46 protein-coding genes, 3 tRNA genes, 1 pseudogene and 1 riboswitch (2 of these 51 cut by a window edge) are annotated in these 57,671 nt (G+C 62.9%); of the genes and pseudogenes, 24 read left to right on the top strand and 26 right to left on the bottom strand.

Annotated features, from left to right (window positions below):
* Positions 1 to 1,666, bottom strand: partial view of a thiamine pyrophosphate-binding protein gene (locus tag ACFRJ9_RS01830; protein WP_377663780.1) — the 5' portion only. 14 nt of this gene lie to the left of the window's left edge; 1,666 of the gene's 1,680 nt are visible here — the first part of the coding sequence; it begins with the start codon at positions 1,664 to 1,666; the stop codon falls past the left edge of the window.
* Between the two features lies 1 nt (position 1,667).
* Positions 1,668 to 2,765, bottom strand: a complete 1,098-nt coding sequence (gene hisC, locus ACFRJ9_RS01825) for a histidinol-phosphate transaminase (protein WP_377663867.1) — start codon at positions 2,763 to 2,765, stop codon at positions 1,668 to 1,670.
* Between the two features lie 297 nt (positions 2,766 to 3,062).
* Between hisC and ACFRJ9_RS01820 the strand changes: the two genes are divergently transcribed.
* The 3 genes from ACFRJ9_RS01820 to ACFRJ9_RS01810 all read left to right on the top strand — a co-directional run bounded on the left by ACFRJ9_RS01820 (position 3,063) and on the right by ACFRJ9_RS01810 (position 7,235).
* Positions 3,063 to 4,283, top strand: a complete 1,221-nt coding sequence (locus ACFRJ9_RS01820; protein ID WP_377663778.1) for a mandelate racemase/muconate lactonizing enzyme family protein — start codon at positions 3,063 to 3,065, stop codon at positions 4,281 to 4,283.
* A complete protein-coding gene (locus ACFRJ9_RS01815) occupies positions 4,267 to 5,511 on the top strand; it encodes an amidohydrolase family protein (RefSeq protein WP_377663776.1) in 1,245 nt (414 codons plus the stop codon). Before ACFRJ9_RS01820 ends, ACFRJ9_RS01815 begins: the two co-directional genes overlap by 17 nt.
* Positions 5,512 to 5,645: 134 nt before the next feature.
* The gene (locus ACFRJ9_RS01810) at positions 5,646 to 7,235 is read left to right on the top strand and encodes an ABC transporter substrate-binding protein (protein ID WP_377663774.1); all 1,590 of its coding nucleotides are present in this window, start codon (positions 5,646 to 5,648) and stop codon (positions 7,233 to 7,235) included.
* Between the two features lie 12 nt (positions 7,236 to 7,247).
* Here the strand turns inward: ACFRJ9_RS01810 and ACFRJ9_RS01805 are convergent, their stop codons facing one another.
* The 4 genes from ACFRJ9_RS01805 to ACFRJ9_RS01790 all read right to left on the bottom strand — a co-directional run bounded on the left by ACFRJ9_RS01805 (position 7,248) and on the right by ACFRJ9_RS01790 (position 10,983).
* Complete coding sequence (locus ACFRJ9_RS01805; protein ID WP_377663772.1) at positions 7,248 to 8,033, bottom strand: formylglycine-generating enzyme family protein; 786 nt, start codon at positions 8,031 to 8,033, stop codon at positions 7,248 to 7,250.
* A 10-nt stretch (positions 8,034 to 8,043) separates the two neighbouring features.
* Entirely contained in the window at positions 8,044 to 9,270 is a 1,227-nt protein-coding gene (locus ACFRJ9_RS01800) for an amidohydrolase (RefSeq protein ID WP_377663770.1), read from the bottom strand.
* Positions 9,271 to 9,348: 78 nt separating this feature from the next.
* Complete coding sequence (locus ACFRJ9_RS01795) at positions 9,349 to 10,086, bottom strand: hypothetical protein (RefSeq protein ID WP_377663768.1); 738 nt, start codon at positions 10,084 to 10,086, stop codon at positions 9,349 to 9,351.
* A 126-nt stretch (positions 10,087 to 10,212) separates the two neighbouring features.
* The gene (locus ACFRJ9_RS01790; RefSeq protein WP_377663865.1) at positions 10,213 to 10,983 is read right to left on the bottom strand and encodes a DUF5058 family protein; all 771 of its coding nucleotides are present in this window, start codon (positions 10,981 to 10,983) and stop codon (positions 10,213 to 10,215) included.
* Positions 10,984 to 11,257: 274 nt separating this feature from the next.
* Here ACFRJ9_RS01790 and ACFRJ9_RS01785 point away from each other — a divergent pair, with 274 nt between their 5' ends.
* Both ACFRJ9_RS01785 and ACFRJ9_RS01780 read left to right on the top strand, forming a co-directional pair.
* Entirely contained in the window at positions 11,258 to 12,688 is a 1,431-nt protein-coding gene (locus ACFRJ9_RS01785) for an amidase (protein ID WP_377663766.1), read from the top strand.
* A gap of 122 nt (positions 12,689 to 12,810) precedes the next feature.
* Positions 12,811 to 13,473: a hypothetical protein gene (locus ACFRJ9_RS01780; RefSeq protein WP_377663764.1), complete on the top strand. Its 663-nt coding sequence runs from the start codon at positions 12,811 to 12,813 to the stop codon at positions 13,471 to 13,473.
* A gap of 60 nt (positions 13,474 to 13,533) precedes the next feature.
* On the opposite strand, the gene ACFRJ9_RS01775 is transcribed toward ACFRJ9_RS01780, so the two are convergent.
* The 7 genes from ACFRJ9_RS01775 to ACFRJ9_RS01745 all read right to left on the bottom strand — a co-directional run bounded on the left by ACFRJ9_RS01775 (position 13,534) and on the right by ACFRJ9_RS01745 (position 18,798).
* Positions 13,534 to 14,355, bottom strand: coding sequence for a nuclease-related domain-containing protein (locus ACFRJ9_RS01775; RefSeq protein ID WP_377663762.1), 822 nt, complete (start codon positions 14,353 to 14,355; stop codon positions 13,534 to 13,536).
* A complete protein-coding gene (locus ACFRJ9_RS01770) occupies positions 14,352 to 14,669 on the bottom strand; it encodes an AsnC family protein (protein ID WP_377663761.1) in 318 nt (105 codons plus the stop codon). Before ACFRJ9_RS01770 ends, ACFRJ9_RS01775 begins: the two co-directional genes overlap by 4 nt.
* A 431-nt stretch (positions 14,670 to 15,100) precedes the next feature.
* Positions 15,101 to 15,514, bottom strand: a complete 414-nt coding sequence (locus ACFRJ9_RS01765; RefSeq protein ID WP_377663759.1) for a DUF4259 domain-containing protein — start codon at positions 15,512 to 15,514, stop codon at positions 15,101 to 15,103.
* A 76-nt stretch (positions 15,515 to 15,590) separates the two neighbouring features.
* The gene (locus ACFRJ9_RS01760; RefSeq protein WP_377663757.1) at positions 15,591 to 16,361 is read right to left on the bottom strand and encodes a hypothetical protein; all 771 of its coding nucleotides are present in this window, start codon (positions 16,359 to 16,361) and stop codon (positions 15,591 to 15,593) included.
* Between the two features lie 157 nt (positions 16,362 to 16,518).
* Positions 16,519 to 17,088: a GIY-YIG nuclease family protein gene (locus ACFRJ9_RS01755; protein WP_377663755.1), complete on the bottom strand. Its 570-nt coding sequence runs from the start codon at positions 17,086 to 17,088 to the stop codon at positions 16,519 to 16,521.
* A 143-nt stretch (positions 17,089 to 17,231) separates the two neighbouring features.
* On the bottom strand, positions 17,232 to 17,594 hold the full coding sequence (locus ACFRJ9_RS01750) for a hypothetical protein (protein WP_377663753.1): 363 nt from the start codon (positions 17,592 to 17,594) through the stop codon (positions 17,232 to 17,234).
* Between the two features lie 247 nt (positions 17,595 to 17,841).
* Entirely contained in the window at positions 17,842 to 18,798 is a 957-nt protein-coding gene (locus ACFRJ9_RS01745; RefSeq protein WP_377663751.1) for an Lrp/AsnC family transcriptional regulator, read from the bottom strand.
* Between the two features lie 193 nt (positions 18,799 to 18,991).
* Between ACFRJ9_RS01745 and ACFRJ9_RS01740 the strand changes: the two genes are divergently transcribed.
* The 4 genes from ACFRJ9_RS01740 (at position 18,992) to ACFRJ9_RS01725 (ending at position 24,799) form a co-directional block, all read left to right on the top strand.
* On the top strand, positions 18,992 to 19,603 hold the full coding sequence (locus ACFRJ9_RS01740; protein ID WP_377663749.1) for a TetR/AcrR family transcriptional regulator: 612 nt from the start codon (positions 18,992 to 18,994) through the stop codon (positions 19,601 to 19,603).
* A gap of 370 nt (positions 19,604 to 19,973) precedes the next feature.
* The gene (locus ACFRJ9_RS01735) at positions 19,974 to 21,470 is read left to right on the top strand and encodes an aldehyde dehydrogenase family protein (protein WP_377663747.1); all 1,497 of its coding nucleotides are present in this window, start codon (positions 19,974 to 19,976) and stop codon (positions 21,468 to 21,470) included.
* A complete protein-coding gene (locus ACFRJ9_RS01730; RefSeq protein ID WP_377663745.1) occupies positions 21,471 to 23,123 on the top strand; it encodes a GMC family oxidoreductase in 1,653 nt (550 codons plus the stop codon).
* 143 nt (positions 23,124 to 23,266) lie between these two features.
* Positions 23,267 to 24,799: an APC family permease gene (locus tag ACFRJ9_RS01725; protein WP_377663863.1), complete on the top strand. Its 1,533-nt coding sequence runs from the start codon at positions 23,267 to 23,269 to the stop codon at positions 24,797 to 24,799.
* Between the two features lie 52 nt (positions 24,800 to 24,851).
* Here ACFRJ9_RS01725 and ACFRJ9_RS01720 read toward each other — a convergent pair whose 3' ends face one another.
* The 4 genes from ACFRJ9_RS01720 to ACFRJ9_RS01705 all read right to left on the bottom strand — a co-directional run bounded on the left by ACFRJ9_RS01720 (position 24,852) and on the right by ACFRJ9_RS01705 (position 28,001).
* Positions 24,852 to 25,691, bottom strand: a complete 840-nt coding sequence (locus ACFRJ9_RS01720) for an aldo/keto reductase (RefSeq protein WP_377663743.1) — start codon at positions 25,689 to 25,691, stop codon at positions 24,852 to 24,854.
* Positions 25,692 to 25,838: 147 nt separating this feature from the next.
* On the bottom strand, positions 25,839 to 26,279 hold the full coding sequence (locus tag ACFRJ9_RS01715; protein ID WP_377663741.1) for a hypothetical protein: 441 nt from the start codon (positions 26,277 to 26,279) through the stop codon (positions 25,839 to 25,841).
* Between the two features lie 8 nt (positions 26,280 to 26,287).
* Positions 26,288 to 26,938: a bacterial proteasome activator family protein gene (locus ACFRJ9_RS01710; protein ID WP_377663739.1), complete on the bottom strand. Its 651-nt coding sequence runs from the start codon at positions 26,936 to 26,938 to the stop codon at positions 26,288 to 26,290.
* A 79-nt stretch (positions 26,939 to 27,017) separates the two neighbouring features.
* Complete coding sequence (locus tag ACFRJ9_RS01705; RefSeq protein WP_377663738.1) at positions 27,018 to 28,001, bottom strand: NAD(P)H-quinone oxidoreductase; 984 nt, start codon at positions 27,999 to 28,001, stop codon at positions 27,018 to 27,020.
* Positions 28,002 to 28,102: 101 nt separating this feature from the next.
* On the opposite strand from ACFRJ9_RS01705, the gene ACFRJ9_RS01700 reads away from it, so the two are divergent.
* The 4 genes from ACFRJ9_RS01700 (at position 28,103) to ACFRJ9_RS01685 (ending at position 34,551) form a co-directional block, all read left to right on the top strand.
* Positions 28,103 to 28,193: transfer RNA gene (locus tag ACFRJ9_RS01700), tRNA-Ser, on the top strand.
* A 190-nt stretch (positions 28,194 to 28,383) separates the two neighbouring features.
* Positions 28,384 to 29,169 carry a VOC family protein gene (locus ACFRJ9_RS01695; protein WP_377663736.1) on the top strand — a complete coding sequence of 262 codons (786 nt, stop codon included), beginning with the start codon at positions 28,384 to 28,386 and terminating at the stop codon, positions 29,167 to 29,169.
* Between the two features lie 179 nt (positions 29,170 to 29,348).
* Complete coding sequence (locus ACFRJ9_RS01690; RefSeq protein ID WP_377663734.1) at positions 29,349 to 29,840, top strand: septum formation family protein; 492 nt, start codon at positions 29,349 to 29,351, stop codon at positions 29,838 to 29,840.
* 184 nt (positions 29,841 to 30,024) lie between these two features.
* Complete coding sequence (locus ACFRJ9_RS01685; RefSeq protein WP_377663731.1) at positions 30,025 to 34,551, top strand: ExeM/NucH family extracellular endonuclease; 4,527 nt, start codon at positions 30,025 to 30,027, stop codon at positions 34,549 to 34,551.
* Between the two features lie 69 nt (positions 34,552 to 34,620).
* On the opposite strand, the gene cycA is transcribed toward ACFRJ9_RS01685, so the two are convergent.
* Together cycA and ACFRJ9_RS01675 are read right to left on the bottom strand one after the other, a co-directional pair.
* Complete coding sequence (cycA, locus tag ACFRJ9_RS01680) at positions 34,621 to 36,081, bottom strand: D-serine/D-alanine/glycine transporter (protein ID WP_377663729.1); 1,461 nt, start codon at positions 36,079 to 36,081, stop codon at positions 34,621 to 34,623.
* Between the two features lie 144 nt (positions 36,082 to 36,225).
* Positions 36,226 to 36,324, bottom strand: a riboswitch (glycine riboswitch).
* A gap of 74 nt (positions 36,325 to 36,398) precedes the next feature.
* Positions 36,399 to 38,348: an FAD/NAD(P)-binding protein gene (locus ACFRJ9_RS01675; RefSeq protein ID WP_377663727.1), complete on the bottom strand. Its 1,950-nt coding sequence runs from the start codon at positions 38,346 to 38,348 to the stop codon at positions 36,399 to 36,401.
* A gap of 60 nt (positions 38,349 to 38,408) precedes the next feature.
* On the opposite strand from ACFRJ9_RS01675, the gene ACFRJ9_RS01670 reads away from it, so the two are divergent.
* The gene (locus tag ACFRJ9_RS01670) at positions 38,409 to 40,661 is read left to right on the top strand and encodes a prolyl oligopeptidase family protein (RefSeq protein ID WP_377663725.1); all 2,253 of its coding nucleotides are present in this window, start codon (positions 38,409 to 38,411) and stop codon (positions 40,659 to 40,661) included.
* A gap of 154 nt (positions 40,662 to 40,815) precedes the next feature.
* Positions 40,816 to 40,903 (top strand) — tRNA-Ser (locus ACFRJ9_RS01665).
* A gap of 68 nt (positions 40,904 to 40,971) precedes the next feature.
* Here the strand turns inward: ACFRJ9_RS01665 and ACFRJ9_RS01660 are convergent.
* Together ACFRJ9_RS01660 and ACFRJ9_RS01655 are read right to left on the bottom strand one after the other, a co-directional pair.
* Positions 40,972 to 42,405: an MFS transporter gene (locus ACFRJ9_RS01660; RefSeq protein ID WP_377663723.1), complete on the bottom strand. Its 1,434-nt coding sequence runs from the start codon at positions 42,403 to 42,405 to the stop codon at positions 40,972 to 40,974.
* A 102-nt stretch (positions 42,406 to 42,507) separates the two neighbouring features.
* Positions 42,508 to 44,673, bottom strand: coding sequence for a RecQ family ATP-dependent DNA helicase (locus tag ACFRJ9_RS01655; protein ID WP_377663721.1), 2,166 nt, complete (start codon positions 44,671 to 44,673; stop codon positions 42,508 to 42,510).
* 124 nt (positions 44,674 to 44,797) lie between these two features.
* On the opposite strand from ACFRJ9_RS01655, the gene ACFRJ9_RS01650 reads away from it, so the two are divergent.
* The 4 genes from ACFRJ9_RS01650 to ACFRJ9_RS01635 all read left to right on the top strand — a co-directional run bounded on the left by ACFRJ9_RS01650 (position 44,798) and on the right by ACFRJ9_RS01635 (position 48,515).
* Positions 44,798 to 46,216: a phosphomannomutase/phosphoglucomutase gene (locus tag ACFRJ9_RS01650; RefSeq protein WP_377663719.1), complete on the top strand. Its 1,419-nt coding sequence runs from the start codon at positions 44,798 to 44,800 to the stop codon at positions 46,214 to 46,216.
* 10 nt (positions 46,217 to 46,226) lie between these two features.
* A complete protein-coding gene (locus ACFRJ9_RS01645; protein ID WP_377663717.1) occupies positions 46,227 to 46,691 on the top strand; it encodes a hypothetical protein in 465 nt (154 codons plus the stop codon).
* 22 nt (positions 46,692 to 46,713) lie between these two features.
* Complete coding sequence (locus ACFRJ9_RS01640) at positions 46,714 to 47,184, top strand: RrF2 family transcriptional regulator (protein WP_377663715.1); 471 nt, start codon at positions 46,714 to 46,716, stop codon at positions 47,182 to 47,184.
* A 173-nt stretch (positions 47,185 to 47,357) separates the two neighbouring features.
* A complete protein-coding gene (locus ACFRJ9_RS01635) occupies positions 47,358 to 48,515 on the top strand; it encodes a globin domain-containing protein (protein WP_377663713.1) in 1,158 nt (385 codons plus the stop codon).
* Between the two features lie 90 nt (positions 48,516 to 48,605).
* On the opposite strand, the gene ACFRJ9_RS01630 is transcribed toward ACFRJ9_RS01635, so the two are convergent.
* Positions 48,606 to 50,432, bottom strand: coding sequence for a phosphoenolpyruvate carboxykinase (GTP) (locus ACFRJ9_RS01630; protein ID WP_377663710.1), 1,827 nt, complete (start codon positions 50,430 to 50,432; stop codon positions 48,606 to 48,608).
* Between the two features lie 284 nt (positions 50,433 to 50,716).
* Between ACFRJ9_RS01630 and ACFRJ9_RS01625 the strand changes: the two genes are divergently transcribed.
* Positions 50,717 to 50,790: transfer RNA gene (locus tag ACFRJ9_RS01625), tRNA-Arg, on the top strand.
* 251 nt (positions 50,791 to 51,041) lie between these two features.
* Here the strand turns inward: ACFRJ9_RS01625 and ACFRJ9_RS01620 are convergent.
* From ACFRJ9_RS01620 to ACFRJ9_RS01610, 3 genes and pseudogenes are all read right to left on the bottom strand, one after another.
* Positions 51,042 to 51,239: pseudogene (locus tag ACFRJ9_RS01620) on the bottom strand (fumarylacetoacetate hydrolase family protein); the annotation flags it as partial.
* On the bottom strand, positions 51,202 to 51,753 hold the full coding sequence (locus tag ACFRJ9_RS01615) for a cyclase family protein (protein WP_377663708.1): 552 nt from the start codon (positions 51,751 to 51,753) through the stop codon (positions 51,202 to 51,204). The pseudogene ACFRJ9_RS01620 and the gene ACFRJ9_RS01615, both read right to left, overlap by 38 nt.
* 164 nt (positions 51,754 to 51,917) lie before the next feature.
* Positions 51,918 to 52,187, bottom strand: a complete 270-nt coding sequence (locus ACFRJ9_RS01610; RefSeq protein WP_377663705.1) for a hypothetical protein — start codon at positions 52,185 to 52,187, stop codon at positions 51,918 to 51,920.
* Here ACFRJ9_RS01610 and ACFRJ9_RS01605 point away from each other — a divergent pair.
* The gene (locus ACFRJ9_RS01605; RefSeq protein WP_377663703.1) at positions 52,186 to 52,371 is read left to right on the top strand and encodes a hypothetical protein; all 186 of its coding nucleotides are present in this window, start codon (positions 52,186 to 52,188) and stop codon (positions 52,369 to 52,371) included. The two genes, ACFRJ9_RS01610 and ACFRJ9_RS01605, sit on opposite strands and share 2 nt — an antisense overlap.
* A 78-nt stretch (positions 52,372 to 52,449) precedes the next feature.
* Here the strand turns inward: ACFRJ9_RS01605 and ACFRJ9_RS01600 are convergent, their stop codons facing one another.
* Positions 52,450 to 53,178 (bottom strand): FadR/GntR family transcriptional regulator, encoded by a 729-nt coding sequence (locus tag ACFRJ9_RS01600; protein ID WP_377663701.1) that lies wholly within the window; start codon positions 53,176 to 53,178, stop codon positions 52,450 to 52,452.
* A 338-nt stretch (positions 53,179 to 53,516) separates the two neighbouring features.
* Here ACFRJ9_RS01600 and ACFRJ9_RS01595 point away from each other — a divergent pair, with 338 nt between their 5' ends.
* The 3 genes from ACFRJ9_RS01595 to ACFRJ9_RS01585 all read left to right on the top strand — a co-directional run.
* Positions 53,517 to 55,154, top strand: coding sequence for an ABC transporter substrate-binding protein (locus tag ACFRJ9_RS01595; RefSeq protein ID WP_377663699.1), 1,638 nt, complete (start codon positions 53,517 to 53,519; stop codon positions 55,152 to 55,154).
* A 107-nt stretch (positions 55,155 to 55,261) separates the two neighbouring features.
* Entirely contained in the window at positions 55,262 to 56,218 is a 957-nt protein-coding gene (locus ACFRJ9_RS01590) for an ABC transporter permease (RefSeq protein WP_377663696.1), read from the top strand.
* 3 nt (positions 56,219 to 56,221) lie between these two features.
* Positions 56,222 to 57,671, top strand: partial view of a dipeptide/oligopeptide/nickel ABC transporter permease/ATP-binding protein gene (locus ACFRJ9_RS01585; protein ID WP_377663694.1) — the 5' portion only. It continues 671 nt past the right edge of the window; only the first 1,450 of its 2,121 coding nucleotides appear in the window; its start codon is at positions 56,222 to 56,224; its stop codon lies beyond the right edge, outside the window.

The raw sequence follows: 57,671 nt of genomic DNA, 5'->3' as shown, positions 1-57,671 counted from the left end.
TGGCCGCCATGCTTTCCTGCATGTACTCGGCTACTTCGTGCTGGGATATGGCGACGTCAAGGATAAACAGGCCCTGGGCGCCGTCGGCCAGCCACACCTCCAGTGCCTTGAAGTCCGCCAACGACCGCGCCTTGACGCCTTGCGCCCCCAAGGCCCGGCCCACGGCGCTGAAGTCGACTTCCTCTATCTGCATGGCCGTATCGTCCAGTCCCCGGGCCGCATACTGGTGGATCTCCGCGCCGTAGGCAGCATCGTTGAAGACCACCATCACCCCGCTTGGAATGGTCCGCACCGCGGAATCCAGATCCGCAAGGGCCATGAGTGCGCCCCCATCACCGGAAATCAGGACCGTCAGACGGTCCGGGCGCCCCACAGCGGCCCCCACTGCTGCAGGAATTCCGAGACCTATGGAGTGGAAGGCCGTGCCCACCATCATGAGCCCCTGGGGGTCAGGAGCCTGGCAATACATGGGCACCCAGCCACAGAAATGCCCCCCGTCCTGGACGATGGTCCGCTCCAGGGGCAACAAGGACTCCAGGTGTTGCGCCACTGCCCGGGGATTCAGCCGCCCGTCGGGCAGGTATTCCTCCACCGGGTCGCTGGTGAAGAGGCTTTCGGGGAGAACCTCGGCGTTCCTAGCACGCCACCCGTCCTTCGCCGGCCCCGCCGTTGCAGCCAGCGTGGAGGCTACGGCGGCAATATCGGCCTGCAGGAAGCGTGTGACGCGGGGGTTCGTTGCCGTCTCCAACTCGTCAATCTGGATGACTTCCGCATCGTCTGCGAAGAGTGAGCCATAGCGCGTCTGGAAAGGATTCAAGCTGGCACCGGCTACCAGCACGACGTCGGCCGATCGCATTGTTTCCAGCGATCCCCCGTTGGCGAACCCACCCGCGATGCCCAGATCCCACGGGGAATCGATGTACTTCCGCGCCCTGACGGTCGTAGCGAAAAAGGCGCCAAGCTTGTCACCGAGTTCGGTCAGGGAGTCCCCCGCGCCGGAAACGACGGCGCCATGGCCCACTAGGATCAGCGGGCGTTTGGCGTCAGCCAGCACGGCGGCGATCCGGCGGACGTCACTAGCGATCGACGACGGGCCAGTTCCGTCCTGCCTGGTGGCTGCAGCCCCTTGCAGAGCCGCGGGTTCCTTGAGGTGCCCTGCAGCTTCCTGGGGACCCGCCGGCTGATCGGCCAAGTCATAGGGGATGGAAACGATGACAGGACGCCGGTCCTTTTGGGCCATCGACCACGCGGCCTCGGTGACGCGTGCGGTATCGGCGCCGCCGACGACGAGCGTTTCAACCCCCAGACCCCGGGCAACCTGCAACTGGTCAACGTCCCAAGGGCGCGCACCGCTGGTGGGCGCTTCCCCGACAACAACCACCATGGGCGTCCGCGCCTTGGCGGCTTCGGTCAGGGCAGTCAGTGAATTCGTGAATCCGGCCCCGTACGTCACCGTGGCGACTGCAGCCTTTCCGGATGCCCGGTAGTAGCCATCCGCCATCGCGACCACTCCGGCCTCGTGCCGCGCACTGACGTAGGCAACGCCGCGGGCGGTGAGGTTGCTGGTGAAGAAGGCGTTGCCGTTGCCCATCAGCCCGAAGACGATGTCCGTGTGCCGTGCGCAAACATCCGCGACGACGTCGGAAATGTTCAAAGTTTTCGTCATGTCAGCTCCTTTGGCTTGGGACGGTGTCAAAAGATTCGGCCGCCTGCCTGGCGGCATCAAGAAGTCGGTCATTGGCCTCGGGTGAGCCGATGGTGACCCGGAGCCCTTCCTCTGGAAAGACCCGGACAGACAAGGCGTGCCCCGCCAAGACTTCCGCCAGGGCTGCAGTGCCGCTGCCGCTGTCAATCCAGACAAAGTTCGCTTCTGAGGGCCAAACCGGCAGACCGGCGTCGAGCAGTCCGTCGGTGACCCGTCGACGCTCGGAGACGATGACGTCTACCCGCTCCTGAAGTTCGGCCCCTGACCGCAGCGACTCCATGGCCGCTCGTTGGGCCAGGGCTGACACGGCGAAAGGCACGGCAACTTTTTGGAGATTCTCAATCAGCGACGACGCTGCGATCGCGTATCCAATGCGCAGGCCCGCAAGGCCGTATGCCTTGGAAAAGGTATGCAGCACGGCCACATTCGGATACTTGCGGAACAGCTCAATGCCGATCGCGGTGTCTGCAGAACGGTTGAACTGGATGTAGGCCTCGTCCAGCACCACGACGGTATCGGAGGGAATCTTCTGCAGGAACGCCTCCACTGCGGCGCTTTCCAAAACCACACCGTTGGGGTTGTTCGGATTGCAGAGGAAGACCAGCTTGGTCCGGGCGGTGACAGCCGCGGCCATGGCGTCCAAGTCATGGCCGCCCTCTGGATTCAAGGCAATGGGCTGGGGTACTGCCCCTGCCACTGTCGCCAGGAGCGGGTATGCCTCAAACGAACGCCAAGCGAACATGACCAGATCACCCGGATTAGTCACCGCATGGATGATTTGCGAGGCGACCTCTACGGAACCGGCGCCCACAGCGATGTTCTCCGGACTTACGGACCAGTGCAGCGCCAGGGAATGCCGGAGCTCCGCTGCCCCGATGTCCGGGTAGAGGTTGATGTTTCCCAGTTCCTGGGCCACTGCTGCCACGACGGAGGGCAGGGGCGGGAAGGGGTTCTCATTGGATGAGAGCTTGTGCGGCTCAAATCCGTTGATGCTTTGGGGCGTCTTTCCCTGGCGATAGGGAGGGAAGTTTTCGAGTCCCGCTCGGTGTGAAGATTTCAGTGTGCTCTCCTTCTGGGGCCGCCAAGGGGCGCGATGGCCCCTGGTGCAAGCAGGCTAAGCAGGATTCCGAGGACTAGCAACCTGTTCATATTTCTCTGCACAAGCTGTACGGTTTGCCAACTCATTGAGGCCCACTGTTAAACAATCTGTAAGCAGAAACGTGAAGCATCGAGACAACGAGTCAGTGAGGTAATTTTTCTACTGACAGTTGAAGTATTTGACTCTGTGGAGAAATTGAGTCACATTGCACGTAGGGTCCCGGGCTGAACAGCGCGGGCAAGGGACGAAAGGCAACCCATGCGCATCGCTGAGGCGAGCATCTTTACAGCCGATGCCGGATATCGCACCGCGAAGTACTTAAGGATCACCACAGACGACGGAATCGAAGGGTGGAGCGAGTACTACGACCAATTCAACGGCGCCCCCATCGCCCCCTCGATAACATCGCTGATCGCCGTCCTCCAAGAACACGGCTTCGATCCGTCCATGCCGGGCGTCATCAGCGACACACTGCACGCCACCACCAAAGTGGCATCCGGCGGAAATCTCCACCAAGCAATTGCCGCGATCGAGAATGCGTGCTTGGACGTTCAGGGCAAGGCACTGGGCTTGCCCGTGTCCAAGCTGCTCGGCGGGCCGTTCCGCACACGGATCCCCATCTACTGGACGCACTATGGCAGCTTCCGGGCAGCCTTTGCCGGGTTCTTCAAGAGAGCCCATGGCTTCGAACCCCTGGAATCAATGGAAGATCTGTCCCGCCTGGCCAGCGAGGTTCGATCCCATGGCATTCGGGCCGTAAAGACCAACCCTCTCTGCCAGGTTGACGGGCGGTTGTCGATGTACGGCAATGGACTGAAGCTGGGTCCGGGGCTTTTCGATTCCCATCTGAGCCTCCAACTCATCCGCGACGTCCATGCCCAGCTCGATGTCCTCCAGGACAGCCTGGGTCCTGACGTGGAGATCATGCTGGACGTGAACTTCATGTTGCGGGCGGACGGCTACCGCAGGCTTGCCCGGGAGCTCGACGGACGCGGCCTCCGCTGGCTGGAACTCGACGGCCCTGAGCCAGGAGCTCTGCAGGAGATCAAGCGCAGCGCCACGATGCCGATCGCCTCTCTCGAGTCCCTCTACGGGGCGCAGGCGTACCGGCCCTACCTGGAGGCACGCTCAGTGGACGTTCCACTCATCGACGTCCTCTGGAACGGTGCGGTGCAGTCATCGAAGATCGCCCACCTGTCAGAGGCCTACGGCTTGAACGTCGGACTCCATAATCCGGTGGGCCACCTCGGGACGCTGATGAGCGCACACTTCGCGGCCGCCTTCTCCAACGTAGCCGTCCTGGAAGTCCGCATGGACGAAGCCCCTTGGATTGACACGTTCTTGACACAACCGCCGGTCATCACCGACGGGCACTTGATCCTCTCCGATGAGCCTGGCTGGGGCACCGCCATCGACGTCGACCAACTAGCCGAATATCCACGAACGAACAGGGAACTGCACCATGACCTTCCGCATTGACGCCGCCTCCATGTTCGACGGCGAAGGGTTTGTCCGCGACGCCTCACTGGTAGTTGACGGACCCACCATCATTTTCGCCGGACCGCGTGCGGAGCTGCCGCCGGAGTACCAAAGCCTCTCCGCGGACGCTGTTGCCACGCTCACTCCCGGGCTGTGGGACGTTCATACGCATTTCTTCGGCGTTCGGCAGATGACCATGGCGGAGATGCTCCAAACACGCGATGCCGTCGCAGGCATGCGCGTGGCCAAGGACGCCGAACGCCTGCTCGCCGCGGGATTTACCAGCGTGCGCGAGGCCGGCGGCTACGGTGTCCACCTCGCAGCCGCCATCGAGGAAGGCACTGTCATAGGGCCGCGGATCTATGGCGCCGGCGCCGTCCTGAGTCCCACTGCAGGACACGGCGATCTGCCCGGTGCGCCGCTCGAGTGGCTCACCGGTGATCCCCATCCACCCCAGTTTCATTTGTGCGATGGCGTTGACGAATGCATTCGGGCGGTTCGGCTCCAGATCCGCAAAGGCGCCCGCGTCATCAAAGTGTGCGCCTCTGGAGGAATCCTCGGCGCCCATGACAGCCCGCATCACCAGCACTTCTCAGACGCGGAACTGCGGGCAATCGTCGAGGAGGCATCTCTGACGGGACGCACCGTCATGGCTCACGCGACCGGCAAGGCCGGCATCCTGGCCAGCGTCAGGGCCGGCGTTCGAACCATCGAGCATGGCACTTACCTCGATCAGGAATGCGTTGACGCCATGCTGGAAGCGGGCGTCATCCTGGTACCCACCCTTTCTGTTGGTCGCAGCATGCTGCGACGTTCTGCTGCCCTTTCCGCCGCGGCCGCCGACAAGCTGAGGGACGCGGTGGAAAGATCCAGCTCCAGCGTCCAGCTGGCCTACGCCGCAGGCGTTCCCATCGCTGCGGGGTCCGATTTCGGGACTTCAGGGCCGGATTCTCCCACCCCGCAGGAACGGGGAATCGACGAAATAGGACATCTGCAGGAGGCAGGCCTTTCCCCCGTGGACGCATTGCGGGCGGCTACCTCGGTTGCCGCATCAACTTTGGGCGACTCGGCCCTGGCTTCAGGCCGGCTGCGCGCCGGTGCCGACGCCGATTTCCTCGAGGTCGGTGTCTCCTTGGAGGATGATGCCGCCCTGATCGCAACACCGGGTGCGGTCAGGCGCGTCTGGAAAGCGGGAAAGATGGTCGTCTCACATTTGGACCAAAAGTAGCCATACTTCGACTCACAGTTAAATATTTGAGCTGTGATCTAGGCAACAAGGCGCTAGCCATCTACTATTAATGTAATCCTTCAACTCACAATCGAAGTTGAAAAGGACTCCGTCTTACTTCAAGGAGAACTTCCGTGGTACCAACTTCAAGACCTCGCCGCTCCGTCACTGTTGCGGGAACCGCGTTGGGGTTCTGTGCGGCACTCGCACTCACCAGCTGTACACCCCCGGTTCAGACAGCACGGGCAGAAAATGCCACGATCCTCCTGGGTGATGGCTTCGACACCCTCGATCCCACACTCGCCTACGCCGCCCCGTCCATAACGCTCAGCAGGTTCCTCTACGACACACTCCTGCACCGCGATGAATCCACCCAGGAGATGCATGCCGGTGTCGCCGAATCGTGGAAAATGACTCCGACCCATGCGTCATTCACGCTTCGCAACGACGTCACCTGCAGCGATGGAACACCCGTCACCGCCAAGACCGTGGCCCGGACATTCGAACGCGCCAAGGATCCGGCACTCAACGCCCCGCTCACGGCGGTCTATTTCGGAAGCACCGACTACACCGTCCGCTACGACGAAGCCGCCCGCACCGTGGACGTCGACCTGACTGTTCCCTCGCCGTTCCTCGAACGTGCATTCGGCAACGGCCCCGCCATAATCTGCGACGCCGCTTTGGACAACCCCGCCACTCTGACAAAAACATCGGCGGGATCCGGCCCGTATGTCCTCACCGAGGCTGTTCAAGGCGACCACTACACCCTCAAGATGCGTGACGACTACACCTGGGGGCCGGATGGCGCCAAGACACAAGGCTCGGGCATGCCGTCCACCATTACCTTCAAGGTGGTGACCGACCCCAACACGCAGACCAACCTTCTGCTTGGCGGCGACGCCAACGCGATGATCGCCACACCCGAGGCGCTCCCGCGCTTCGAAGGAGTCCCCGACCTCACTACCAAGGTTGCAAGCCTTGAGACCGGCGATGTGGTCTTCAACCAGCGTGAGGGCCTTGTGGGCGCGGATCCGGCCGTCCGAAAGGCCCTTGTCCAGGCCATCAACCGCCAGGAACTCACCACCGTCCAGACCGCCGGCACCGGGATTGTTCCCAATTCCCTGCGCGGCGAAAACGAGGTGTGCACAGATGCCAAGGCCACCGCTCCCCTGATCCCCGACGGCGGGCAGGACGCGGCGAACTCCACCCTGAAGGGTGGCGGCTGGGCCAAGAATGCGGACGGCATCTATGAAAAGAACGGCAAGCCGCTTGAAATCCGGCTCATGAAGGCCGCGCTGACCAAGGAAGGCGCCGAATACGTCCAGGACGTCTGGACGAAACTTGGCGTCAAGGTCAAGGTGGACACCCGTCCCGTTGCCCAGGTGATGGGAATCCTGTTCGCGGGAACCGAATGGGATGCAACCATCTCCATTGTTTCCTCCGACTCGCCGCTTCCGTTCGCCGGCCTCTTCGGCGGACCCGCCTCCCCCAAGGGCGGCAACTTTGCAGCGATCCAGAACACTGCCTTCAGCGATGCCTCCCGTCAGGCGCGGGCAAGCACTGCGGACGAATCCTGCTCGCACTTCCTCAGCGCCGAGCAGGCTCTCCTGGAGCGGGTAGACGTTACCCCGGTGTTCGCGTCGACGTCCAAGTGGGTCTTCAAAGGAATGGACGCCGCCAACCTGAACGTCTATCTGATCCCGACCAGCCTGCGAATGAAGTAGCAGGACACCCCGTCAGGGCTTCCGCAACCCTCGGTGCGGAGTCCAGCCGATTGGCAGCGGCCCGCGGATCTGCGCCCGCTGCCAATCGTCGACGCCGGACCAGCCTTGCGCCGACTCCGCACCAATGGTGCCAACCGGACCGCGGGCCACCCGGAAGCCGACGTCTTCAAGCACGGCGTCAGGAGCACTCCCCCGGCGGACCGAGGCCCTGCAGCTCCAATCAGGATCCGCCCAGCCACCGCCGCGCAGACTCCGGTAGTCGCCGTAGCGGGCGGTATCCGCAAAATCCCAGCACCATTCCCAGACGTTGCCGATCATGTCGTAGACGCCGAAGGTGTTGGGGGCTTTCCCGGCGACGTCCTGCGGGCCGTCCACCTGGTCCGCGTCCGTCCATGCGATGTCGCCGAGCTCGCCGTACCGTGGTCCCGTAGTCCCCGCCCGGCAGGCCCATTCCCATTCTGCTTCTGTCGGCAGGCGGAAGCCGTCGGCACCCAGGTGCCAGACGACGTCGCGGTCTTCCAGTGAATAGGCCGGCACCAAACCGACGGCAGCTGAGGCCTGGTTGCACCATTTGATGGCGTTGAACCAGGTAACGGGGTGGGCGGGCGTGCTGCCGTTCCCCCCGCCCAAGGCTCCGCTCAGCTCCTCCCATTCCGCCGCCGTTACAGGTGTCCGCCCTATGGAGAACGGTTCCAAGGCAACCTGGCGGGATGCCCCGGAGCGGGCGTCGCGCAGCTCAATGGTTCCCGCTGGAATTGCTTCGAGGTGAAGTGAGCTTAACGGATTCGGGGTGGTCACCCGTCCGATGCTAGCCCAGCCGCGACATGAGGACGGCGACGGCGGCAGAGACTCCCCCGGCCAGCGAGCCCTCGAGTTCCGGGGCGAAAAACGGAGAATGATTGACGGGAACTGGACCGGGGCCGGAATGTCCGCCCTCGGGGGTTCCGCCAAACATCCAGAACACGGACGGCACCCCGATCGCAGTCCCCAGGTGCCCGAAGTCCTCACTGCCCATCATCGGCGGGGTGATCTCCACCGACTCCGCCCCCAGCTCGGCGCGCAGTGCCTCCACAACGGAGGGAACGGCGTCGGGATCGTTGAAGCACTGCGGGAAGCGGTACATTTCCTCGATCTCCGGCCGGGGCGCCCCGGAAGCAGCAGCTTCGGCCTCGATGATACGGCGGACAGCGGCCAGAACCTGCCCGCGGACGTCCTCGTCGAAGGTCCGGATATTGAGCGTGAATTCGGCCGAGGCCGGGATGATGTTTTCCTTCAGTCCCGCATGGAACGTCCCAACAGTGACGACGGCGGACTTCCGCGGGTCAAGCTCACGGGACACGATCCCTTGGAGCCGGGTGACCATGTGCGCGGCCATGACGATGGGATCGATGGAGTCCTGCGGCTGCGAACCGTGCGATTGCTGCCCGTGGACCGTGACCCGAAGCGAGTCTGCCATGGCGGCTACGGGTCCGCTTGAAATGGCGACTGTCCGCACTTGGCGCGGCATGACGTGCTGACCGAACACTACTTCCGGCCTCGGAGCCTTGTCCCACAGTCCGTCGTCGAGCATGGCCAGGGCACCGGCGGCAGTCTCCTCCCCCGGCTGGAAGATCAGGACCAGTGTCCCGGACCAGGCGTCCCGGTTCCCCGCCAGGATTTCCGCAGCGCCGAGCAGGCTGGCCACGTGGGTGTCGTGCCCGCAGCCGTGCATCACGGGGACCGTGGTGCCATCCGGCAGCGTTCCGGTGTCCGTGCTGGCGTAATCGAGTCCTGTGGCTTCCTCGATGGGCAGGCCATCGGAATCCGCGCGAAAGGCCACTACGGGGCCGTCACCGTTGCGGAGGACCCCCACCACGCCAGTGCCGCCGCAGCGGAAGTGCACGATCCCGAGGCCATCGAGTTGATCCTCGATCAACGTAGCTGTTGCGGATTCCTGCATGGACAGTTCCGGGTGCGCGTGCAGGTGCTTGTAGAGATCGTGGAGCCTGGCGGTCTGTTCGGCATCGAGCTTAAGGGCGGTGGCTGTTCCAGTCATTGGTCCTGTCTTTCTGGTCTGGTCTTTCTGGTCTGGTCTTCCTGGTCTGGGGCTCTACGGTTTCGTCGGTTGGGGGTCCTACTCGATGTGGATGGGCTTTGCCTCGGAGATGGTCGACTTTCCGCGGAAGAACCAGGCCAGCAGGATGGTTCCCAGCACGGCGATGGCGGTGGACACCATAGCCAGCGACGGCACCAACGGCAGCACCACGAACACGACGACGGCCGAGACCACCAGCGCGAAGACCGTGGTGCGGGGCTGCTTCATGGACACGATGGCCTGCACCAAGACCGCGCCAAGGACGGTGGGCAGCACGTACAGGCGGGTGACAAGCAGTACCGACGGCGGAATGACGCTGATGAGCCAACTGCCCAGCAGGCCAACGAAGATCGCCAGCGAGATCAGGTGGACCACGGCGGCTCCGCAGATAGCAACGACGGCGGCCAGCTCGGCGCGCTTGCTGCCCGGCTTTGCGCCGATGTTGGTTTGGGCGATGAGGGCTGCGGGCAGGAGCTTGTTGGAGATGTTGCCGATCATGAAAGCCTGGTACATCGCGGCCGGGCCGAGGATCGGGAAGTATGTCAGCGGTTCAACGATCCAGATGATGCCGAACGTTGCGGCGACTGCTGCGAAGGCAATCCAGAGCTGGGCGGGGCCGATGTCCAGGCCTCCGGCAAAGACCAAGTAGAGCGGGCCCACGACGGAAATCAGCAATCCGCAGATCATGGTGATCTGGCCCCAGCGGGATGTGGTGCGGTTGAAGTCCGCCATGGCGGTATTGGTGACGGCGGTGGGAGCGGAAGTCATGGAAGTCATAAGGGGTGTTCCTTTCGTGCTCAGCGGTAAGGGCTGCAGGCGGGAGGTGGGGCACTACTCAGGCACTGGTCGTTCTCAGGCACTGGTCGTTCTCAGGCACTGGTCGTTCTCAGGCACCGCGTGCGCTCACGCGCCGACGGCCGGACCCACTGCGAGGTACGCGGCACCAAGCCCTATGACGATCGAGAAGCCAAGCCCCCACTCACGCAGCCAGCTCTTCCCGAGCTTCTTGGCCAACAGCAGGCACAGCCCCATGACCGCTGCGGAGACGACGAAGGACAGCACGTGGATGCCGGACTTGGGCAGCTCCGTGAGTCCCAGGCAGGAGAAGGCGCCGATCAGTGCGGCAGCCGGGACAATGGCCATGGCAGCAGGGTTCACGGAGCGGATCTTGGCGTCACCTTTGCGCAGCAGCGGGGTGAGTATCAGGGTTGCGAGCATCCACATGGCGCCGCCGATGCTCATGGCGAAGAACGCCACCGCGAACACGCTCTGCGTGTAGCTGGCATCGCCGAGCTTGGCGCCCATGGATCCGGCAGCGATTCCCGCGGCGGAAACGTCGTAGGCAGCGGAACCGATCAGGCCGATCCTGGAGAGCACTGCCGGAGCGCCAAACAGTCCCAGGAGTGCGATGGCCACGAGCGAGACAGCCAAGGACGGCCCGATCGCCGAGACGGCACCGGAGCGGAACGAGGTCTTGATGTCTTGCGCGCTCATGTCCACGGAGGGAGCTGCGCGGCGGGCCGCTTTCATGAAGATGACGGACTGGATGATGATCACGCCGAAGACGCCCGCGACACAGATCCACAGGACGGGGTTGTTGGCGATGGCCAGGACGTCGGTTGAGTCATTTGCGAGCGGAAGAGCGAGTGGTTGCAGTGCCAGGGGTTGGTGCATGGAAACCTCCGGGTGAATGCCCTGGTGCAAGTCCGTGACCGAACCACGTTGTACGGGTGCGTGCTGCATTGGGGCGAATCCTGACTCGCGAACCAGATCGGCCAACGAGTTAGCAACACCTTCCGCTATGAGCCGGATCACAAACAATAGCTGACGGAATCAGCCAAAGTGTTGGCCGAAACAGTCAAAGATGCCTCCACTGAAGCCGGAGCCTTCCGTGGCGGAATGTGGCCCGGCACACTTTCAGTCAGCGAATACCCAGCAAAGGAGCACCATGCCTGACACCATTGGCGAGCTGTCCGCCGTCGAACTCACCGCAGCCATCCGCGAGAAGAAAATCTCGGCGCGCGAGGCCTTGGCTGCGCATTTGGAGCGGATCGCCGAGGTAAATCCCGTGGTCAACGCCGTGGTCACCCTCGACGCCGAAGGTGCGCAAGCACTGGCTCATCGTGCGGACCAACTCACAGCTTCCGGCGCGGAGCTCCCGCCGCTGCACGGCCTGCCCATGACACACAAGGACACCAACAACACCGCCGGGATGCGCACCACCCAGGGCTCGCTGGCCTTGCGTGATTTCGTTCCCGACGCCGACGACCTCATCGTTGCGCGGTTGAAGGCAGCCGGGGTGGTCAGCACCGGAAAGTCCAACGTCCCGGAATTTGGTGCTGGCTCGCACACGTTCAACGACCTCTTCGGAACCACCACCAATCCTTATGCGCCAACTCTGAGCGCAGGCGGAAGCAGCGGCGGAGTGGCCGCCGTCGTCGCCTCCAGGGTGCAGAGCATCGGCGACGGCAGCGACATGGGCGGCTCGCTCCGCATCCCGGCTTCCTTCTGCAATGTGGTCGGGTTCCGGCCGTCGACGGCGGTGATCCCCATGCCGTCCGACGTCAACGCCTATGCGTGGCTGGGACGGACGGGCCCCATGGCCAGGAGCGTTGACGACATCGCACTGTTCATGTCGGCCACCGCCGGCAAGGATCCGCGGGTGCCGCACCCGGCAGGGCTCGACCCCGAGGTCTTTCGATCCGGCCTGGAAACCGACATGCGCGGCGTGCGAATCGGCTGGTCACGCGACTTTGGCATCGGAGTGCCCGTGGAGCCGGAAATCCTGGAGCACCTGGAGCGGCAACTGGCCATCTTCGAGGACCTCGGTGCGATCGTTGAAGAGGCCACGCCGGACTTCAGCGAAGCAGACCTGGTGTTCGGCAACACCCGCGCCATGGACTTCGCCGCCGGCCTGGGCCCCATCCTGGAACGCGCCGGGGATGTGGTTAAGCCAGAAGTGCACTGGAACGTGAACAAGGGTTTCGCTTTGACCGCCCGGGACCTCATCGAAACGGCAGCCGCCCGGAGCCGGCTTGAACGGAGCGTCCAGGAGTTCTTTGGCCGCTACGACCTCTTCGCCAGCCCATGCGCACAAGTCCTCCCTTTCGATGCGACGCTGCGGTACCCCTTGGAGGTAGCCGGAGTTGCTTCGGAGACCTACTTGGACTGGATGCGCTCGGCCTGCCTCTTGTCCGCAACCGGGCTGCCGGTGCTGAGCGTCCCGGCAGGTTTCAGCTCTGCGGGACTGCCCATAGGTCTCCAGCTGGCCGGCAACCACTACACCGATATGCAGCTGCTCCGCTATGGCCGCGCCTTCGAGCAGCAGACGGGGTACGCCGCCGTCGCACCTCTTTCCGGCGCCGTGGTCGCGTCCTGACCAGAGCATGCGGCCACGGACCGATCAAATGGCCAGTTTTCCGGGGTGAGGGCATGCCGTCAGAACGGTCCTTTGGTCTTAGGGTCCCGCTGCCGCCCTCGAACGCGAGTTATGATCCGGGCATGACTGAACTAGATCTCCTCGTGAAGGCCATTGCTGAGGATCTCGGCGATCCTCCCGGTTGGACTGCCCCGGTGGAGTTTCGCGGCTCTCTTGCGCTTTGCGCACTGAACTCGGCCTACTCCCTACGTGGGAGCTCGGCCGCAGCGACGAATGTGCTTGCCAAGTACCGCGCGCTTCGCTCAACGGCCGACACTGATAGTGGCGCAGACCTGATAGAGGCCATGGACAGTGCGGGTGGCCCTGTGGACTTTGCCCGTGACATCTTGCGCAACGAAAGCAAGCTCCCTGGAACAAACCGCCTGCGGCCCGAGGGTATCTACGAGGGCCTCTCCCGGCTCGCTGCCTTGGACACTGCCGTAACAACCACCGAACATCTCCGAACCGCCGCGGCCAACGGAAGTACCGCCCCTAGGACAGCGTGGCTCTCCGTCAAAGGCTTAGGCCCGCTTGCCTGGTCATATCTGATCATGAACGCAGGAGTCAGCACCGAAACAAAACCAGACGTGATGGTGCAGCGCTACCTCGTCCGAGTTCTCGGCGATGGCAACAGACTTACCCCTGCACGAACACGGCAGCTCCTCCAACTCGCGGCCACGGAGCTCTCTGTCGAACCGCGGGATTTGGACCGCGCGATATGGCTACACGAGAGTCCGTCGAAGTAGTCCTCAGTTCAGTGATCCCTTAGCGGTGCCTCCGTGCATATGCGACCATCGACACCACCGTCAGGCTGACTTGAATCGCGAAGCTATTAATTTCCTCATCTTTGGCACGTCAACGTCGCCTGTCCTCTTCGCTGTAAGTACTTTGCCTAGCCGCTTCGGCCAGAGCACTTCAACGCCACGTGTCGTGAACGCTCCCCCGAACAGCGGCCAATCCGCGTCGATGAAGCACAGCGCGCCATTGACCGGAACATCCCCAACATGGTTCCGCACGACATCAACCTGCCTGAGCACACCATCAACGAGCTTCGTGCAATCGCGTTTGCCCACGAGCAGCTTCTCGACGCTTTCACGAAGAAAGCCGCCTTCGATCTTCACTTCAGGCCGCCCCTTATACCGTTTGGCATCAATTACCCAGATCCCGCCGGAAGTAATGACGATGTGGTCGATGTTGGCCTTCGAACCCGGGATACGCCGGTCATGCAGCACAGCCAGGTCCTCCGTGGCCAACGCATTCAGCCGAGCGCCCAAGCGTTCCTCACCGATGGCGCCTTGAGACCAGGACTTGGTGGACGGCCGCTCATCAGAGAGCGCGACAGCCAAGCCCCCGAAAGGTCCCCATTTCTCGCGCAGAGAGTCCTGGTTCTTGCTCTTACGGCGCTCATACTCGCGGCGGGCCGAGGATCCTGCTGTCCCGGCTGCAGGCGGCAGCACTCCATCATGTGTTGCTTCCGGACCCGGAGAGAGTGCTTGTCCCGACTCCGTGGCACACACCAAGCAACGGATGGTCTTGCTCTCACGCTCATAGAGTGCTTCTGTTCCCGCCGCGAGGGAGGTTCCGCATAGCCGACAGGCTCCCGTGTACCGCAGCCTCATTTGCCTCATCCGGGCGTGCTATCCGGCGCCATAGCGCTTTCAGAACCGGTGTCGGAAAGTGCGGCGGGCCCCCACGCATCATTTTTGGGCAGGGTCTCGTCAATCTCATGCCACCGCTCCCATACCGCTTGGCGGGAAACCCCGAGGGCAGTCGCGATTTCCGCCCACGACAGGCCAGCTTTCCGCGCGTGCTTCACAGTCGTGAGTTCAGTGTTGTCGCATTCCTGGCGGACCTCTTGTATAGCCCTCAGCGTGGTGACTACCTCTGCCTTCCAGCCCTGTGGGCTCGACCTCGACACCCCTGTCACGCGAGGACCTTTCATCGCTCGATGGACAGTCGGACCGCCGCTGTATCTTGCCATAGCGTCAGCGTGTCCTCATGATGGCGTCCTGTCAAGGTACCTTGGCACAACCACCCGTGTAGCCGTAAAGAATTCTCCGGGTCCTATCAAAGGATCAAAAACTCTGATGTTGAGAATCACTGCGGTGAGACACATTGCTGGGACTAAGCAGCGAACAAGAATCCCCGAACCGAGACGGTGGGATGTCTCGGCGACGAAGGTCTCATCAACGGATCCATTGATGAGATAACCGCGGGGCGCCGAAAAGTTGCAGAACTCCCGGTCATCGTGCTGGTTCTACGCACATGTCATGGGCACCCAGCAGCACGAATTCTAGATGAGGTCTCCGCTGGCACGGTGGCCGACCGGCTTACGGGAGGCCGTTCAACGCCGCACGGGTTCGAAGATTATCCCTAAAGTTTCGAACGCCAACGACTGATCTCGGTTTGAAACTCAGATAACTGGCCGGCCTCCGCCCATAGCTCTGCAAGTTCATTCAAGTCCGTGCGTGACATACTGTCCAACACGGCGGCGGCCTTTACGTCTAGATGGCGCGGTAGGGAGTCCTTAACCCGAGGCCACGGGTCCGGCGCGTAAGCGGCATCACTCCCCAACAGATCAGGCTCCGCCCACGCAACGACCAATGCTGCCGCTGCTAAGCCGACCGCACCATCACTTGAGTCGATGATCCCACGAGCATTCAGGATTCTGTCCATGGCCTGTTCAAGTATAGGTACCACCGCCTCGACGCTGGTTGCGTCATCAAACTCATACGAAAAATCTGCTGCTTCATCGTTACCAAAAATCGAAGAGCTCCACGCACCCATTTTTCTCTCATTTCCTTACTTGAACTTTCAAAAAATGTACACGGAACCGCCGAACAAGCCCGTAGATTCATGAGATCTAGCTAGTGCGGTCCTTGAGCAGGCGCTGTATGTCAGTTACCGATGGATTGTAGTTCCGGCGACTGGCAATCCGGAAGTCCGTCAGCTTAGGAAGGTCTAGGACTGGCGATAAATCTCCATCCACAATTCTCGTTGACTCATAGAGCGATAAGCTCTGCAGGTTTCGCATCCTTCTGAGAGGTGATAATGATTCAATATCTCCACAGTCACCCATGTTCAGAATTTCAAGATTCAAAGCAAGCGAGACGTTCTCGATATTTGAGAGTTTCCTGCAGGACTCCAGCTGCAATTCTGTCAACGTAGTGGCCGCGGGCGATCCCTGAAGAGCGGAATCATCGGCCAACAGCGAGGCTCCGTGAACGGCCAACCTCACTAATCGCGAAAAGGCCCGCAGGCCATGCAATGACTCGAGCTTGGGCCCCCCCTTCATCTGTAGGTTTCGCAATGACACCAGGGGAGCCAACGGAACGAGATCTTGGCTACTGTAACGATCCAGGTAGAGATGCTCTATGGTCGTTATGCTGCTGACCTGCTCCTGGATCATCGTCCACGAGATGGCAAGTTCTTCCAGTCGGAGGAAACCCTCAATATCAATCGCCCCTTCCCCCGTCGGAAAGATCTCCAACTGCAAACCTTTCAGGGATTCTCTGAGTCTGCGAATTGGCGACAGGTCCTTCATGGGGGGAAGAAGCACATGTAACTCCGCCAGCGGCCAAGGTCGGAGAAAATCCAGAGATGGACCCACAAAACCGTGGGCGAAGTTGAGCACTAAGGTGTGTATGCTCCCGTCCTCGACTAAGCGCTCCGTCTGCGGTGTCCATGAGCCGTTGACGAAAAGACGCGTCCCTATAGGAGTCTCCTCTAGGGAATACCCGTCATAAGCTCGTAGGCTTTCTAACACATAGGGAAATCTCATGTCGAATATTCTACCGATATAGCTCTTGCCAGGGCGACGGCAGTAGATCCTTCCTAGTCGGTCCTAGGGGGTTGACCTTGTTTCTCGTGTTGTCCTTTCCTCCTCTCTTCAAAATCTCGATCATCTCTCGAATCTCACGATCGGTCTTACTACCAGGAACTGCGATCCTTTGGGCATCATCCACTTCTTCCTGAGTGTAATTGCCAGACCGCCCATGCTCCTTAAGTCTCCTATCAATGTTATTTGACTGCCCAACGTAGGGCTGAGTGGCAGTCGGGATGATGTAAACGCCAGCAACTGCTGCTGCGGCTTGTGCCGCGTGGCCCAGGGCACCCGTCGCCGCAATGCTCTCAGCGTGCATTTTTGCGTTTTGTGCGGCTAGGGCTGCGCCGGTGTTGGCTCCGCGTGTGTCTCCGGTGGACTGGGCGCCCTGGCGTACTCCTGGTGAGGTGAACCGTGTGCCGCCGAGTGAGGTGGCGACGAATCCTCCGCCTACTCCTCCGGCCGCAGTACGGATCGCGCTCGTGGGGTAGGAGATGAAGACGTCTCCGGATGCGTATACGGCTGGCTGGTAGCTCATTGACCCGCCAGCAGAGGCCGACTGCCCACCTAAGCCGGAAGACTGCAGAGCTGGTGCGGGGAGGTTTTTCAGCCCATTGCTAATGATTGCCCCGCCCATTAGCGCCGCGCCGAAGGCTGCCAGCTGGTAACCACCGGAAACGGTTACGGGCGCCCCCACAAGGTCGGGCCGATTTCTTTCCAGTCGTGGCCTTTGTAGCGGGCCAGCTTGATGGCGGCAACGAGTTCACGACGGGCCTGGGCGGCCCGTTCTGCCTTGTATTTGATCAGCGTAAGCGGATCTTCCATGTGAAAGCCCAGACCGAACATTCCGTCATCGTCCCTATCTTCGAACGCCTCCCCCAGGAGCTTGTAGGAAGAAACCAACTCGGACATTTCTTCGGCGGCGAGGTTGTCAAAACAGCTAGTCGTTTTCAGCGGGCAGCATCGCCGATCTCTGCGGCACTGAACAGGGGGTGCCGCTGGGATCGGGATCCGGTCCGGGACGCCGAGCGTGCCACCTTCCATACCGTCGAAGTTCAGAGATATCGCGTCTCAACGGGGATTCCAGGCGTGGCAGTTCCGTGCACCATCTACCAAGGAATCAAGGCATGAACCCCGAACGTCGCCGCGGATCCCTTCGGGATCTTCCACGGGGAAATCAACCAGGACAGCGACGGTCCACTGGAAGTCGATACTGGCCGCCTCCGATCAGGTCTGCTCCTGGATCGAAGCGGCCGGAGCCACACCGGTTGGCCCCGGAGGCCCTCAGCTTCTACGACGACGTCCGCATAAGCCGTCCGCCGCGTTTGCGGGCGTCCAACAATAGGGAAACGTCCACCCCGGAAGCGTACTGGGCCCAGTCCGAGCCGGTAATGAAGCGGTAGAGGGAGGACATGTCCTCAACGGTGACATCCGCGACGATCTGGTAATCGCCAGCTATCGCCGCGGCATACCGGACCATGGGGAGCTCGGCCAGGTTCTTGCCCACTTGCTCCACATGGTGCGGTGACGCCCGGATCCAGAGGAGCGCCTCGACGCTCAGGCCAAAAGCCGCCGGTTCAACGATTGCCCGCAAATGGAGCTGGTTGTTGGCCAGAAGCCACTCACTGCGCCGCCTTGCCGTGGCTTCCGAGACACCCACCCTGCGGCCCAGGGCCTCGAAGCTCATGCGACCATCGGCGCACAACGCGTCCACCAGCTCGGTGTCCTGACGGTTCAGCTCCAGTTGGGCCACCAGGCTGCCCGCGTCGGCCGTCAAAGTGGAACGGAGGGCCTCCACGCGGTCCGCGCTGAGGATCTCCGGTCGCCAGCCCCGGATGGTCCGGAAGTAGCGGAGGACGGGGTAGCTGGTGGAGTCGCGCAAACCCAGGGTGGAGGGCAGTTCATCGGACAGCACATCGGCCATGCGCGACGGCTCGGTCAGTATCTCCGCAACGCAGTCACCCGTGCCGGTGGTGGTGTAGACGAACGTGGTGTCGGCCCGCTGGGAAAGGGCCTGGGCTGCGGCACGCACCGTCCCGGGCATGCAACGCATCTCCACCAGGACCACGGCTGGCCTGGGACGGATACCCACCACGGCCACCGCGCCGGACTCCAACAACTGGGACCCGCGGCGAGCCACCGTCCGTTCAGGCTCGCCCAGCACGGCCGCCATCTTGCGCCAGGGACAGCGCGGATCCAGTTGCAGAGCAGCAACAATCTGCCGTTCTAATGCGTCAAACAACACCATGGCGCTCCGTCCGCTCCATTCTTGGGGTCCGCTCCATTCTTGGGTACGGGTCAATTTGACCACGGGAGGACGACGCCGGCCTGCCGCCTCCGCGCCCGTCTTCAGCACCGCCGTCGTTGGCTTTATTGCTGCAGGGGGTTATTGACGCGGACCCAAAGTGCGTTCCCGCCACCTTTGGCAATAGTCTGGCCATATGGGGACAAACACGTTGAACTCCGGTGGCCAGCTGGACAAGCAGTCCCGCATTCTCGACGCGGCCATGGAGCTGCTCTCCCGTCACGGCATCGCCGGTGTCAGCATGCGTGCCGTGTCCCGCGAAGCCGGCGTGGCACTGGGGTTGGTGAACTACTACTACGATGACAAAACAAGCCTGATCCGGGCCGCCCTCCGGCGCGTGGATGAGGACGACCTCCTGCTCGTGGCTTCGGACCCTGGCTCGGACCCCAAGGAGCAACTTCGTCAGGCCCTTCGCCGGGTCGCCGGTCCCGACCTCTTGACTACCCGTTACCTTTCCCTGCGTCTGCACCTCTGGGCGCTGGCGCAGGCCGACGAGGGTTACGCCGAGATCAATGCCGCCGCCTTCGACCGGTACATCGACGGTGTTGCCAGGCTCGTCTGCAACGCCCAGCCCGGACTCTCCTGGTTGGAATGCCGGGATCGCGCCGCCGACATCGTCGTCATCCAGAACGGCATGTGGCTCACGTCCCTCCTTGGAGTGGACAAGGCAGCCATCCAACGAAGCATTGAGCGCACGGAGGACATAGCCTTCGCCCCGCCGCGGGACGCCTCGCGGGACGCCAAGTAACAAAGCCCTACAAACACTCGCCGACGGCAACCCCTCTGGGTGCCACAAAGACGCGTATTGATATATCTCTCGTCGAAACCCTTGAACGATCGTTCAAAGTGCCTTAGTGTTGTTTTATGACGTACACCACACGAATAACTGGCTGCTAGCACAGCCACCGTTCCAAGCCACTGTCGAATCGGGTCAAAGAGACTCGCCTAAGCAGCGCCGCGCCGTACACATCACCGGGCCGAACACCGAAACACCCACGCACCAGAAGCGTCGTTCCAGGCGCAGCTTTGCCATGCCCGAACGCGGGACGTGCAGGACTTCATCACCCACCGCCCAGGCGTCCACGCCGGGATTTGCCACGCATAACCAAGGGAGATCCATGTCAGAATATGCATCCACACTCTTCATCAACGGCTCGTGGGAGCCCGCTGCCTCCGGCGCCCTGCGGGCAATCCGCAACCCCGCCGATGGTGAACTGGTGGCCAGAGTGTCCGAGGCCGGCCGGGAGGACGCCGAACGCGCCATTGCCGCAGCCCGGGCTGCCTTCGACTCCGGGGTCTGGTCTTCCGTGCCCGCCCCTGAACGCGGAGCTTTCCTGTTGAAGGTCGCCGCGGGGCTGCGGGAACACCGCGAAAAATTCGCCCGCGCCGAATCGTTGGATACCGGCAAGCGCATGGTCGAAAGCCGCATCGACATGGATGACATCGCCGCCTGCTTCGAGTACTTCGGCAGGCTCGCAGGCCAGCAGGCCGGTCGTGTAGTCGACGCCGGGGACGCCGCCGTCGTCAGCCGGATTGCCTATGAACCTGTTGGTGTCTGCGGCCTCATCACCCCGTGGAACTACCCGTTGCTCCAGGCCGCCTGGAAGATCGCCCCGGCCTTGGCTGCCGGCTGCACTTTCATCCTGAAACCGTCCGAGCTGACCCCCTCCACCAGCATCCTGGCCATGCAACTGCTGCAGGATCTCGGCCTGCCCGACGGCGTCGCGAACCTCGTCACGGGACCCGGCGCGGAGGCCGGTGCCCCGCTTTCGGAACATCCCGACGTCGACCTCGTTTCCTTTACCGGCGGCCTGGAAACCGGCAAGCACATCGCCGCGGCCGCGTCCGCCACTGTGAAGAAGGTGGCGCTGGAGCTCGGCGGCAAGAACCCCAACGTGGTCTTCGCCGACGCAGACTTCGATGCCGCCGTCGACAACGCCCTCAACGGTGCCTTTGTCCACTCCGGTCAGGTCTGCTCAGCAGGTGCCCGGCTGGTGGTGGAGGAGTCCATCGCCGAGCGCTTCGTGGACGAGCTGGTCCGCCGCTCCCAGACGATCCGCCTGGGCGGCCCCTTCGACGAAGACGCCGAGACGGGGCCGTTGATTTCCGCAGCGCACCGGGACAAGGTCCACGCCTACGTCCAGCGCGGCATTGAGGAAGGTGCCCGCCTGCGGACCGGTGGCGCACCACCGGAGGGAACTAGGTACGACGACGGCTTCTACTACCAGCCGACCATCCTGGACCGCGTCTCCCGGGGAATGTCCGTGGTCACCGATGAGGCCTTCGGCCCGGTGGTGACAGTGGAGACCTTCCGTACCGAGGACGAGGCTGTGGCCACCGCCAACGACACCATCTACGGACTGGCCGGTGCCGTCTGGACTCAGGACGCCGGAAAGGCCCAGCGCGTCGCATCCAGGTTGCGCCACGGAACCATTTGGATCAACGACTACCACCCCTATCTTCCGCAGGCCGAATGGGGCGGATTCGGCCAATCCGGAGTGGGCCGGGAACTCGGCCCCACCGGGCTGGCCGAATACCAGGAAGCCAAGCACATCTACCAGAACACCAGCCCCCAGGTAACCGGCTGGTTCGCTGACCACGGCAAGGAGAACTAGATGCACTTCGATAACATCGACAACCTCGGCGAGCGCGCGTTCGACTACCTCGTGATCGGCGGCGGGTCCGCCGGTGCCGCTGTGGCCGCCCGGTTAAGCGAGGATCCGGACGTCACCGTGGCCCTCATTGAAGCAGGCCCGGATGACCGCGCGCTGCCCGAAATCCTGCAGCTGGACCGCTGGATGGAACTCCTGGAGTCCGGCTATGACTGGGACTACCCGATCGAACCGCAGGAAAACGGCAACTCGTTCATGCGCCATGCCCGGGCCAAGGTGATGGGCGGCTGTTCGAGCCACAACTCCTGCATCGCCTTCTGGGCTCCCCGCGAGGACCTGGATGAATGGGAGGCCAAGTACGGCGTCAAGGGGTGGAACGCCGATGCCGCCTGGCCTTTGTACAAGCGGTTGGAAACGAACGAGGACGCGGGCCCGGACGCGCCGCACCACGGAGATTCTGGTCCCGTGCACCTCATGAACATTCCTCCCGCCGATCCGGCCGGGGTCGCATTGCTGGACGCCTGCGAGCAGACCGGCATCCCCCGGGCGAAATTCAACACGGGCACCACCGTGGTCAACGGAGCCAACTTCTTCCAGATCAACCGCCGCGCGGACGGCACCCGCTCCTCCAGCTCGGTGTCCTACATTCACCCCATCATCGAGCGCCCCAACTTCACGCTGTTGACCGGATTCAGGGCCCGTCAACTGGTGTTCGATGCTGACAAGCGCTGCACCGGCGTCGACGTGGTTGATTCGGCATTCGGCCGCACCCACAGGTTCTCCGCCCGCCACGAGGTGATCCTGTCCACCGGTGCGATCGATTCCCCCAAGCTCCTCATGCTGTCCGGAATCGGCCCGGCGGCCCACCTCGCGGAGCACGGCATCGAAGCCTTGGTTGACTCCCCCGGCGTCGGTGAAAACCTGCAGGACCATCCCGAGGGCGTGGTGCAGTTCGAGGCCAGGCAGCCGATGGTGCAGACCTCCACCCAGTGGTGGGAAATCGGTATCTTCGCACCCACCGAGGACGGCCTGGACCGCCCGGACCTGATGATGCACTACGGTTCGGTGCCGTTCGACATGAACACGCTGCGCCACGGCTACCCCACCACCGAAAACGGCTTCAGCCTCACGCCGAACGTCACGCATGCCCGTTCCCGCGGCACGGTGCGGCTCCGCAGCCGCGACTTCCGCGACAAGCCCATGGTGGATCCGCGCTACTTCACCGACCCCGAGGGCCACGACATGCGCGTCATGGTTGCGGGCATCCGCAAGGCCCGGGAGATCGCCGCGCAGCCCGCCATGGCTGAGTGGACGGGGCGGGAGCTCTCGCCCGGTATCGAGGCGCAAACGGACCAGGAACTGCGGGAGTACATCCGGAAAACCCACAACACGGTGTACCACCCGGTGGGCACCGTGCGGATGGGAGCGGACGACGACGACATGTCGCCTGTGGATGCCAGATTGCGTGTCAAGGGGGTCACCGGACTCCGGGTCGCCGATGCGTCCGTCATGCCTGAGCACGTCACCGTCAATCCCAACATCACCGTCATGATGATCGGCGAACGCTGCGCCGATCTCATCAAGGCCGGACGAACCGGCGCGGGCAGCGCCGCCGTTTCGAGCGAAGAGGAGGATTTCACGCCGTCGTACGCCTGAGAGGAACGCCCTTCGGGCGTCTCCCGTTGGGGGAAATCACCACAGCAAATCCTGATTCGCCGCGCCCCAGGGCGGCTGATCCCATCTGCTTTTCTGATAAGGAGTCCACAGTGGAACCCAGCAAGAGTAATGATTCAAGCGGTATGGATGAGTTTGGATATACGCAGACCCTGGACCGCAGCATTGGCAAGTTCGCCAGTTTCGCTGCCGGCGTCAGCTACATCTCGATCCTTACCGGTGTTTTTCAACTGTTCTACTTCGGTTTTTCCATGGCCGGCCCGGCCTATGCCTGGTCCTGGCCCATCGTCTTCGTCGGCCAACTGATGGTGGCCCTCTGTTTCGCAGAGCTGGCCGGCCGCTACCCCGTAGCGGGCTCGGTCTACAACTGGGCCAAACGGCTCGCGTCCGGAACCTCGTCCTGGCTGGCGGGCTGGCTGCTGCTGCTTTCCTCGATCATGGCCCTGGGTTCTGTTGCCTTGGCGCTGCAGATCACCCTCCCACAGCTCTGGTCCGGCTTCCAGTTTGTCGGTGACGGAACCGGTCCCTTCGACTTCGCCATGAACGGTGTTGTTCTGGCGACCATCATGATCACCATCTCCACCCTCATCAACGCGTTCGGCGTGAAGCTCATGACGCGTATCAACAGCATCGGCGTCTTCGTTGAGTTGATTGCCGCGGTTCTGCTGATCCTCGCGCTCGGCTGGCACGTGGTACGGGGTCCCGAGGTCTTCTTCAACACCGCCGGATTCGGCGACGACCACGATCTGGGCTTCTTCGGCGTCTTCCTGATCGGTGCCATGGCGTCCGGCTACGTGATGTACGGCTTCGATACGGCAAGCTCCCTGGGCGAGGAGACCAAGGACCCCAAAAAGACCGCTCCAAAGGCGATCATCCGGGCCGTCACCGCGTCCTTCCTGCTGGGCGGACTGATCCTGTTGTTCGGAATCCTGGCCGCACCTGACCTCGCCGATCCCAAGGTGGGAGCAGCCGACGGCGGTCTGCAGTACATCGTCCTCAGCGTCCTGGGCGGGCCCTTCGGCAAAGCATTCCTGGTCTGCATCGTGGTGGCCGTAGTGGTCTGCACGCTCGCCGTGCACGCGGCCGCGATCCGCATGATGTTCGCCATGGCCCGCGACAACAACCTGCCTTTCAGCCGGCAGCTCAGCAAGGTGGACCCCGTACGACGAACCCCCAAAGTGGCAGCGATCGTCATCGGTGTGCTGGCGGTCATCCCGCTGCTCATCAACGTGATGCAACCGGCGATCTTCACCATCCTGTCCAGCATCAGCATTGTGCTGATCTACCTGTCCTACCTGCTGGTGACCGTCCCACTGCTGCGCAAACGGTTCCTGAAAAAGTGGCCGCTGGCCAACGCTGACGGCTCCGAGCCCGGGTTCTGCATGGGCAAGTGGGGACTTCCCGTGAACATCCTCGCGGTGCTGTGGGGTGGCGCCATGACACTTAACCTGATCTGGCCGCGACAGGAGATCTACAACTCCGTACCGCCGTTCGAGTGGTATCTGCAGTGGGGCGGAGTGATCTTCGTAGCTGCCGTCACCGTAGGCGGGGCACTCCTGTACTGGCTGAAGATCAGGCACCAGACGGGCGTCCTGCCTGAGCACGCCGCGGCAATGGCGGCCCACCCCTCAAACCCGTCCGCCGCCGTCGTTCCTTAACGTCCAGCGCCCCGCACCCAAGGAGGGGTGCGGGGCACTGGGGTGCTGCGATTTAGGCGAAGTCGGAAACCGCCGGGTCCGGACCGATGCGACCCTCGGCGCCGCGGTCCAGGCCGTTGATGGCCTCGACGTCGGCAGCGTCCAGAGTGACGTTCAGCGCCGCGAAGTTCTCCTGGATGCGCGACTCGGTGACGGACTTGGGGATCACGACGTTGCCGATGGCGAGGTGCCATGCGATGACCACCTGCGCCGGGGTGGCGTTGTGCTTGGCGGCGATCTCAGCCACGGTAGCGTTCCCCAGCAGCTCGCCGCCCTGGCCCAACGGGGACCAGGCCTGCGTCAGGATGCCCTTGGAAGCGTTGAACTCGCGGAGCTCAGCCTGGTTGAAGAACGGGTGCAGTTCAACCTGGTTGATGGCCGGGACAACACCGGTCTCATCGATGATGCGCTGCAGGCCTTCCTGGGTGAAGTTGGAAACACCGATGGACTTAACCCGACCGCGCTTCTTCAGCTCGATGAGGGCCTTCCAGGTGTCCACGAACTTGTCCTGCTTGGGCTGCTGCCAGTGGATGAGGTAGAGGTCCAGGGTCTCCAGGCCGAGGTGATCCAAGGATTTCTCGAACGCCTCGAGCGTGGACTCGTAACCCTGGTCCGCGTTCCACAGCTTGGTGGTGATGAAGATTTCCTCGGCAGAGAGGCCGGAGGAGGCAATGGCACGGCCGACGCCTGCCTCGTTGCCGTAGATCTTGGCGGTATCGATGTGGCGGAACCCGGCTTCGAATGCCTGGCGCACCACCTTTTCGGCTACATCGTCTTCAACTTGCCACACCCCGTAGCCGAGCTGGGGAATGGTGTTGCCGTCGTTGAAAGTAAGTGTTGGTGACGAAGTCATGTCTGCCATCCTGCCAGCATGAAGTTGCCGGAGGCACCAAATATTACGCAGATCAGCTATCCGCTTAACTTCTTGCGTGAGAAGAATAGGAGCGTACGCGTGTAGTTGCGCACGCGCTCTTTTTGGAATGATCCGCATCATGCCTGCTCAGGCGTTGAGTTGGCGCTCCGCGTCCTCGATCTGCTCAAAGACAGACTCCGCCCTGCGCCGCACAGACAGCGCGCCCACCGGCACCGGACCTACCGCGAGCCGCAACATTGCAGCTGCCTCGGCAGTAGTGGCCAGCGAATTCCCGGCTTTCGACAATGCACGGTGCACACCCGCCAAGGCGCCAGGAACATCCAAGCCATCACTCGGAGCGCGCTTCTGTGCCTCGACGCAGATGGTCCTGACGCGCGGGGACAAATCGGCGAGCTCGTTGGCTATCTCCACGAGCTCGTTGTACAACTGCTCATCGTCCACGCCCTCAAGAACCTGGTGATACCGGTCAAGTCCGCGGTGAAAGCGGTCATGGGCGCGGCGCCACAGTCCCTTGCCGAGTTCGACGTCGTCCTTCCGCCCTTGCCGGACGGCCCCAAAGAATCCCACCGTCGAACTCAGAGGTACTGGCCCGGGCCGTGGTCGGGGTCTTCCTGACGGCCGTTGGGAGCAGCGTTGGGGGCACCCGGAGCCGCAGCCCGTTGCGGCTGGCCGTTCTCGCCGATAACAACGCCCGGAGCGATGACGGTGCCGGGAGGTAGCTGACGGAGGTGCAACTGCGCGGCCGCATGTTCCTTGGCAGCCTGCTGCGCCGCAATAGCGGCCTGGATGCCGTGGAAGAGTCCCTCGAGCCAGCCCACCAGCTGGGCCTGGGCAATGCGAAGCTCTGCGTCCGTGGGGGCCTTCTCGGCGGGGAATGGAAGGCTGATGCGTTCAAGTTCCTGGATGAGCTCCGGGGCCAGCCCGTCCTCAAGTTCCTTAATGGATCGCTCATGAATCTCGGCGAGTCGGCCTCGGGCGGCATCATCCAGGGGCGCGCTCTTCACTTCTTCCAGAAGCTGCCGGATCATGGTCCCGATCCTCATGACCTTGGCGGGCTCGTCGACGAGCTCATGAAGGTTCGCGCTCTTGGGCTTGGCCTCTTTCGTGGCAGGTTCACTCGCCGGCTGTTCAGTGTGGCCCGTGGAGCCCTCGTCCAGCGTGGTTCCTTCAACGGGGGTGTCGTCCGAAGCCTCATCCTTGGGCTGAAGATCGTTCAGATCGCTCATCCGTTCATACTCTCATGTAGAGCGCGCTTACCCCGGGCCAATACCGGTTTTTGGACTTCGTTCGTAGCGAAACCTGCTTTCAGAGCAGCAGCAGGACCTTGCCCACGTGCTCCCCCGAATCAAAGTACTCGTGTGCTTCCTGGACCTGTTCCAAGGGGAACGACTTTGCCACCAGGGGCCTGATCCGGCCATCGGTCAGCATGGGCCAGACAAACTCGCGCACGGCAGACATGATGATGCCCTTTTCTGCGACCGGCCGGGGCCGGAGGGCGGTGCCGATGACGGCGGCGCGTTTGCTCAGCAGTTGCCCCAGGTTGATCTCGGCTTTGGTTCCGCCCTGCAGGCCAATGACGATGAGCCGTCCGTAGTCGGCGAGCGCATCGATGTTCTGCTGCAGGTACTTGGCGCCCACGACATCCAGGATGACGTCCGCGCCCCTGCCTCCGTTTTGCGCCTTGAGGCTTTCGGCGAAGTCCTCTTCGGTGTAGTTGATGGCGATGTCGGCGCCCAGGAAGGCTTTGGCGGTACCGACCTTTTCATCCGTGCCTGCCGTGGTGGCAACGGTGGCGCCATAGGCTTTGGCCAGTTGGATGGCCATGGTGCCAATCCCGCCGGTGGCGCCGTGAATGAGGACCGTCTCCCCCGGCTGCAGCTGGGCCGTCATGATGAGGTTCGAGTACACCGTGGCCGCGACCTCGGGCAACGCCGCCGCGGTAATCAGGTCCACGCCTTCGGGCACGCGGAGCACTTGCTCTGCGGGCACTGCTACCTGCTGGGCGTAGCCGCCGCCGGAGAGCAGCGCCACTACTTTGTCTCCCACGGAGAAGGCTTTGGTGACACCCGGCCCGAAGGCCGCGATGCGACCTGAGATCTCGAGCCCGGGAACTTCCGAGGCTCCCGGGGGCGGCGGGTAGAAGCCGCGACGCTGCTGGACATCCGCGCGGTTCAGGCCGGCAGCTACGACGTCGATCAGCACCTCGCCCTCGCCCGGCACCGGAGCAGGGACGTCACGGATGTCGAGGACTTCGGGTCCGCCTGGTTCTGAGATGTAGACGGCTTTCATGACGAACTCCCGGTTTCTTGCTTGTGTTCGAGCCCCGGGGCAGGGACTTGAACACGTGATGTTTTGGAACAGCCAACTCCCTATGAAACACTACTAGGCGAGGAAGGTTGTCCGAGCGGCCTAAGGAGCTGGTCTTGAAAACCAGTGTGCGGTAACCCCGTACCAAGGGTTCAAATCCCTTACCTTCCGCCAATGAGATGCCCCGGGTTCTGGAACCCGGGGCATCTTTGTTGTCTTTCCAGCTTCCGTGATGCCATCTGAGAACCGACACCCAGAAGATCATTGAAACTGTCAGACCCCGCGCATAGTGTTCTGTCTGTCTCCACACACCTCTGACATATGCCGTAGCTTTCGCCGCGGAACAACAACAGGAGCTGACCAAATGCCCAAGCCTGACATCACTCCCGGCGCACCATGCTGGATCGATCTGATGACCTCCGATACTGAGAAGGCCAAGGCGTTTTACACGGCCCTTTTTGGCTGGACCTACGAAACCGGAGACCAGGAGAAGTACGGCGGATACATCACGGCTTCCAAGGATGGCCAGATGGTTGCAGGCATCATGGCGAAGCAGGAGGACATGGGGGCCATGCCGGACCTCTGGTCCACGTACCTGCGCACGGATGACATCAAAGCAACCACCGAGGCAGCTGCCGCCAATGGAGGGCAGGTCTATTTGGAGCCCATGGAGGTTCCGGAGCAGGGCAGCATGGCCATGTACGGGGATTCGTCCGGCGCCTCCATTGGAGCCTGGCAGTTTGGTGAGATGAAGGGCTACGAAGTCGCGGCCGAACCCGGCGCTCCTGCGTGGCATGAACTGCTTTCCAAGGACTATGAAGCAGCCATCACGTTCTACCAGAAGGTCTTCGGCTGGGACACGGACGTCATGAGCGACACTCCGGAATTCCGCTACACCACTCTGGGCGCAGGCGATGACGCCAAAGCCGGCATCATGGATGCCTCCGGGTTCCTGCCCGAGCAGGTGCCCTCCATGTGGAGCGTGTACTTCGCGGTAGAGGACACGGACGCGACTGTGGAGCAAGCCACGGCTCTTGGTGCCACTGTCATGCAGCCCGCTGAGGATACGCCGTTCGGCCGCCTGGCCACGTTGTCGGACCCTACGGGCGCCGTTTTCAAGGTGATCCAGGACTTGGGCCAGACGGCCTAGACTTTCAAGAATCCGGGTCCAGCCGGTTGCCTCCTACCCAGGGGCGGCCGGCTGGGTTCGCTCACTGCCTGCCTTGGGGGATCGGCCGGCGTGGGTGCCCTGTCTGGTCCCTCGTCGTTTGACCGCAGGTCCAGGCACGCGCCTGACTAACTGTGGTCCTTCTGGGAATGAGGACCAGAATGCTCCACCCTTCAAAAGCCCTCCGAGCAGCAGCTCTGCTGGGCATGGCATCCCTTGCCCTGGCTGGTTGTTCGTTCATCAGCAGCGGAGACGCCAAGCGGGACGAATCCGGCAAGCCCACCGAAACGTCCGTTGCGGATGCCTTCAAGATCAAGGTGGGCGACTGCATCGCCGAGCCGTCCGGCACTGAGGTGAAGGATGTCTCCATCATCCCGTGCGATCAAAGCCACGACCTCGAGGCCTACGCTGCCAAGAACATCGTGGCCGATGCCTACCCGGGCCAATCCGCGGTAGAGGCCCAGTCGGAGGAATTCTGCTCCACCGAGTTCGGCACGTTCGTGGGCGTGCCGTATGACGAGTCCACCTTGGAACTGACGTACTTCTACCCCACCACAGAGACCTGGAAGGCCTCCGACCGGGAGATCGTGTGCCTAATCGGCGGAGCTTCCGGTACCGCCACAACGGGAACGCTGAAGGCCGCAGCCAAGTAATTGCCGCTGACGGACCGGGGCAACCCTCCGGCCATCGGCAAGCCATCCCCCATTCATCCGTTCGTGTTCAGCTATGCCCGAGGCAGCTTTACCCGGGAGTAACTTCCGGTACATCGCCCACTTCACAAGACAGCGGGCGTCGTCCATAGAGCCCCACCGGGCTCCCTGATGAAAGTTAGAGCGGATGAAACATAAGCACTGGAAATTAGTTGCGGGAACATTCCTGTCGGCGGGGTTGCTTGCAGCCCCGCTGACAGCTGTTCCGGCCATGGCGGCGGACCAGCCCGCCACAACTGCAGGCACCTCGCCGGTGGTGATCAACGAGGCCTACCTCAGCGGCGGCAGCAGCGGCTCCGCCTTCAAGAACAAGTTCGTGGAGCTATACAACTCCTCGGATGCAGCGGTCAGCCTCGCCGGGTGGTCGCTCCAATACAGGTCGGGCACCGGGACCGGAGCGCCCAACGGCATCACGTCGTTGACCGGTTCCATTCCGGCCAAGGGCTACTTCCTGATTCAAGGGGCCAGCAACAGCGGCACGTCCGCTGCTCCCGATCTTCCGGCCGCCGACGTCCAGGCCACCGGGACATTGAACCCGAGCGGCACCTCCGGGACCCTGGTTCTGGCCAGGCAGAGCACTGCGGTGTCTCCGCTGGCCGTCGGATCTGTGACCGGCAACCCGGCCATCGCAGACCTCCTCGGGTACGGCACGTCCAATACGTTCGAAACCACGGCCGCAACTGCGCCATCCAGCAACACCGACGTCAAAAGCCTGAACCGCAGCAACGGAGCGGACACAGACTCCAACGGCGCGGACTTCAAGCTCAGCGCCAGCATCACCCCGACGGCTGCGGGAGGCGGAACGACGCCCCCTGATCCGGAACCCGGCACCAGGACAATCGCCGAAATCCAGGGCACCGGTACCGCCAGTCCGCTTGTCGGCGGCACGGTGACGACGCGCGGCAAGGTCACCGCCGTGTACGCCACAGGCGGGTTCAACGGCTACTACGTCCAGACCCCCGGAACCGGCGGCGAGCGCGGCGGGGCGGCCAGGACGGCGTCGGACGCTTTGTTCGTCTATTCACCGACGACGGCGGGAACGGTCCAGTCGGGCGACTACGTGGAGCTCACCGGTGTGGTCAGCGAGTTTGCCAACCAGACCCAGCTCACCGTTGAAGCTGCAGGGTTGAAGAAGCTCACCGAGGCAGCCCCCGAGGTCAAGTCCACGCCGTTCACGTTGCCGGCCAACGAGGCCGCCCGCGAAAGCTTAGAGGGCATGCTTGTTGCCCCTCAGGGTGACTTCACTGTCACGGACAATTACTCCCTGAACCAGTACGGCGAGATCGGCCTCGCGGCCGGTACGTCTCCCCTGGTACAGCCGACGGCGGTAGCCACCTACGGCTCGCCGGAGTACGCCGCGGTGGTTGCCGACAACGCGCTGCGCGGCATCAAGCTCGACGACGGCGCGTCCACCAATTTCCTCAAGGACGCCACCACCAAGGCCCAGCAACTGCCGTACCTGACCACGTCCGATCCTGTCCGAGTCGGCTCGCCCGCGAAGTTCCGGAAAGACGTCATCCTGGGCTATGGCAACAACTCCTGGAAGTTCCAGCCCCTGACGGCGCTGAGCCCTGCTAATGCTGAAAGTGTCCAACCGGCAAGCTTCGCGGCGTCCAGGCCCGAGGGTCCTGCCGACGTGGGTGGAAGCCTCAAGCTGGCTTCCTTCAACGTGCTGAATTACTTTCCCACTACCGGTGACCAGCTGGCCGGCTGTGTCTTCTACACCGACCGCGATGGAAACCCGATCACGGTCAAGGAAGGCTGCAACGCCCGCGGTGCTGCCAACGCAGAGAACTTCGAGCGCCAGCAGAGCAAGATCGTCGCCGCCATCAGCAAGTCCGGGGCCGACGTCGTATCCCTTGAAGAGATCGAGAACTCGGCACAGTTCGGCAAGAACCGCGACGACGCACTGTCCAAGCTGGTGGAAGCCCTCAACGTCAAGACCCCAGGCGTGTGGGATTACGTGCGCACCCCCGCCAACGCTCCCCCGCTGAGCGATGAAGACATGATCCGCACTGCGTTCATCTTCAAGTTGGCCGTTGCCGAGCCCGTGGGCGAGTCCATCATCCACAATGACACCGTGGCTTTCGCGAGTGCCCGCAAGCCCCTCGCACAGGTCTTCAAGCCGGCGGGCGGGGATGACGACAAGAAGTTCATCGCGATTGTGAACCACTTCAAGTCCAAGGGCTCCGCAGCCACACCGGACGATACCGACAAGGGCCAGGGCGCGTCGAACGTTGCCCGCACCAAGCAAGCCGAATCACTGCTCGCCTTCTCCAAGGACCTTCAGGCGTCCAAGGGCACGGACAAGGTCTTCCTGATCGGTGACTTCAACGCCTACTCCAAGGAAGATCCCATCAACGTCCTCACCGGCGCCGGCTACACGGACCTTGAAGTTGGTACAGGAAAGCACTCGTACCTCTTTGGTGGCATGGTGGGTTCCCTGGACCACATCCTGGCGTCCCCGGCAGCCCACAAGGTGGTGACGGGAACCGACATTTGGAACATCAACTCCGTAGAGTCCGTTGCGCTGGAGTACAGCAGGTATAACAACAATGTGACCAACTACTATGCCGAGGACGAGTTCCGGGCCAGCGACCACGACCCCGTAGTGGTGGGCCTCAACCTGACACCCGACGCGCCAGCCACCGTTGACCTGCAGTTCCTGGGCATCAACGATTTCCACGGCCGGATCGACTCGAACACGGTGCTCTTCGCGGGCACTGTAGAGAAGCTGCGCGCGGCTGCCGCTCCCGGAGCTACCGCTTTCATCTCCGCGGGCGACAACATCGGCGCTTCCCTCTTCGCTTCCTCGGTGGCAAAGGACCAGCCCACCATTGACGTCCTGAACGCGCTGGAGCTGCAGGCTTCCGCTGTGGGCAACCACGAGTTCGACGGCGGCTGGCAGGACCTGCGCGAGCGCGTCATTGCCGGAGGTGCCAACGCCAAATTCGCCTACTTGGGTGCGAACGTCTACCAGAACGGCACCACCACGCCGGTCCTGCCGGAGTACAAGGTCCTGGACATGAACGGCATGCGGGTAGCGGTCATTGGCACCGTGACGCAGGAAGTACCGTCGCTGGTCACCCCGGCCGGAATCACGGACCTTGAGTTCGGTGATCCGGTGGAAGCCATCAACCGGGTCGCTGCCAAGATCAAGGCAGAGAACCTGGCAGACCTGATCATCGTGGAGAACCACGACGGCGCTGCTTCCGGCACGCCTGAAGGCGCCACCTTGGAGCAGGAAGTCGCGGCCGGCGGACCGTTCGCCAAGCTCGTCAAGGAAACAACTCCCGACGTCGCTGCCATTTTCACCGGCCACACCCACAAGGAATACGCCTGGGACGCTCCGATCCTGGACGCCAACGGCCAGCCCACCGGCAAGACGCGTCCCATTGTGCAGACCGGCAACTACGGCGAAAACGTGGGCACCGTGACCCTCACGGTGGATACCGCTACCAAGTCGGTGACGGCGTACAAGGCCGCGATCGTGGACCGGACCACCGAGACCGCTGAAAGCCTCGTTGCTGCCTACCCGCGGGTGGCGGCAGTGAAGGCGATCGTGGACAAGGCTCTTGCGGATGCAGCAGTGATCGGCAACCAGCCGGTGGGCGCAGTGACCGCTGATATCACCACGGCCTTCACCCCCGACCCCGTGGGCGGCGCCCCCAAGCGTGACGACCGCGCGAACGAATCCACGTTGGGCAACCTCGTGGCGGACTCTCTGGTGGACACGCTCAAGGCGCCCGAACTCGGGGCGGCCGAGATCGGCGTCGTGAACCCGGGCGGCCTGCGTAACGAGCTCTACTACGCACCGGACGGGACCATCACGTTTGCCGAGGCCAACGCGGTCCTGCCGTTCGTGAACAACCTCTGGACCACATCCCTCACAGGTGGGCAGTTCAAGACGCTTCTTGAGCAGCAGTGGCAGACCAACCCGGACGGAACGGTTCCCAGCCGCCCGTACCAGCAGCTGGGCTTGTCCAAGAACGTCAACTACACCTACGACGCCGCCCGCCCCGCAGGCGACCGCATCACCGGTATTTGGGTGAACGGCGCCGTCATTGAACCCGCCAAGCAGTACAAGATAGGTACCTTCAGCTTCCTTGCCACCGGTGGCGACAACTTCCGGGTCTTCAAGGAAGGCAGCAACACGAAGGACACGGGCTTGGTTGATCGGGACGCCTGGATCAAGTACTTGCAGGCACACAAGCCTGTGGCTCCGGACTTCGCGCGCCGCTCCGTTGCCGTAGCAAACTCCACGGCGGCTGAGGTCAAGGCAGGAGAGTCCATCACGCTGGCCGTCTCCAAGCTCAACCTGACGTCGATCGGCAGCCCGGCCAACGCCACGCTGAATGCCGTGTTCGTGGATGCGAAGGGTGCCGCTGTGGCACTCGGTTCCGTTCCGGTCGCGGCCGGTACAGCCACGGTGAACCTCAAGGTTCCCGCCGCGGCAGCTGCTGGCACCGGAACTCTGGTGCTGACCGCCGTCGAATCCGGGACGGTGGTGAAAGCCCTCGTGAAGGTGGCCGCCAGCGGCCCGAACCCGCCGCAGTGCACCCCGCCGGTCAAGCCGTCCAAGTGGTACGACATCGTGGGCTGGCTCCGGTACGCGTTCGCGTGGTTGGAGTACCAGAAGTGCCTGAGGGGCTAACACCCGCTTAGAGACAAACGGGCAGGGCCCCTCACGATCTTCTTCGTGAGGGGCCCTGCTTTTTGGCGGTTATTTGTTGGCCGGCTCCGGTTCCTGGACCCGCTCAGCGTCTCGCTGCAGCTCCGCCTGGAACGCCGCGTAGCGTGCCAGGTGCGCAGGGCGGCGACGCAGGATGAACCAGGCAACGCCAAGGACCAGGAACCACGCGGGCGTGGCCAGCAACGCTGCCAGAGTGTCGGGCTGGGTGGTCAGGGTCCACAGCACGAACGCGAAGAACGCGAATACTATCCACACCATGGCCACGCCACCGGGCATCTTGAATGCCGAAGCCTCATGCAGGTGCGGGCGACGCTTCCGGAAAGCAAGGTAGCTGGCCAAGATGATGGACCACACGAAAACGAAGCAGACGGCGGACACCGTGGTCACCATGTCGAACGCCTTGCCGACATCTTGGCCGGCATACATGAGCACGACGCCGGACAGCAGCAGGACGCAGGAAAGGAACAGGGCGTTCCGGGGTACTTTGCGGCTGGAGAGTGTACCGAACACTTTGGGAGCGTCACCTTCCTGGGCGAGCCCAAAGACCATCCGGGACGTCGAGTAGATCCCTGAGTTGGCCGAGGACATGGCGGAGGTCAGCACTACCAAGTTGACGATGGTGGCTGCGGCGCCGAGGCCGGCCAGGGAGAACATGGCGATGAACGGGCTGTGTCCGGCGGCGAACTGCGTCCACGGGGTGACGGACATCAGGATAATGAGGGCGCCCACGTAGAACAGCAGGACGCGGATGGGGATGGAGTTGATGGCCTTGGGCAGGTTCTTCTCGGGATCCTTGGCCTCGGCAGCGGTGGTTCCCACGAGTTCGATGCCCACGAACGCAAAGACGGCGATCTGGAAGCCCGCTACGAAGCCCATGAACTCGTTCGGGAAGAAGCCGCCGTGGCTCCACAGGTTGGTGAAGCTGGCCGGTCCGGCGTCGGACTGGAAGCCGCTGAAGATCATGAACAAGCCAACGATGATGAGGGCCGCAATGGCAACGATCTTGATGAGGGCAAACCAGAACTCGGTCTCGCCAAAGGCCTTCACGGTGGCCAGGTTCAGGAGCAGGAGGATGCCGATGGTGATCAAGCCTGGCACCCACAATGGAAGCGACGGCCAGAGTTCCTGGGAGTACCCGGCGATCGCGATCACATCCGCGATGCCCGTGATGACCCAGCAGAACCAGTAGGTCCAGCCGGTGAAGAACCCCGCCCAAGGACCCAGCAGGTCGGCGGCGAAGTCGCTGAAGGACTTGTAGTTCAGGTTGCTCAAAAGCAGTTCGCCCATGGCGCGCATGACGAAGAACAGCATGAAGCCGATGATCATGTAGACGAAAATGACGGATGGGCCGGCGGCCGAGATGGTCTTGCCCGAGCCCATGAACAGGCCCGTTCCAATCGCTCCGCCGATGGCGATGAGCTGGATGTGGCGGTTGCTGAGCTGGCGCTCAAGATGGGGTGAATCGCTGGAAGGCGGGCGCTGAATCGTCAAAGGAACTCCATCGTTCAGGCGGCACGGGGTGCCACGTTGATTCGGGTTCCTCCCCGCTCTGTACGTGGACCTGAGAGTTTCCGCAGGCATGGGCCTGCTTGCACCTTCGGTGAGCCCGTATGCCGGACTGCTTTCCAGAGTTGCCTCGCCGCGGCGGTACATGGGCCTGAGAGATTCCTGGGGAGGGTTTGCTCCTACGGCGCCTGACGGGATGTACCGGCAGGACTCTCCCGCCGCGGATCAAAAGCGCGCACACCCAATTGGGTGATGCAGCTCACACAGTAACGAAGGCTGGAGGCAGCCGCAACCCCGCGTCGTTAGCGGCCCAGAATGCTACGGGCTATCTCGTCGGCATCGCGGAGGGTCCGCTGCCCGCTGGCATACGCCGGTCCGGTGAGCGGGCGCGCCTCTGCGGCGATGGCTGTCCCCCACTGGGACGCAGACAACTGGAGGCCCAGGACGTACAGGTCCTTAGTGACGGATCCGTTTGCTGCCAACGGCCGGTAAGGATGTGGTTCCACGTCCAGGCCGGTGGTCTGCATGGGCGTCCCCTCCACGCCCATCATGATCTTGGTGCGCACCAGACCGTCGGCCATGAGCTGTTCCAGCAGCGGCGACACGTTGATGCCCACCCTGTTCGCGGGCGACATCGCCTCAATCAGTGTCCGCGCCTCCACCGGTACATCGTGTACCCACGGAGAAGCCGCGCGGAACACCTTTGCGCCATGGTCCACGCTGAACTTGGGGTCCGGTCCAATAAAACTTACGACGCCGGCACGCGCCAAGGCGGCCAACTGCTCGGAGCGGAGCGCTGGCGCCCCACTGGCCAGCCCTTCCACGAACGACTCGAACCATCCGCGCAGTCCCGCCAGCCATGATTCGTCCGTGATTCCGCCGTCAGCCACCACGGACTTGAGGATCGCCCGGCCGGTGTGGAGGGCGCCGATCGCCATCTTCACAGGGTCCGACTCGCCCAGGGCAGATCTCCGGGCGTCATCATCGAGGTAGGCCGTGATCGCAGTGTCCAGATCCCGCCGTGACACGAAAGATCTCCCGGCCAGCGGCGCCGCGAGTCCACGAAGGTTCAGTCGGCGCGAGGCAACCACGTGCTTTTCCACAAGGTCGGCCACATCGCTTTCCCAGTTCGCCGTGGTGTGTGCATGCGGCTGCAGGGCATCTTCCAGGTCTGCCAGGAATTGCTGAGGGTCCTTGATAGCCGCGGGTTGAAAGGACCCAAGCGTTGAGTAGTAGGCCCACAGCGCATCACGGTGCAGCAGCGGCCAGAGGTCGTGATCGAAGCCGGGCTGGATTCCGGCCGCGCGGAACCGGTCCACGGCGTCTTCGGTCAGGTACCGCATGGTGATGCTGCGCGGGTAGTACCCGCTGAGCCCGGCCTTGGCACGGTACGGCGTGCCCCTGCGGGAAGCGGCGATGACCTTCGGTTCCCGGCCCGAGGCCCGGTACTCAAGCACACCGGCTCCTGGCGAACCGGCCTCGACAAACTTGCCGCCACGGCCCTCCGTCAGTTGACCCATGACGTCAAAGAAGTTCAAACCCATGCCCCGGACCAACACCGGCTCGTTGTCCGGTACCGCCATCCAATCGACATCCGCCGGTGGGGCCGGCGGGAAGTACAGCAAGCCCAGCTCATCGGCGGCCCGTTTGAACGAGCGTTGCTCCGGGTTCAGCCGGGCCTCGATGTGGCCCAGCGCGAGGACCACGGAACCTACGGTGAGGGTGGCACCGTTGCCGAGTTCGACGTCGAACCCGTCTTCCTTTTCACGTTTCACGGGATGCGCAGCAACGGCGAGCGTCTCATGGAAGGTGACCTCGACGCCGTCGGGCAAACGTTCCAGCAGCCCTTCCAAGGTCTGGCGAAGGTACCGCCCGTACAGTGCACGGCTGGGAAAATTGTCTGATTCGAGGGTGGCCAGCTCCGCCTTTTCGGCATCGTTGATTCCCGCGCCATCACGACGCCGGGCCTCGCGCCACTGGTCGAACGAACCGCCCGCGAGCGGCGGCGCAAGCTTCGGGTCCTCGGGGATGAGCGTCGGATAGAACGATTGGGTGTTCATCAGGAACAACCGTGACTGCTCCGGCTGCCACACATGGCCTGAACCGGCCGGGTAGGGGTCCACCACGTCAATGTGCAGCGTGGTGCCTTCAACGCGCTCCGCAGCCCAATTCGCGAGCAACCGCTCGAGGACGCTGGTACCCCGGGGACCGGCCCCGATCAGGGCAACACGGTTGGTTTGCGATTTAGCCACGCTCAAGCCTAACTTCTGCGTGACTTGCTTCCCGTTGAACAGTGTTGCTTGGATGGTGCGATGACCACCACAGAAGCTGATCAGACGCCACTGCCCGAGAATGACAATGCTCCTGGGAGCAAGTCCGGGCCCCGCCATGCCGCGGAAACTGCGCCTGAGCCCACAGATGAGAACGTGTGGCTGGAAGACATCCACGGCGAAGAACAGCTGGCTTGGGTCCGGGAACAAAACGCCCGCACCGAGGAATTGCTGGAGGACGCCGAGTATTTGGCCGTAGAGGCCGGGATCCTCGAGGTGCTGGACTCCACGGACCGCATCGCCATGGTCAACAAGCGCGGCGATTTCTACTACAACTTCTGGAAGGACCAGGAACACCCCAAGGGTCTCTGGCGGCGCACCACCTGGGAAAGCTACCTCACCGAGGCTCCCGAGTGGGACGTGTTGCTGGATATCGATGCCTTGGCCGCTGCCGAGGGCGTCGAGTGGGTGTTCCACGGGGCCGGTTTCCTCCGGCCCTCGGACGGCAGCGAGTACCGCCTGGCCATGGTTTCGCTCTCCCCCGACGGAGGCGACGCTGACCGCCACCGCGAGTTCGACGTCGAAACCCGCACCTTCGTGGAGGGCGGCTTCGACCTCCCGACAGCCAAGGGCAACGTCAGCTGGCTGGATGCCGACACCCTGCTGGTGTCCAGCACCGCCGAGGGACTGCCGGCCACTACGTCCTCCTACGCACGGACCGGCGTGAAGCTTCGCCGGGGCCAATCCCTCGCCGACGCTGAACGACTCTTCGAAATCCCCGAGGACCACATGCTGGCCATGGTGGCGCACGACTCCACACCCGGTTTTGAGCGCACCTTCGCGGTTGACTACATCGACTTCTACAACAGGAGCACGTGGTTGCTGCGGGACGACTCGTGGGTGGCCATCGATGTCCCCACGGAGGTGAACATCAGCGCACACCGCGACTGGCTGCTTTTCCGTCCGCAGAAAGACTGGGAAGTTGCCGGTGATTTGTACCCGGCAGGAACCCTGCTCGCCGCGGACTTCGAGGGCTACTTGGCCGGTTCGAGGGAATTCGTGGTGTTGTTCGAACCGGATTCCCACACTTCCCTGCAGTCCTGGAGCTGGACCAGGGACTACCTGCTGTTGAACCTGCTGCGCGACGTCTCATCCGAGATCCGGGTGCTGGACCCTGTCCGCCCCGATTCGGCCGGGGCGTGGGCTTCTACCGTCCTGGATGCCTGCCCTCCGCTGCACGACGTCAACGCCTACGCCGTGGATGACGAGGACTTGGGCGCTGCGGGTAACGACTTCTGGCTGGTGGCCACCGGTTTCACCACCCCCACGACGTTGACGCGAGGGACGCTCGGTGCCGTGTCGGAAGGGGCGGTACGGGCGGCGGAGTCCGGCGGCGTGGCGAGCCAGCACGCCGAAGTGAAGCGGTCGCCGTCGTTCTTCACCGAAGCCGACTACGAAGTCCAGCAGCACTTCGCTGTCTCCGAGGACGGGACCAAAGTCCCCTACTTCCAGGTGGCTTCAAAAGACCTGGTGCTCGACGGCCAAAACCCCACCCAGCTCTCCGGCTATGGCGGGTTCGAGATTTCCCGCACCCCCGCGTACAGCGGCAGCATCGGACGGGCCTGGCTGGAGCGGCGCACACAGGGCGTCTCCCTGGCCGACGGGCCTGGCTCCCACTCGCGTGGTGGCGTGTACGTTGTAGCCAACATTCGCGGCGGCGGCGAATACGGTCCCTCCTGGCACCGGGCTGCGTTGCAGGAAAACAGGCACCGCGCCTACGAGGACTTTGCCGCCGTGGCCCGGGACTTGATCTCCCGCGGTGTCACCAGCCGGCAGCGCCTGGGCTGCGTCGGCGGATCCAATGGCGGGCTGCTGGTAGGGAACATGCTGACCCAGTACCCGGAACTGTTCGGAGCAGTCTCCTGTGGAGTGCCCCTGCTGGACATGCGCCGCTACACCAAGCTCTCGGCCGGTTACTCGTGGATCGCCGAGTACGGCGACCCCGACGTCCCGGAACAATGGGAGTTCATCCGCACGTTCTCGCCTTACCACCTGCTTCACGACGGCGTGGAATACCCCGAAACCTTCATTTGGACGGCAACGTCCGATGACCGGGTGGGTCCCGTGCAGGCCAGAAAGATGGCAGCTCGTATGCAGGCCATGGGCATCCCGAACGTTTGGTTCCACGAAGCCCTGGAGGGCGGACATGCCGGGGCCTCGGACAACCGGCAGGCGGCTGCCCTCCAGGCCCGGAGCAACCATTTCCTGTGGCGTTCGCTGGCTGGAAGCAACTGACGAGTTCTTCCGGCTCCGATTCGATGGTTCCCTGCGCAGACAGCCGTGCGGACGGCCCATCCCGCAGCGAACCATCGAATTGGGCGGCTGCTCGGCCGCGTTTTGCGCTAGACGGCACGTTCTGCGTATCCTTGGTGGGCTAGCAATAGCAAATGGAGACGTGCCAGAGCGGCCGAATGGGCTTCACTGCTAATGAAGTGTGGGGCACAACTCCACCGGGGGTTCAAATCCCCCCGTCTCCGCGGATTGGTCCCGGTTTTCGAACCGGGACCTTTTGCGTTTAACGCACCCTTTCTTGTTGAGCCGCTGGTCAGCTGCGCCTTGCCCCGCCGCTGACTTCAGCGCCGGCGTGGCGGTGGAGGGTCAGGCTGTCCACGGTGCTGATGAGCATCAACACAGCCATGGCAAGGAAGGCGCCCTTGTAGGCAGCCACCTGGTCAGCCCCGAAGACGTGGGCCGCCTCAAACAGCCGCAGGAACAGGGCTCCGACGGCGATCCCGGCTGCCGCTGCCAACTGAACGAGCGTTGCCGAGATGGCATTGGCGGAGGGCAGCTGTCCGGGGACGATGTCCGCGTACTGCACCGAGGCGTACGCGGAGAAGCCAATGGAGCGGAACGCCCCGCTGAAGAGAAGCAGAGCGAAGATCAGCGCTTCGGGCGTCCGGGCATCCAGGAAAGCGCACAGAGCGAACGTCACAGCTGAAGCGAACGAGGCGAAGACCAGCACCGGTTTGAAGCCAAAACGCCGGATGAGCGGCGTGGTGGCGGGCTTGATGCCGATGTTGCCCACGAAGACCGCGGCCACCATGACACCGGCCTTGAGCGGGTCCCAGCCAAATCCGTCCTGGAACATCAAAGGCAGCAGGAACGGGACGGAACTAATGGTGAGGCGGTAAATGAAACCACCTGTTGACGTAGCCCTGAATGTCCGCGTCCCGAAAACACTGAGATTGAACAGGGGAACTTTGGCCTTGGCCATCCACCAGACGGCACCGGCGAGCGACAACACGCCGGCGCTCACCACGAGGGCTGCGAGGACATTGGAGGCGTGACCGCCCAGGGTTTCCAGCCCCACCACCAGGGCACCCACGCCAAGGGTTGTCAGCAGCAGGCCAAACCAGTCAAGCCGGCGCTTCCCACCTACGTGCGTCCGAGGCACCAACCTGAGTGCCGCAATGAAGGCAGCAATGCCGAGCGGGACGTTGATGATGAAGATCCAGTGCCACGACAGGAATGTCGTGAGGGCGCCACCCACCATTGGCGCCAGGACGGGCGCAAGGAGACCAGGCCACACCAGATACGCGGTGGCTCGAAGCAGCTCCGACTTGGGCGTGCCCCGCAGCACCACCAACGTGCCCACCGGAACCATCATGGCCCCACCCATTCCCTGCGCCACCCTGCTCAGGGTGAGCATGGTCAGGTCCGTGCTCACCGCACACAGCAGGGACGCAATGGTGAACACCGCGATGGCAAGGCAGAAGATCCTGCGAGCGCCGAACCGCTCAGCGAGCCAGCTGCTCAAGGGGATGCCCATCGCGACAGTCACCAGGTAGGCAGTCATGGTGATGTTGATGTCGGCCGGTGCCACGCGGAAATCGGACGCAATGCTGGGAATGGCCGTGGTCAGGACGGTCCCGTCCAGGAATTCCATGAAGAACGTGGACGCCACCAACAAAGCCAGTCGCGGCCGCCAGGTAGTTTCGGTGTCCGCTGCTACGTCGGTGTTGCTTGGGTTTGTGCTCATGACTCCGGTCCACGGTCAGGCTGGATGGCCCGCGACAGGCAGCAGGCGTGTTTTCTCGATCCTATAGACGTGGGATGGGAGCGATCACAACATGACGCCGTTCTACCCGGCCTGAGCCAGGGCGAGCGGCAGCACCGCACCCATTCCGGCGTGCCTCAAGGCCCGGGCCGAAACGGTCATGGTCCATCGGCTGTCCACGAGGTCGTCGACCAGGAGGACGGACTGGCCATTGATACCCGTCAGCGCCTGCGCCAATTCCGGGCCGACAACAAGCCGGTCCCACACTCCTGCAAGCCTGTAGGCACTGTTGCCTCCACGGGAGCCAGTGGGGCCGCCGTGTTGGGGTTGCAGCTGTCCCAGGTAAGGCATCCGTCCAATGCCGGCTATTCCCTGCGCCAGCGATTCCACCAGTTGGGGCTTGCTCCTCGAAGGGATGCTGACAACAGCGGCCGGACGGCCAGCTCCGCTCCACGCTGTTCCGCCGTCCGCGCCCGACCACTGGCGCAGCACCTGAACACAGGCCTGCAGCATGGCCGGATCAACGGCGCGGTCCGGCGCACCGGCAGCGAACAACTCACGCAGCGCACCGCCCCAGCCCAGGTCCGTGAGCCTGGCCAGGACCCGACCCTCGGAGACACTTTCGTCCGGTTTGATCTTTCCTTTGACCGCAACCCCGAGCCGGTCCATGCCACTGGGCCACTGCAGTCGCGGCTCCACAGCAATCCCGGCACGGCGAAGGGTCTGTCCAGCAGCGTCCGCGGCCGAGGCTGCCACATCCACAGGGAACCATCGCCCAGCGCAGTTGTCGCACCGTCCGCAGGCGGCTGCGGTCTCGTCGTCCAGTACTGAGGTGATGTACTCCATCCGGCATCCAGCTGTGTCCTGGTAGATCACCATGGAGTCCTGTTCGTCCACACGTGCCTCAGCTATACGTGCGTAGCGTTCGGCATCGTAGGACCACGGACGCCTGGTGGATCGCCATCCGCCTCCTACCCGTTCCACTGCCCCGTCCACTGCCAGGACCTTGAGGAGCAGTTCCAGGGGCGTACGACGAAGGTCTACCCGTGCTTCAAGCGCGACTGTCGACATGGCTGAGCCGGCATCGCCGAGCGCAGTCAGGACAGCATCGGCCTTTTCTGCGGAGGGCATGGATGCTGTGGCGAAGTACTGCCAGATTTCACGGTCCTCGGACCCCGGAAGCAGCAGGACGTCTGCATTGGCTGCTCCACGGCCCGCACGTCCCACCTGCTGGTAATAGGCAACGGGCGAGGACGGTGCGCCGAGGTGGATGACAAAGCCGAGGTCCGGCTTGTCGAAACCCATGCCCAGCGCAGAGGTAGCCACCAGCGCCTTCACTTGGTTGTCCTTCAGGAGTTGCTCGGCCCTTTCCCGGTCCGCGGGGTCTGTCCGTCCGGTGTAGGACAGCACGTGGTGCCCGGCTTCGGCCAGCAGCCGTGCGGTGTCCTCGGCGGCAGAAACGGTGAGCGTGTAAATGATGCCGCTGCCGGGCATATCGGCGAGGTGCGTCAGCAGCCACCCCAGCCTGTCCCGGGAATCGGGCAAGTTGAGGACACCGAGCCGCAGCGATTCTCGGCCCAGGCCGCCGCGGATGGTCAGAACTCCGGCCCCGAGCTGTTCTTCGATATCGTGGACCACCCTGGAGTTGGCGGTGGCGGTGGTTGCCAGGACCGGCACGGAATCCGGGAGCTGGGCGATGAGGTCCGCTATGCGCCGGTAATCGGGCCGGAAATCGTGTCCCCAGTCGGAAATACAGTGCGCCTCATCAATCACCAGGAGCCCGGTACGCCGGATGAGCTCGGGGAGCTGGTTTTCCCGGAACGAGGGGTTGGTGAGCCGCTCCGGAGAGACCAGGAGGACGTCCACCTCGTCCGCGGCCAGCTGGGCCAGGACGGTATCCCATTCGAGGGCATTCGCGGAATTGATGGCAACAGCGCGGACTCCCGCGCGGGCGGCTGCAGCCACTTGATCCCGCATGAGCGCGAGCAGCGGCGAAACGATGAGTGTCGGCCCGGCACCCCTCCGGCGCAACAGCAAGGACGAGACGAAGTACACGGCCGACTTTCCCCAACCCGTGCGCTGAACCACCAAAGCACGGCGACCCGCATCCACCAACGCTTCAATGGCCTCGTACTGGCCGTCGTGGAACTCTGCTTCAGGGTGACCCACCAACTCGCGAAGGCAAGCCAGTGCCTGTTCTTGGGTGGTTGATTGCACGGAAACGGCAGCGTTTGGAGTGTTGTTGGCCATCACCCCAGTATTCCAGCCGACCCTGACAGCTAGAACCTGACGAGTTGGCTATGTGGACAACCACAATCCACATAGCCGGGTCCTAGTTCATGCCCAATTGCGTAGCCACAGTAGGATTGAGCCCGTGACTAGCGAGCAGAACAAGACATTCGACCTCTCGGCATCCTTCAAGGCGTACGACGTCAGGGGCATCGTGGGGGATTCCATCACGGCCGAAATCGTCGAGGCCGTGGGCGCTGCGTTCATCGACGTCCTGGGCCTTGAGGGCGAAACCGTCCTGGTTGGTGGCGATATGCGCCCCTCATCCCCCGAATTCAGCCAGGCCTTCGCCAACGGCGCAGCGACGCGCGGCGCGAACGTCCAATTGCTGGATCTGATCTCCACCGATGAGCTCTACTACGCCTGCGGTGCCCTGAACGCTGCAGGCGCTACCTTTACCGCCAGCCACAACCCAGCCGAGTACAACGGCATCAAGATGGCCAAGGCCGGCGCCCAGCCCATCTCTTCCGAGAGCGGCCTGAAGGAAATCCAGGCCCTTGCCGAGCAGTACCTGAATTCCGGCACCATTCCTGCCGCCGCAGCCAAGGGCGAGATCGGCGTACGGGACGTATTGAAGGACTACTCCGAGTACCTGCGCCAGCTGGTGGACCTCTCCGGCACCCGCCCCCTGAAGATCGTGGTCGACGCCGGCAACGGCATGGCCGGACTGACCACCCCCGCGGTCCTGGGAGACAAGCTGCTCCCGGCCCTGCCATTCGACATCATCCCGCTCTACTTTGAACTGGACGGTTCGTTCCCGAACCACCCGGCCAACCCGCTGGAGCCGGAAAACCTTCGCGACCTCCAGGCTGCCGTCATCAAGCACGGCGCTGATATTGGCCTGGCATTCGACGGCGATGCTGACCGTTGCTTTGTGATCGACGAAAAGGGCCAGCCCGTATCCCCGTCCGCGATCACCGGCATGGTGGCCCGCCGCGAGATCGCCCGCGCCCAGGCGGCAGGGGAGGAACACCCGGTGATCATCCACAACCTCCTCACCTCCAAGGCCGTACCCGAGCTCGTTGCCAAGGACGGCGGACGAGCAGTTCGGACTCGAGTGGGCCACTCCTTCATCAAAGCCGTCATGGCCGAGGAAGGCGCAGTGTTCGGAGGAGAGCACTCCGCACACTTCTACTTCCGCGATTTCTGGAACGCGGACACAGGGATGCTCGCCGCCATGCACGTCCTCGCGGCCTTGGGCGAACAGGACGGTCCGCTCTCCGAACTCGGCCGCCAGTACGAGCCCTATGTCTCTTCCGGCGAAATCAACTCCGAGATCGAGGACAAGGCAGGCGCTGTGGAACGCGTGCGCGTGGACTTCGAAAACGAAGACATCGACATCGACCACATGGACGGCAGTACTTTCACCGCCAAGGACGGCAGCTGGTGGTTCAACCTCCGCCCGTCAAACACCGAACCCTTCCTGCGCCTGAACGCCGAAGCCAAGGACCTCCCCACCATGGAGAAGATCCGGGACCGCGTCCTTGCACAAGTCCGGGCCTAGGCCCCCCAGCATGAGCGAGCAGCAGCCCACCAGCGACGCCGCTTCCGGCGAACCCGAAACAACTGAAGACCGCGAACTCCGCGAAACCCTGGGCACGGGACTTGGGACCGCCCAGGAACACTTGGAGCAGAGGGGCGGATTCTTCCCGTTCGGCATCACGCTCCTCAACGACGGTGAGCTCCGGATCGTCTTCGTCACCCCCGGAGAGCCGGACGAAGACGGCCATGTGGATGCAGGGCAGATGCTGGCCGACCTCCATGAGCTGCTTCGACAAGGACGCGACGGCTATCGCGCCGCTGCCATTGTGAGTGACGTCAGCCTGCCTGAACATGGCTCGGACGGCATCCACGGCACTGCCGAGCACCGCGATGGTGGAGTCCGCGCAGCGGTTATCCCCTACACTCCAACTCCGGAGGGCTTCACCTTCGGCGCCATGGAACCTGATACCCATGTACCGTCCATCTGGGTGGACTAGACCGACTACGTAAGCTGATCCCATGAAAATCAACGCGTTCGCAGATGTGAGCCTCCGCGCCATCATGGTGCTGGCGTCGGCTCCAGAAGGCACGCTGCTGACCACCCAAGCGGTGGCCGATGCTGTGGGAACACCGTACAACCACGTCAGCAAGGCCATGGTCCGCTTGCGCGCGCTGGGGTTGATTGACGTTGAACGTGGCCGTCTGGGTGGATCGCGCCTCAACGAATCCGGACGCAAAGCCACTGTTGGCCAGCTATTGCGCCACCTGGACAGCCGCCAGGACCCAGCCGAGTGCCAGTCCCCCAGCCGGGACTGCCCGCTCATCACCGAATGCGGACTGCGTCACGCGATGAACCGCGCCCGCGAGGCCTTCTACCGCGAGCTCGACGCCGTGGTCATTGCCTCGCTCCCCCATTCCCGGCAAATGACGCCGGTCTTCCAGACCATTGGACTGCGGCCGGAGTTCCGCACGCCCGCGCACCAGTCCTAGCGGCCGCCGCACAGTGTTTCCCGCGCACTTGCAGGCGCGCCCCAACCGAGGCCCTCTCCTCGATTTGCACAACTCTTCTACAGAGAGTAGAAATTGAGCTATAGATATATGCATTTCAAATGCGTATATCAATTCGGCCCCGTCACCACCCCGGCTCAAGACCCAGGAGAACCATGCTCTCGGAAAAATCCCGTCCCGTCATCGAATCCACCCTCCCACTGGTCGGCTCGCGGATCGGCGAGATCACTGTTGACTTCTACAACCGCCTCTTTGCCGCCCACCCTGAATTGCTGGATGGCCTCTTCAGCCGCGCAAACCAGCGTTCCGGCGATCAGCAACGTGCACTCGCCGGGAGCATCGCCGCCTTCGCCACGCATTTGGTGAACAATCCGGGCACGCTCCCCGAGAAGGTCCTGGCCCGGATCGCGCACAAACACGCATCCCTGGGAATCACGGAAGAACAATACGGGGTTGTCTATGAGCATCTCTTTGCAGCGATCGCCGCAGACCTGGCCGAGATCATCACACCTGAGATCGCCGAGGCCTGGACTGAGGTCTATTGGCTTATGGCGGACGCCCTCATCAAGCTTGAGAAGGATCTCTACGCCTCCGGTGCGAACGGCAAAATGTGGATGCCCTGGCGAGTAGTCGCCAAGGAACCGGCGGGCACGGACGCCCTGACATTTACCTTGGAACCTGCAGACGATACCCCGGTCACGGCAGCGAAACCCGGCCAATACATCAGCGTCAAAGTGCAGCTTCCGGACGGCCTGCGCCAGGTTCGCCAGTATTCACTGTCCGGTGACGCCGGGACCAGCCGGACTTTCACTACCAAGCTCAACGACGGCGGCGAGGTGTCCACCGCCCTGCATACCGGCGTCGAACCTGGCGATATCCTCGAGATTTCGAACCCCTACGGTGAGGTCACGCTCAAGGACGGCGATGGTCCCATAGTTCTCGCGTCAGCCGGAATTGGTTGCACCCCCACGGCCTCGATCCTCCGCTCGCTCGCTGAAACCGGCACCGACCGAAAGGTCCTGGTCCTTCATGCCGAGAAAGCCATGGATAACTGGGCATTGCGCGGACAGATGACTGCGGATGCGGCGAGGATCGACGCCGAACTGCAGCTCTGGCTTGAGACTCCCCACCAGGGCGCCAATTCAGGTTTCATGTCCCTGCGGGAAGTAGGCATGCCTGCGGATGCCTCGATCTACCTCTGCGGCCCGTTGCCGTTCATGAAGAAGATCCGGGAAGAAGCCATCCAGTCCGGCATTCCGGCCACGAAGATTCACTACGAGGTGTTCGGTCCGGATGTCTGGCTCGCCAACTGAGGACAGCAGAGAGCACGACGGCGGCCCGTCACCTTGAAGAGAAGGTGACGGGCCGCCGTCGTCTTAAGAACGCCGTTGTCCTTAAGAGGTCTAGCCCAGACGGGTCTTGAGGCCGTCCAGCTCGGACTGCAGCGCCGCCGGGAGCGATTCGCCGAAGTTGGCGAACCATTCCTCGATGGATGCCAGCTCGGTTGCCCACTCATCGGCGTCGACGCGAACCGCGGACTCCACCTCAGCCGGGGTCATGTCCAGGCCTTCGAGATCGATGGATTCGCCGGTCGGAACAAAACCGATCGGGGTTTCCACGGCGTCAGCCTTGCCTTCGAGACGCTCGATGGCCCACTTGAGCACACGGGCATTGTCGCCGAAGCCAGGCCAGGCGAAGCCGCCTTCAGCCGTGCGACGGAACCAGTTGACCAGGAAGATCTTGGGCAGACGCTCCGGGTTGGCGTTGGCGGACAGGTTGACCCAGTGGTTCAGGTAGTCGCCGGCGTCGTAGCCGATGAACGGCAACATGGCCATGGGGTCGCGGCGCACAACGCCAACGGCACCTGCGGCAGCAGCCGTGGTTTCCGAGGACAGCGTGGAACCCATGAAGATGCCGTTGGACCAGCTGCGGGCCTCGGTGACCAGCGGGATGGTGGTCTTGCGTCGGCCACCGAACAGGATCGCGGAGAGCTCCACACCTTCAGGGCTGAAGTATTCCTCGGCCAGCATGTCGATCTGGTCGATCGGCGTGCAGAAGCGGGAGTTCGGGTGCGCTGCCGGGGCGTCGGAGTCCGGAGTCCAGGACTCTCCGCGCCAGTTGGTCAGGTGTGCAGGAGTTTCCTCCGTCATGCCCTCCCACCAAACACCGCCGTCGTCGGTCAAAGCGACATTGGTGAAGATGCTGTTGCCCTTGGCGATGGCGCGCATGGCGTTCGGGTTGGTGCCCCAGCCGGTGCCGGGAGCGACGCCGAACAGACCGGCTTCGGGGTTGACGGCGCGGAGTTCGCCTTCCTTGCCGAAACGCATCCAAGTGATGTCGTCGCCGAGGGTCTCCACCTTCCATCCCTTGATGGTGGGGTCCAGCAGCGCGAGGTTGGTCTTGCCGCAAGCGGACGGGAAGGCAGCGGAGACGTAGTAGGTCTTCTGCTCGGGGGAGGTCAGCTTCAGGATGAGCATGTGCTCGGCAAGCCAGCCCTCGTCGCGTGCCATGACGGAGGCGATGCGCAGCGCGTAGCACTTCTTGCCCAGCAGGGCGTTGCCGCCGTAGCCGGAGCCGAAGGACCAGATGGAACGCTCTTCGGGGAAGTGAACGATCCACTTATCCGTGTTGCAGGGCCACGCGACGTCGGCCTGCCCGGCTTCAAGCGGTGCACCCAGTGAGTGGAGGGCCGGGACGAAGAAGGCATCGGTCTGCGTGATGCGGTCCAGGACGTCCGTACCGATGCGTGCCATGATGCGCATGGAGGCAACGACGTAGGCGGAGTCGGTGATCTCGACGCCAAACTTCGGGTCCTCGGCATCCAGGTGGCCCATGACGAACGGGATGACGTACATGGTGCGGCCACGCATGGAGCCGGCGAATAGTCCGCGCAGCTTCTGCTTCATCTCGGCCGGGGCCATCCAGTTGTTGGTGAAGCCTGCGTCGCGCTCTTTTTCGGAGCAGATGAAGGTCTGCTCTTCCACACGGGCAACGTCGGCCGGGTCGGAGAACGCCGCGAAGGAATTCGGGAACGTTTCCGGGTTCAGCCGCTTCAACGTGCCGGCCTCGACCAGTTCGTCGGTGAGCTTCTTGTTTTCTGCTTCACTGCCATCGACCCAGTGGATGCGGTCGGGCTGGGTCAGCTCGGCAACTTCCTCAACCCAGGCCAGCAGGCGTGCATGCGTAGTAGGTGCCTTCTCAAGCAGCGGCAGTCGCGCCAGATCGCCCATTGCGGTTCCCTTCCTCGGGTTCAGTGGTGTGTCCTAAACGATAGGGGCCGCGGACCAGACCAATCCGTTGTCAGACATCGGACATCCAGGAGGCTAAAAAGCAAAAACCGCGGAAACTCGCGGGAGAAGGTTCCAGGGATCCAAATTTAAGTGACTAAGGTCACGTAGACCGGTCTAGTTGCGCAGATTACAGCTTTTCGATTTGGAACTTCACATGAACTTCTGTAAAGTTTATTGAGGTTCGAGGGGGTCAGAGAAACAGACCGCCGAGAATCACACGAAATGCGCCCATAGCTCAGCTGGATAGAGCGTCTGTCTACGGAACAGAAGGTCAGGGGTTCGAATCCCTTTGGGCGCACAGATGAAGACCCGCACCGGTTCGCCGGTGCGGGTCTTTTGTTTTGCCCAAATGACCCAACTGACTGGCATTAGTGGTTGTTCTGAGCGCTCATAACAACCACTAATGCCAGTCAGTTGGGTGCGGCGCGGCAAAGGCTGCACAGCTGGGCCGTAGGCCCTCGGAATTTTGTGGACCGGGGCAGCGTGTCCCACGAAGTTGCTCAGCGTTCCCAGCCGTTCCACGGTCAGGCTGACCACGCCATCCCGCTGCAGCGGTGGTGGGGTCGTGGAGCCATTCCAACCCCAGAACTCGGCCAGGCAGCCTCCGCCGCTGGTCCCGGACCCGAGGATGTCGCCGCACCGAACCCAGGTTCCCCGGCTGGCGTAGGAGACAAGCTCGGCGAAATTCCATGCCATGTTGGCCAGAGAGTCAGTGGCGAGGAGTTGCCCGTTCACGGAGACGCTCATGGACAGGTCCAGGAAGCCGTCGGAGGTTCTCGATGTGGCAGTAGCCGATTTCCATGCCGGCTTTATGGCCTTCCCAGATCAGCGAGTTGCCTCCGGTTTCCACGTACTTCTTTGCCGTGTGGATGAAGGGAGCGTCCCAACTCCAGGCATCGGTGCCGGTGACGCGAACGCCGCGGCTGGTGAGGAACAGCGTGGCTTCGCGGCCCATTCCGCAGCCTTTGGAGAGGTAGTCTTCGTATCCGTATCGGACACCGGCAGCGGTGTCGACCACCATGATGTCCCCCTGGCTGAGCTCGTGGCCGAAGCGGTTGAGCTCGGCCTCAACATCGGCGGCCGTAGCCACATAACCGTCCTCAAAGCTACGGAAGTCCAGCTTCACTCCGCGTCCGTAACACCACTCCAGCGGAACTTCGTCGATGGTGATGGCGCGGGCTCCCCCATCCATGGTGGACGCGTAGTGGTACGGCGCATCCAGGTGGGTTCCGGTGTGGGGTGGTGGCGGTGACGCGTTCAATGGCCCAGCCTTCCTGCTCTGGAAGGTCCTCCTCCGTCATCCCGGGAAAGTAGGAAACCAGGTCCTTGGCCGTTTCCTGATGGGTGAAGTAGCCGATTTCCGGAGTGAGGCCCGGTGGATCCGAGGCGATGCCGGCTCTGAGGCTGACGGACAGGTCTACGAGTTCAGGCATGGCTGGCGGGTTCCTTTTGGAGGTAGGGATCGGTTGGAGAATTGTCGGTGAGTACACCGCGATGTGTTTGCGGAAGGAACAGCATCAAGGCTCCCCCAACCAGGAACACAGCACCGGAAAGGATGAGGCCGGACGAGAATCCCCAGGCGGCTGCGATGCCACCCATGGCCAAGGGGGCGAACGCCGCTACGCCACGGCCGATGTTGAAGCAGAATCCGGCGCCCGTGGCGTCAGGTCCTGGCAGTGGACACCTCCAGGTCATGCGCAAAGCCATGCCGGACAAGCCGCAAGGGTTCCACCAATGGGCCTACCTGTTCGGAGTCGGCGCCCTCACGGGCACAGCGCTCCCCCACCGCATCGCTTCCCTCTCGGAGCTGCCGAACATCAACCACTACAGGTACGACTACCTTCGCACCGTCCTCATCGCCGGCTGGCACGGCGCGTGACCCTCGCAGAAACGGCAAGGGCCGCCGTCGTACTTTCCGAAAAAGTACGACGGCGGCCCTTGGGTCGCGTGCGGAGCTTTACTCCCCTACGGCCTCGCTGATACGGCGGCGAATGCCGTCGAAGTGCCGGTTGAGCAATTCTGAAGCAACAGTCCTGTCCCCCGCGGCAACAGCTGCGTAGATGCTGCGGTGGATCGCAGCCGTCTTGACGAGGTCCTCATTGCCGGCGCCGATCTCCACGTGGATCTTCCGGTAGACCTTCCAGAAAACGCCCATGAGGTTGATCAGAAGCTCGTTGTTGAGCGGCTCGAACAGGCGCCGATGGAATTCTGCGTCCGCAGCCACAAAGTTCTCGCCCGCGGCGGCGAGCTCCTCCATCTGCTTGACGGCTTCTTCGATGGAGGCCAGCTGGTCGCCAGTCATGACGTCAATGGACGACCCGATCAATCCTGATTCCAGCGCTTGGCGCACGTCTACCAGCTGCAGCGCCTCGAGCCCCTGGTGGCGCAACGAAAGCCGGCCCCGGAACGTGAGTCCGTCAGCCAAGGCATCGAAGTTGCTGGGCGCCACGAACATGCCGAAGCCGTGACGAATCTCAATGACCCCCAGGGCCTGAAGCACCTTGAGGGACTCGCGCAGCGTATTGCGACCGACGCCGAGCGCCACTGAAAGCTCGTTTTCGGTGGGCAACGGATCGCCTGCCTCGAGCTCACGCTCCAGGATCAATTCCATAATGTCCGACTGAAGGGCACGCAGCCGGGCCTGTGCACTGAACCGCGCTTGCGGAACTACACCGGAAGTTGTCATGGCGCTCTCCTTGCCAAAGCACCTCCCGCGGCCTCTGGGCGTGAAAACAAAGAAGCTGCGGGCGGTGCGGTGTTAATATTGAGGCGAGCTTAGTGCCCACCGCAGAATGAGTGACTCGCAACATACAATATCGGATGTCCCACCTCCCCGATAGGTATGGACAGGGATTTCCTCAGATCTCCCTGAGATTTCCCCTACGAACCGGCCGCAGCCGGCAAGCGCCAGGCGCGCGCCCCACACCATAGGCGCCAATTCTCACTTGACGTTCCGTTGTGACCGCCCTTACAGTTTCCATACGAGCATCGGACGTCCTACATCCGATAACCCACGAAACGCGAATGGTGAGGCACCCTATGAGCAAGACGATCCAAAGCCTGCCGCTGGTCAACGACGCCAGCCGCCGGAACTTCCTGAAGCTAAGCGGCGCAGTTGGTGCAGCAGCCGCCTTCACGGCAACCCTCTCTGCGTGCGGCGGCGCTGCCAGCACCACCACGGGCACCGGGACGAACACCGCGGCCGTGAACAAAGACCTCATCATCGAGGCCGGCATTTCCTACGCGCTTTCCACTGGATTCGATCCCCTGAGTTCCTCCGGAGCCACTCCGATGGCGGCCAACCTTCACATCTTCGAAGGGCTGATCGAGCTGCACCCCGCCACGCGCCAGCCCTACAACGCTCTCGCGGCTACGGACCCCAAGAAGATCAACGACACCACCTACCAGGTGACCATCCGTGAGGGCGCCAAGTTCCACAACGGCTCCCCCGTCACCACCGAAGACGTCGCTTTCTCCTTCACCCGCGTGATGGACCCGGCCAACAAGTCCCTGTTCTCGCAGTTCATCCCCTTCATCCAGGACGTCAAGCCGCTGGATGCCAAGACGGTGGAGTTCACCCTCAAGTACGCCTTCCCGGGCTTCGGACCCCGTATCTCCGTGGTCAAGATTGTCCCCAAGGCACTCGCTACCGACTTGAAGGCTTTCGACGCCTCTCCTGTCGGCTCGGGTCCCTACAAGCTCATCTCCGCAGTGAAGGACGACAAGATCGTCTTCGAAGCCTTCGCCGACTACAACGGCCCCAAGCCGGCCCTGGCCAAGGGCATGAACTGGCTGCTGCTCTCCGACGCCGCTGCCCGCGTCACCGCAGTCCAGTCCGGCCGTGTCCAGGCCATCGAAGACGTTCCGTACCTGGACGTTGACGGCCTGAAGTCCAAGGTCAAGGTTGAATCCGTACAGTCCTTCGGCCTGTTGTTCCTCATGTTCAACTGCGCCAAGGCCCCGTTCAACAACAAGCTGGTCCGCCAAGCACTGCACTACGGCCTGGACAAGGAATCCATCATCAAGAAGGCCTTGTTCGGCAACGCCAAGGCTGCCACTTCCTACTTCCAGGAAGGCCACCCGGACTACGTCAAAGCCAAGAACGTCTATGGATTCGACACGTCCAAGGCAGAGGAACTGCTGAAGCAGGCCGGCGTCACAAGCCTCGAATTCGAGCTGCTCACCACGGACACCGCCTGGGTCAAGGACGTTGCACCGCTAATCCTCGAATCCTGGAACAAGATTCCCGGAGTCAAGGTCACCGTCAAGAGCCTCCAGTCCGGCGCTTTGTACAGCGACCGTGTTGGCAAGGGCGACTACTCCGTTGTGGCTGCCCCCGGCGATCCCTCGGTGTTCGGCAACGACGCGGACCTGCTCCTGAGCTGGTTCTACTCGGGCGCCACCTGGATGGACAAGCGCGCCTTCTGGACCACCCCGGAGCGTGCCAAGCTCCAGGAACTCATGGACAAGGGCTCGCAGGCTTCCGGTGATGACGCCAAGAAGATCGTCAGCGAAATCGTGGACATGGTTTCGGATGAGCTTCCCCTCTATCCGGTCTTCCACCGCCAGCTCCCCAGCGCTTGGGACGAGAAGAAGCTCAACGGCTTCCAGCCCCTGCCCACCACCGGCCTGTCGTTCGTCGACGTCGGACGCACCGCCTAACGATCCCTGACCGTTGCGAGGCCTGCTTTGCGCCCCAAGATTCGCAAATAGCCCGCAGAGCAGGCCCCGCAACAGGGCACAGCACCACCAACCAACCGGAGAACAAATTGGTCACGATATTGCGTTTGCTTGGCCGCAGACTTGCAGCATTGCCATTGATGATCCTGGGCATCACGTTGCTCGTCTTCCTCGTCCTGCAGGCCGCTCCCGGAGACCAGGCCAGTTCGGCCCTCGGCGACGGCGCCAGTGAAGAAGCCAAGGAACAGTACCGCCAGGAAAATGGCCTGAACGACCCCCTGGTCCTGCAGTACTTCCGATTCCTCGGCAAGCTGCTGCACCTGGACCTCGGCGTCACCACCCCGCCGGCCAAGTCGGTGGCTTCCATGATTGGCTCGGCGTTCCCCCTGACGCTGCAGCTCACCTTCCTGGGCGTCCTCATCGCGATCGTCCTTTCCCTGGCGTTCGGTATCCTCGGCGCCCTCCACCGCGACAAGTGGCAGGACCAACTGGTCCGTGTCTTCTCGATCGCAGCGATCGCCACGCCGTCGTTCTGGCTCGGCATCCTGCTGATCCAGTGGTTCGCGCTTGGCGAGAACCCGATGTTCCCCTCGGGCGGCATTGCGACGCCGGAATCCGGTTTCGGCGGTTGGCTCAACTCGATGGCCCTCCCGGCCCTTGCGCTCGGCATTCCCGTCTCGGCGTCACTGATCCGGGTTGTCCGTACGTCCATGGTTGAAGAACTGGACCGCGACTATGTCCGCACCGCCATCGGCAACGGCGTCCCGTACCGCGAGGTGGTCTCCAAGAACGTCCTCCGCAACGCTCTCGTCACCCCGGTGACCGTGCTGGGACTGCGCGTCGGCTACCTGCTGGGTGGCGCCGTCGTCATTGAAATGATCTTCGCTTTGCCCGGCATGGGCCAGCTGATCCTCAACGGCATCACCAACCTGGACGTCAACCTGGTCCAGGGCGTGGTGCTCACCATCTCGGTCACCTTTGTTCTGGTGAACATCGTGGTGGACCTTCTCTACCTGCTCATCAACCCCCGAATCAGGACGGTATAGCTCATGCGCAGCAAGCTCGCAGAACGGCTAAGTGCACCGGGCATCCGCTTCAAGGCCCTGCCCTGGGGCTCCCGCATCGCCCTGCTCTTCCTCATCATGATCGTCCTGGCGGCAATCTTCGCGCCGGTCATCGCACCCCATGATCCCCTGGAGACCTTCATTCCGGCCACGCCGCCGGGCGCCGAGCACTTCTTCGGCACCGACCGCCTGGGCCGCGACATCTTCTCGCGCCTCCTCTACGGCGCGCAGTCATCGCTCATGATCGGCCTCGGGGCGGTGGGCCTTGCGATCCTCGCCGGCGCGCTCCTCGGATCCTTCGCCGCGACCTCCAGCAAGTCCGTGAACGAAATCATCATGCGGCTCATGGACATCCTCATGGCGTTCCCCGGCATCGCCCTGGCGGCCGTGTTGCTGGCCGCATTCGGCAACTCGGTTCCCACCATCATCATCGCGATCGCCATTATCTACACACCGCAGCTGGCCCGTGTGGTCCGCGCCAACGTGCTGGCACAGTACGGCGAAGACTACGTCCGCGCCGAGCGGGTGATCGGTGCCGGCCGTTTCTACATCCTGGTCAAGCACATCGTCCGCAACACCGCCGCTCCGGTGCTGGTGTTCGCCACGGTCATGGTGGCCGACGCCATCATCCTGGAAGCGTCACTGTCCTTCCTTGGCGCAGGCGTGCAGGATCCCGCGCCATCGTGGGGCAACGTCATTTCCTACGGACGCAACCTGGTCCTGTCCGGCGGTTGGTGGGCTACTACCTTCGCCGGCCTGACCATCCTGCTGACTGTGCTGTCCCTGAACATCCTGGCCGAGGGCCTCACCGACGCCATGGTGAACCCGAAGCTGCGCCGCGCGCCGGTAGTGAAGGACGACGACGGATCGACCGCGGTTGTCGCTGTTGATACCGAGGTGGCCACCTCCGTTGCCCAGCCTTCGGTGATCGAGGAACACGAGCTCGACGGCGTCCTTACAGCTTCCGGTGGTGGCGTCACTTCCGAGGGCCGCCAGGCTGCCCTGCTCACCGACGTGAAAACGTCCGTCACCAACCCGCACCTCCTCCTGGACCGCGAACTGGATCTCCTGGCAGCCATCGAAGCGAAACGCACCGACCGTCTCCCGCAGGTTTCGGCCGGCGCACGCAACGTGCTTGAAGTGAAGAACCTGTCCATCCGCTTCCCGGGCCGCTTCGGCGACATCGCGATCGTGGACAACGTCTCCTTCACCGTCCGTGAAGGCGAAACCATGGGCCTGGTGGGCGAATCCGGTTGCGGTAAATCCATTACGTCCCTGGCCGTCATGGGGCTGCTTCCCAAGACAGCCCAGGTCACCGGCTCCATCAAGTTCGATGGCAAGGAACTGCTGGACTCCAAGAACCAACACAGCAACCCCAAGGCGTACGAAGGCCTCCGCGGCCAGCAGATCGCCATGGTCTACCAGGACGCCTTGA

This window comes from Paenarthrobacter sp. NPDC056912 (assembly GCF_042786555.1).
Taxonomy (GTDB): Bacteria; Actinomycetota; Actinomycetes; order Actinomycetales; family Micrococcaceae; genus Arthrobacter.
The sequence above is the reverse complement of the archived record's forward strand: the minus strand, read 5'-3'. Positions and strand labels throughout refer to the sequence as shown.

What these genes read in the sequence shown, in the direction of transcription:
- ACFRJ9_RS01670 (WP_377663725.1), top strand. Translation starts at nt 38,409, where the DNA reads ATGACCACCACAGAAGCTGATCAGACGCCACTGCCCGAGAATGACAAT.
- ACFRJ9_RS01710 (WP_377663739.1), bottom strand. Translation starts at nt 26,938, where the DNA reads ATGAGCGATCTGAACGATCTTCAGCCCAAGGATGAGGCTTCGGACGAC.
- ACFRJ9_RS01720 (WP_377663743.1), bottom strand. Translation starts at nt 25,691, where the DNA reads ATGACTTCGTCACCAACACTTACTTTCAACGACGGCAACACCATTCCC.
- ACFRJ9_RS01780 (WP_377663764.1), top strand. Translation starts at nt 12,811, where the DNA reads ATGACTGAACTAGATCTCCTCGTGAAGGCCATTGCTGAGGATCTCGGC.
- ACFRJ9_RS01800 (WP_377663770.1), bottom strand. Translation starts at nt 9,270, where the DNA reads ATGACTGGAACAGCCACCGCCCTTAAGCTCGATGCCGAACAGACCGCC.
- ACFRJ9_RS01595 (WP_377663699.1), top strand. Translation starts at nt 53,517, where the DNA reads ATGGTGAGGCACCCTATGAGCAAGACGATCCAAAGCCTGCCGCTGGTC.
- ACFRJ9_RS01740 (WP_377663749.1), top strand. Translation starts at nt 18,992, where the DNA reads ATGGGGACAAACACGTTGAACTCCGGTGGCCAGCTGGACAAGCAGTCC.
- ACFRJ9_RS01690 (WP_377663734.1), top strand. Translation starts at nt 29,349, where the DNA reads ATGCTCCACCCTTCAAAAGCCCTCCGAGCAGCAGCTCTGCTGGGCATG.
- ACFRJ9_RS01820 (WP_377663778.1), top strand. Translation starts at nt 3,063, where the DNA reads ATGCGCATCGCTGAGGCGAGCATCTTTACAGCCGATGCCGGATATCGC.
- ACFRJ9_RS01735 (WP_377663747.1), top strand. Translation starts at nt 19,974, where the DNA reads ATGTCAGAATATGCATCCACACTCTTCATCAACGGCTCGTGGGAGCCC.
- ACFRJ9_RS01600 (WP_377663701.1), bottom strand. Translation starts at nt 53,178, where the DNA reads ATGACAACTTCCGGTGTAGTTCCGCAAGCGCGGTTCAGTGCACAGGCC.
- ACFRJ9_RS01640 (WP_377663715.1), top strand. Translation starts at nt 46,714, where the DNA reads ATGAAAATCAACGCGTTCGCAGATGTGAGCCTCCGCGCCATCATGGTG.
- ACFRJ9_RS01685 (WP_377663731.1), top strand. Translation starts at nt 30,025, where the DNA reads ATGAAACATAAGCACTGGAAATTAGTTGCGGGAACATTCCTGTCGGCG.
- ACFRJ9_RS01815 (WP_377663776.1), top strand. Translation starts at nt 4,267, where the DNA reads ATGACCTTCCGCATTGACGCCGCCTCCATGTTCGACGGCGAAGGGTTT.
- ACFRJ9_RS01660 (WP_377663723.1), bottom strand. Translation starts at nt 42,405, where the DNA reads ATGAGCACAAACCCAAGCAACACCGACGTAGCAGCGGACACCGAAACT.
- ACFRJ9_RS01630 (WP_377663710.1), bottom strand. Translation starts at nt 50,432, where the DNA reads ATGGGCGATCTGGCGCGACTGCCGCTGCTTGAGAAGGCACCTACTACG.
- ACFRJ9_RS01725 (WP_377663863.1), top strand. Translation starts at nt 23,267, where the DNA reads ATGGATGAGTTTGGATATACGCAGACCCTGGACCGCAGCATTGGCAAG.
- ACFRJ9_RS01795 (WP_377663768.1), bottom strand. Translation starts at nt 10,086, where the DNA reads ATGACTTCCATGACTTCCGCTCCCACCGCCGTCACCAATACCGCCATG.
- ACFRJ9_RS01745 (WP_377663751.1), bottom strand. Translation starts at nt 18,798, where the DNA reads ATGGTGTTGTTTGACGCATTAGAACGGCAGATTGTTGCTGCTCTGCAA.
- ACFRJ9_RS01635 (WP_377663713.1), top strand. Translation starts at nt 47,358, where the DNA reads ATGCTCTCGGAAAAATCCCGTCCCGTCATCGAATCCACCCTCCCACTG.
- ACFRJ9_RS01655 (WP_377663721.1), bottom strand. Translation starts at nt 44,673, where the DNA reads ATGGCCAACAACACTCCAAACGCTGCCGTTTCCGTGCAATCAACCACC.
- ACFRJ9_RS01790 (WP_377663865.1), bottom strand. Translation starts at nt 10,983, where the DNA reads ATGCACCAACCCCTGGCACTGCAACCACTCGCTCTTCCGCTCGCAAAT.
- ACFRJ9_RS01695 (WP_377663736.1), top strand. Translation starts at nt 28,384, where the DNA reads ATGCCCAAGCCTGACATCACTCCCGGCGCACCATGCTGGATCGATCTG.
- ACFRJ9_RS01765 (WP_377663759.1), bottom strand. Translation starts at nt 15,514, where the DNA reads ATGGGTGCGTGGAGCTCTTCGATTTTTGGTAACGATGAAGCAGCAGAT.
- ACFRJ9_RS01775 (WP_377663762.1), bottom strand. Translation starts at nt 14,355, where the DNA reads ATGAGGCAAATGAGGCTGCGGTACACGGGAGCCTGTCGGCTATGCGGA.
- ACFRJ9_RS01750 (WP_377663753.1), bottom strand. Translation starts at nt 17,594, where the DNA reads ATGGAAGGTGGCACGCTCGGCGTCCCGGACCGGATCCCGATCCCAGCG.
- ACFRJ9_RS01610 (WP_377663705.1), bottom strand. Translation starts at nt 52,187, where the DNA reads ATGACCTGGAGGTGTCCACTGCCAGGACCTGACGCCACGGGCGCCGGA.
- ACFRJ9_RS01705 (WP_377663738.1), bottom strand. Translation starts at nt 28,001, where the DNA reads ATGAAAGCCGTCTACATCTCAGAACCAGGCGGACCCGAAGTCCTCGAC.
- ACFRJ9_RS01645 (WP_377663717.1), top strand. Translation starts at nt 46,227, where the DNA reads ATGAGCGAGCAGCAGCCCACCAGCGACGCCGCTTCCGGCGAACCCGAA.
- ACFRJ9_RS01755 (WP_377663755.1), bottom strand. Translation starts at nt 17,088, where the DNA reads ATGAGCTACCAGCCAGCCGTATACGCATCCGGAGACGTCTTCATCTCC.
- ACFRJ9_RS01605 (WP_377663703.1), top strand. Translation starts at nt 52,186, where the DNA reads ATGCGCAAAGCCATGCCGGACAAGCCGCAAGGGTTCCACCAATGGGCC.
- ACFRJ9_RS01770 (WP_377663761.1), bottom strand. Translation starts at nt 14,669, where the DNA reads ATGAAAGGTCCTCGCGTGACAGGGGTGTCGAGGTCGAGCCCACAGGGC.
- ACFRJ9_RS01730 (WP_377663745.1), top strand. Translation starts at nt 21,471, where the DNA reads ATGCACTTCGATAACATCGACAACCTCGGCGAGCGCGCGTTCGACTAC.
- ACFRJ9_RS01785 (WP_377663766.1), top strand. Translation starts at nt 11,258, where the DNA reads ATGCCTGACACCATTGGCGAGCTGTCCGCCGTCGAACTCACCGCAGCC.